The following is a 57,671-nucleotide window of genomic DNA, read 5'->3' on the forward strand; positions in this document are numbered from 1 at the left end:
CGTCGAGTTGCTTGAGCCAGCCGAGCACGCCGACCGCTTCGCGGCGCACATTGGCGTCGGCGTCGTCGAGTGCCGCAACCGCAGCAGGCGCGGCGGCGGCGAAACGCAATTCGCGCAGGGCGCGGAACGCGGCAATCCGTACACTGACTTGCGCATGACCGGTCCACGGCAGAATCACCCGCCCCGCCGCTTCGCTCTTGAGCAGGCTCAGGCTTTGCGCTGCCGCTGTTTGTACGGCCGGCGACGGATCGGTCAGGGCCTGACACAACGCCGCCACCACAGGCTCATCTTCCCAGGCTTCCAGCAGTCGCGCGGCTTCAGCGCGGACTTCTTCAGCCGGATCATCGGTCAGCCTTTCGACCAGCCACAGCAAGCCGTCCGGCTCTTCCAGATCAGCCAGATCAATCAGCGCAATGCGCCGCACACCGGCATCGTCAGCGGTCAGGCGCGGTTGCAGGGCGAGAATGTACGGGTTATCGGTCACAGCAAAAAATGAGGTCATAGGGCAAATCGCGGCAAGGGGTTTTCGGGAGGCAGGCCGAGCGGATTAAGGCGCGGCAGCGGGCGGTCGTTGTCGTGGCGCAACAGATCAAGGCAGTGGCGCTTGAGGCGTGAAAACTCGGCGCTGGTCACCAGTTCAGTGGTACGCGGTCGCGGGAAGTCCAGACGCAAGTCTTCGATGATTCGTCCCGGTCGCGCACTCATCACCAGCAAGCGGTCGGCGAGGAACAGTGCCTCGTCGATGTCGTGAGTGACGAACACCACGGTGGTGCGGATGCGCGTCCAGATGTCCAGCAACAGTTCCTGCATATTCAGGCGGGTCAAGGCATCCAATGCACCGAAGGGTTCGTCCATCAACAACAGACGCGGGCGATTGATCAGCACCCGGGCGATTTCCACCCGTTGCTGCATGCCGCCCGAGAGCTGATCGGGCCAACGTTCGGCAAACCCGTCGAGGCCCACCAGTTTGAGAATGTCGTCAGCGGCGCGGTGGCGTTCAGCCTTGCCGATGCCGCGCATCTTCAGGCCGAAGGCAACGTTGTCGCGCACCGTGCGCCACGGAAACAGCGTGTGATGCTGGAACACCATGCCGCGTTGCGGCGACGGCCCGGATACCTCGCTGCCATCGACTTTGAGACTGCCGGCATGCGCACTCAAGTGCCCGGCGAGTGCGCCGAGCAAGGTCGACTTGCCACAACCGGACGGGCCAAGAATGCACACAAACTGGCCGGGCTCGATCTGGCAATCCAGCCCTTGCACGGCTTCGAACGCGTGTTGGCCTTCGCCAAGAACGATCGACAACTGACGAATATCGATCCGCCCTTCCGGGGTTTGCATTGCGCTCATCAGGCTTTTCCTCGTGGTCGGTGCCAGGGCGTGAACAGCCCGCCGAGGCGTTTGATCAGCAGGCTGCTGCCCATGCCCAGCACGCCGATCAGCAGCATGCCGACGACGATGTCGGCGTAGTTCTGAATGGTGTAGGACTCCCAGGTGTAGTAACCGATGCCGAACTGGCCGGAGATCATTTCCGCCGTCACCAGACAAAACCACGAGGTGCCCATGCCGATCGCCAGGCCGGTGATGATGCTCGGCGCGGCCCCCGGCAGAACCACTTCGCGCAAGATCGCCCGGCGCCCTGCCCCGAGGCTTTTCGCCGAGGCGATCAGCCGTGGATCGACGCCTTCGACACCGTGCACGGTGTTGAGCAGGATCGGGAACAGTGCGCCGGTGAAGGTGATGAACACCATCGACAGTTCCGACGACGGAAACATCAGGATCGCCAGCGGAATCCACGCCACCGCCGGGATCGGCCGCAGCACTTCCAGCGGTGGCAGCAACAGGTCCTCAGCCCATTTCGAGCGGCCGATGGCCAGGCCCAGCGCGATGCCGATGAGCAATGCCGCGAGGTAGCCGGCGAACACGCGGCTCAGACTGGCAGTCAGGTGCTGGAGCAACTTGCCGGAGTCGCCCAGGCCCAGCGCCGCGTCGATCACCGCCAGCGGGGTTGGCACGTTGGCGAAAGTGACCAGGCCAAGGTTCCAGTGGTGGCTGGCGGCGAGTTGCCAGAACAGCAGGCAGAGCAGCAGGGAGGCGGCTCTTGATATCCAGCGTAGAGTCGATGATTTCATGGCGCGGGTTTCCAGTTCCGGGTCTGCTTGATGGCTGAGATTTAGCCCCCCTCACCCCAGCCCTCTCCCCCAAGGGGGCGAGGGGGAAAGGGAGCCGACTTCATGCTTTTTCAAACCTGGGTTCGGCTCAATAGGGAGTCGATGTTTGCGCTTTTCAAAACCTGGGGTCGGCTCGATAACGAACCCATCCTCAGGCTTTTCAAACCTGAGTTCGGCTCGGTATTTCAGGTCGGTGTACCTTGCCCAAACACCTCGGTCAGTCCCCTCTCCCTCTGGGAGAGGGCTAGGGTGAGGGGCTTTTGATCTTCAACTAGCGGGCAGCGACTGCTTGGGTGGTGGCGTCAGTGAAATCGAGTACCTTGCCACCCTGCGCTGTCGCATATTGCTGAGCCTGGCCCTTGAGCAGAAACGCACTCAACCGCCCTTTGGCATCACTGGCAAACCACGCCTGATCGGCCAACAGCTTGATCCCGCTGTCACTGGCCTGGGCATACACCGCCCGGATGTTTTTGCCTTCCTGTTTCAAAGCGGCCAACGCGGTGAAGGCGGATTCGGCGGAGGCGTACTGGCGCACCTTGTCTTCACCGCGCACCCAGATTTCGGCGACGTGACTGAAGTCGGAGATGGCTTTGCCGGTCGTGGCGTCCACGGCTTTCAACGGGGTCTGCGCGTAGTTGGCAAGTTGCGCGGCGTAGTCCAGATTCGCCGCCTTGAACGCGGCACGGATGTATTGATCGTCGATAAAGGTATTCAGATCGAGGCCGCGATCAGCCTTCTTCAGTAGCTTGAGGGTGTCGATGGCCGTACCCACCGCCTGACGGTATTCCGGTTTCCAGCTCAGATCGCGGGTCTGCACACCCAGAGGGCCGTGGAACAGGTAATTGACCTCGGCATCGACGCCCGTGACCTTGGCAATCAGTTCGCTGTACTTCTCCGGCTCGGCGGCAAGCAACCGATTGGCCTCGATACTCGCGCGCAGGTAAGCGATGACGATCTCCGGGTACTTTTTCGCGTAGGCCTTATCCACCAGCGCACCATGGAAGGTCGGCGCATTGGCCTGGGCACCGTCGTAGATCTTGCGGGCAAAACCACGGCTGGGGAACAGTTCGGCGAACGGCACGAAATCGGCGTGAGCGTCGATCTTGCCGGCCTGCAACGCGGAGCCCGCGACTTCCGGTGGCTGGGCGATGATGTTCACGTCCTTGAGCGGGTCCCAGCCCTGCTCCGCCACCGCGCGCAGCAACATGCCGTGGGCCGTCGAGGCGAATGGCACCGAAATGGTCTTGCCCTTGAGTTCACTCAGCGACTGCACCCCGGACGCGCTCGGCACGACGATGCCGTTGCCGCTGCCCTTGATGCTGCCCGACAACACGCTGATGAACAGGCTGTGCTTACCGGCGGTTTCGAAAGCCACGCCGTTGAACGCCCCAGGGAAATCGGCCATGGCGCCAAAGTCGAGCTTGCCGGCGACCATCTCGTTGGTCAGCGGCGCACCGCTGGTGAAGTTCTTCCACTGCACGTCATATTTCGCGTCTTTGTAGGCGCCGTCGTGGGGCAGGTATTTGTCGAGCAGGCCGAGCTCACGAATCAACAGGCCGCCGGCGGCGCAGTTGATGGTGGTGTCCTGCGTGCCGATGGCGATGCGGATGGTTTCGGCCGAGGCCGCCAAGCTGAACGAAGCCAGTACCAGACCGGCGATTGCTGCACGCAACATGGTTGTTTCCCCTCGAATCATTGATTGGTTGTTCGTCTCCGCCGCGATCAGGGCGCGGTGGGAAACGAGGGGGTTTCGGTGATTCCAGCGTCCGGGTGTTCCGGGTAGCTTTTATGTAGTCCAGGCGGGCCTCATCGCTGGCAAGCCAGCTCCCACAGGTTTCTCGGGCGTTTGCAAAACTGATGTCCCACTGCAAATCCCTGTGGGAGCTGGCTTGCCTGCGATGAGGCCCTATCAGTCAACGCAATAAATAGGGAATGTCGACTTTCACCGCACCGGTCGGGCAGTCCTTTTCACAGGGCATGCAGTACCAGCATTCATCGAACGCCATGTAGGCCTTTTGCGTGGCCGGGTTGATCGCCAGCAGGTCCATCGGGCAGACGTCGACGCACACCGTGCAGCCCTTTTCGGCGATGCATTTGTCCTCGTCCACAGTGACCGGGGCGTTGGAGCGGAAGAAGATTTCCTGGGCTTGATAGGCCATGGTTCGGACTCTCTCTAGTGGTGTATCAAGCGGCAAAAGCGCCCACCCGCAAGCGGTCATAGGCCTGCATTTCTTCGGCATCGAGCGGGATGATGTACGGCTCGACGGGTTTCTTGAAACTGGTCATGCGGCCGTCGTCACCCTTCTTCAGATGGCAGTGGCAGAACCATTCACTGTCGTTGCGTTGTGGGTGATCGACCCGGTAGTGGTAGAGCCCCCAACGGCTTTCGGCGCGAAACAACGAGGCGCGCGCAGCCATTTCGGCGCAGTCGCGAATCACGCTGGTTTCCATCGCACGCATCAGTTCGTGGGCGTTGTTGGCCTTCATCTGCTCGAGGTCGCGTTCGATGTCGCTGAAGCGTTGCAGGCCGATCTGCATCTTCTTCGTCACTTTCGGCGGTTGCAGGTAGTCGTTGACGAAGCGCCGCAGCTTGTACTCGACCTGGGCCGGCGGCAGGCCATGCTCGCGGTCCAGCGGCGCGTAGACTCGCGCCTGCTCTTTTTCGATCTGCTGCAGGTCCAGTGCAGAGAACTCACGTCCGGCGACAAAATCCGCCGCGTTGTGCCCGGCAAACCAGCCATAGGTGAACGCGCCGAGCATGTAGTTGTGCGGCACCGCTGCCATGTCACCCGCGGAGTACAAGCCTTTCACCGACGTCTCGGCCCGCTCGTTGACCCACACCCCGGACGCCGAATGGCCGCTGCAAAAACCGATCTCGGAGATGTGCATCTCGACCATTTGCGTGCGGTAGTCAATGCCGCGATTGGCGTGGAACTGGCCACGGCTCGGGCGCTCGTTGCTGTGCAGGATCTCCTCGATGTTCTGGATGGTTTCCTCGGCCAGGTGATCGAGCTTGAGGAACACCGGGCCGTTGCCGCTTTCCAGTTCCTGGTGAAACTCCCACATCATCTGCCCGCTCCAGTAGTCGCACTCGATGAAGCGTTCGCCCTTGTTGTTGGCGGTGTAGCCGCCCAGCGGGCCGGTGACGTAGGCGCAGGCCGGACCGTTGTAGTCCTTGATCAACGGGTTGATCTGGAAGCATTCGAGATTGGCCAGCTCGGCCCCGGCGTGATACGCCATCGCGTAGCCGTCGCCGGCATTGGTCGGGTTTTCATAGGTGCCCATCAGGTAACCCGAGGACGGCAGCCCCAGGCGGCCGGCGGCACCGCAGGCAAGGATCACAGCCTTGGCCTTGATCACATGGAAGTCGGCGGTGCGGCAATCAAAGCCCATCACACCGTTGACCGCGCCCTGCGCGTCGGTCAGCAAGCGCGTGCATACCAGCCGATTGGTGATGCTCACCCGCGCGCGTTTCAACTGGCGATACAAGACCTTTTTGATGTCATGCCCTTCCGGCATCGGCAACACATAGGCGCCCATGTGGTGGACTTTTTTCACCGCGTAATCGCCGGTTTCGTCCTTCTCGAACTTCACACCCCAGCGGTCGAGCTGTTCGATGGTTTCAAAACTGTGGGTGGCGTAGGCGTAAACGGCGGCCTGATTGACGATGCCGTCGTTGGCGATGGTGATTTCCTTGGTGTACTGCTCCGGCGTCGAGTGGCCGGGAATGATTGCGTTGTTCAGGCCGTCCATGCCCATGCTGATCGCGCCGCTGCGTTTGACGTTGGCCTTGTCGACCAGCAGCACGCGCAAATCGCGGTTCTTTTCTTTGGCCTTGATCGCGGCCATCGGGCCGGCCGTGCCGCCGCCGATGACAACGATGTCGTATTCCTGCTCGAGAACGTTGCGGGTCATGCCTGCTCCCCTTTTTGCCGGTCGATCCGCAAGCGGTACTGGAACGCATCGCCACGGTAGTAAAGGTGTTCGAAGTCCAGCGGCTGGCCGTTGGCGTCGTGGGTCAAGCGTTCAATGCGCATGATCGGCGAGCCGGCCTCGACGTTCAGCGCCTGGGTCAGGTCGCTGTCAGCCAGCACCGCGTCGATGGCCAGATCGGCATGGCCGAGGGCGATGCCGCAGTCGTTTTCCAGAATCAGGAAGATGTCACGCGTCACCAGATCCGCCTTCTCCAGGCGTTCGCCAAGGGCTTTGGGCAAGTAGGTGATTTCCAGGGAAATCGGCTCGCGGTTGATCAAACGCACGCGTTTGATCTGCGCCACGGTTTCGCCTTCGGCGACTTGCAGGCGCTCGGCCACACGCTTGTCGGCGGGGATGAATTTAAAGCTGCGCAGGCGGTTGATCACCTCGTAGCCGCGCCCGGTCATGGACTCGGCCAAGCCTTGCAGGCTGCTGACGTTCTGGAAGGTTTTCGGCTTGGCGACGAAGGTGCCCTTGCCGTGAATCTTGAAAATCAGTCCTTCTTTCTGCAGATCGCCCAAGGCCTGGCGCACGGTGATGCGGCTGACTTTGAACAGCGTGCCGAGTTCGCTTTCGGAAGGCATCTGGCTGTCTTGCGGGTATTCGCCGTCGAGAATCCGCGCACGGAGGACGTCGCGCAGTTGGGTGTGCAGCGGGACACTGCTGAGGGACAGAACGTTATCGGTCATCACGGGATCACTTGTTATAACGAGTTATGACGTGATCTTAGAGACGTTATGACAAGCTTGAGAAATACCGAATGGGCATAACCTTAGATGCTTCACACGATCGCTTTTTTTAAGAGTGAGCCTGCTCGCGATAGCGGCATATCAGATACGAACCCGGTGTCTGACACTCCCCTATCGCGAGCAGGCTCACTCTTACAGGAGAATTGCGTACTACTGGCGTTTGAGAATCTGGTCCATGACCCAATCGGTCTTGAGCGCTTGTTCGGCGACTGCCGGATGGGGCGAATCCCCGCGAATATGCGCATTCATTCCCAGCACGTGATGCCACTGGATGTGCTCGTGGTGGGGAATTTCCAGACTGATGGTTTCATCGGCCTGCAGCTGCACCGGATGCTCATCAAACACGGAAAACGCGATCCGTCCCTGACTGCCGATGATCTCGACCCGATCCTCGCGCCGATCCGCAACAAAGCTCCAGCAGCCCATGCCGAGTGCCCCGCAGGCGAACCGCCAACTGGCGCTGACGGCATCTTCGGCGGGATACAAACCGGCCTGTCGTGCGGTGAAACCGGCGACTTCGACAATGTCGCCGAGCAGGTACTGGAACAGGTCAAAACCATGGCTGGCCAGGTCGGCAAAGTAACCGCCACCGGCCACGCTCGGGTCGGTGCGCCAGTTGGCGCGGCCGTCCAGATCGGCCGGCGACGGCGCCTTGGTCAGCGTCCAGCTCAAATGCCGCACCTCGCCGATGCGCCCCTGTTCCAGCCATTGCCGCACCTGCTGGAAACGCGGCAACGAACGGCGGTAATAGGACACGAACAGGTACAGCCCCGCATCGGCAAAGACCTGCTGCATCTCGCGGCTTTGCGCGGCGTTGAGCGCCATCGGTTTTTCCACGCAGCAATGCTTGCCGGCGGCGGCGACTTTGAGGCTGTAGACGTAGTGGCTGTCGGGGGGCGTGGCGATGTACACCGCGTCCACCTCGGGATCGTTGATCAGCGCGTCAACGTCGGTGTAGACCCGGGCGATGGCATGACGCGCGGCGTAATCGGCCACCGCCTCAAGGCGTCGGCCCATCACCGCCACCAGTGCCGAACCGGGCGCCTTGTAGAAGGCCGGCCCGCTCTTGCGCTCGGCAACGCTGCCACAGCCGATCATACCCCAGCGCACCTGGTTCATCGCCCCACTCCGTTTGGTTGAAACCTTAGCCTATGCGCAAGGCGCGCAGATCGAGGTGACCGTCCTTGAGCGGTGGGCACCAGTAATAGCCGCCAGTGATCGGCCGGCTGATGCGGTACAAACCGTCGGTAATGCCGTCTTCCAGCCCGCTCATGCGCCGCAGTTGGGCTTCGAAAGCGTCCAGCGAGAAACCGAACGCGAGGAACATCAGCCCGGCGCGATCGCCTTCGATCCACGGCATCGAACGGCGCACCATAAACGCCTCCGGCGCAAAGCTTTCCTGCGCAGTGCGTTTGACGTGGGCGGAGACCGGCGCGTCGTCGATCTCTTCGTTGTCGCTGAGGCGACGGCCCATGATGTTGTCCTTGTCTTCGGCGGACAACTGATGGAAACCCTTGAGGTCGTGCTGCCACTGCTGGATCGCGGCGAAGCTGCCGCCGACCAGGCCTTCGGCGCCCTCGCCCAGCAACGCGGCAGCGATGGCGGCTTCGTCATGCGGGTTTTCGGTGCCATCTTCGTAACCGGTCAGGTCGTGGCCGTCCTTGTGGCGGAAGGCTTCCTGCCTCTCGACCAGGCGCAGGGCCGGGGCCAGTGCGGCTTCGAGGGCATTGCTGCGGTTGAGCAGTTCGCCACGGTCGACACCGTGCAGCCAGACCCACAGCGCGTGCTGGGTCGACGGATTGTCGACGCCGACGCCGCTCATGGCCGGGAAGCTGCGCAGGCCGTCGATCTGCACATTCAGGGCCTGGGCCAGGGATTCACCGAAACCGACCACCGCCGACTTGCCGTCCACCAAATGCATCAGGTTGTCGATCGCCTGCGGCAGGGCTGCTGCCGATTCAAGGGCAAAAAACAGATGACGTGCTTGTGGCGGAACTGGGGTGGCGAGAATGCCCGGCTGGTAGTAACTCATGTGAACTCCTTGGGAAAGTGCGCGGGAGTTTACCTGTAGCCGGAGGCTTTGTGTGGGTTTGGAGAATGCTAAAAGCCCCTCACCCTAGCCCTCTCCCGGAGGGAGAGGGAACTGAATGGGGGATGCTGTAGAGATACGTCGACTTGAAAGTGCTGTACCGAATCCATAATCGACAAGAATCTTTCAGGTCAATGGATGACGTCGATCGGCCCTCACGCTCTCAAGTCCGTAATCGACACAATCTTTCAGGTCGATGGATGACGCAAAACACCTCGGTCGGCCCCCTCTCCCTCTGGGAGAGGGCTGGGGTGAGGGTTTGCGTCATGCCGCCAGGCGCTCGGGCTCATCCCCGTCCAGCGCTTGAACGCCCGGCGAAAACTGCGCACATCGCTATAGCCCACTTCTTCGGTGATGCGTTCGATCGGCATGTCCGGATTGGCCAGCAGGCTCAGGGTCCGCGCCTGCCGCACTTGTTCCAGCAGCGCTTCAAAGGTCAACGCATGCTCGGTCAGACGCCGGCGCAGGGTACGGCTGCTCATGTTCAAATCACCGGCAATCTTTTCAATGTGACTGCCACGGCTCAAGTCACGGGCGATCGCCCGCTCCACCGCCTGAATCAGATCCAGCTTCTGATGCACCTGCGCCGCTTCCAGCTCAAGCAACGCGACGGCCTGGCGCAACGCCAGCGAGTGATGATTGGGCAAGTGCACATCGAGCCATTGCGCGTCGATCAGCATCCGGTTGTGCAGGCAACCGAAGCGCACCTGCGGCCCCAGCAACCGATGGTATTCGCTCAGGTAGTCCGGCGCGGCATGCACGAACTCCACGGCAATCGCCTTGAACTCAGCCCCCACCAGTGCGCGGCCATACACCAGCAAACTGACGAAAAACTCTTCGACCGCAAACACCTGCACGTCGGCGAATGGCAAGCGGCATTCGGCGTCGAGATGCACCTGCTCACCGACCACATCGACACTGGACACCACAATCCCGCCCGAGGTGTGCTGATGACGAATGCCCAGCGCAAAGGCATCGCGCAAAGTCTTGCACAGCGACAGCACATGCCCGAGCAAGCCCAGCGTTCCCAGCACATTCTGCGCGCCGACCCACAGACCGAGGCCCTGATTGGGCAGCACTTTAAGCCCGCGCTGAATCATCGCCACGGCCTGGCGATAGGAGATCCGCTGCGCCGGATCCTGCAGATCCTCGAGCGTCAAGCCCAGGCCACGGCACAGGTTTTCCGGGTCGAGGCCCTTGTTATGCACGACCTCGGCGAGGGTTTGCAGGAGAAACGGCGACACCAACGCCAGTTCAAAGGTCGGGTCTTGGACTTTTACGTTCATGGAGGCTGACATTCCGGATCACGCTTGATTGTTATTTTTGTAACCGGTCATGTCGAAGGAAGTTAGCACAGGGTCAACGGACTGTCCGCAGATGCCCCCCTCGTTGTCCGCCAATACCCTGCCCGAATGTACGCCAAACGCTTATTTCTAACGTACCGGCGCCCCGTGCGACCGGTGCCAGGTCCCAATCACAATAATAATGAGGACAGTTATGAGCCCGAACCGTGCACCCTCCTGCTTGCCGCTCGCCTTTTTCATGGCGGGTTGCACCCTGACGTTGCCCGCCCTTGCCACCGAAGCCGGGGTCGACAATATCGGCACTGGCACCGACGGTTTCTTCATGCTGCCGCTGGAGGTCGACAGCCTTCCTGAGAACATGGTCGCGTTCAACCTCTACTACAACCATTACAAATCGACCAAGCTCAACATCAGCTCGCTGGGCGGCAAGGTGCCGAAGGTTGAAATCGAATCCACTGCGGTGATTCCGCGCATCGACTACCTGAGCCCGGTACGAATATTCGGCGGACGCCTGGCCGGCTACATCGCCCAGCCGTGGCTGAAGCAAGAGGTCGCGGTGTTCGGTTTGAGCGACACCCGCGAAGGCATGGGCGATACCACCTTCGCGCCGATCATTCTGTGGGACATGGGCAAAAACCTGACCCTTGGCGCCGCCGTGGAAGTCACCATACCCACCGGCGAATACAGCGTCGATCGACTGGCCAATACCAGCAACAATTTCTCCACCTACAAGCCGCTGTTCTCGTTCACCTGGCTGCCGACCGACAACACCGAAATCTCGATGAAGACCACCTACAGCTTCAACGAGAAGAACAAGGACACCGACTACAAGTCCGGGCAGATCTTCCACTTCGACTATTCGGCCAGCTACAAGATCACCGACAACCTGATGCTCGGGGTCAACGGCTATTTCCTCAAACAAACCACCGACGACAAACAGTTCGGCCACACCGTGCAGTTCGCCGGGCAGGACGTTGATGACGGCGTGCGCGGCAAGGTGTTCGCGATTGGCCCGGCGCTGCACTTCACCTTTCTCAAGTACGCCAGCGCGGAGATTCGCTGGGCCAAGGAGTTTGATGTGGAGAACCGGCCGGAGGGGGAAATGTTGTGGGCGAAGGTGAGTATTCCCTATGCGTTCTGAGTGCATTTGTAGGAAAGCGCACCTGGATTTGTAGCCTAAAAACCTGAAAAACACGTTGGTGGAATTCGCCTACAGCGGCGGTCGAGATTACCGGACAACAGGATGAAACGTCTGGCAGATTTATAGGGGGCGCTTGCATATACTGGGCTCCGTTATCCCATGGTTCCTCAAGGGCTCATGGGGTGCATCGTCAGCCAGTGACGACAACGGGCCACTCCCCCCTTAGACTGCTTGAAATTGATCACGGAGGTCATATGAGCATATTGCTTTCCCCGTTTTATTCTGAGTTCGAATCCGAAGAAGAGGCAGAGAGCTACGATCGCTGGTTTCGTGCCAAGGTGCAGGCTGCACTGGATGATCCTCGCCCGGGCATTCCCCATGAGGAAGCCATGGTGCGGCTCGACCAACTATTAGAAGAGAAACGCAAGAATCGACGCGCTGCCGCTTGAATGGAGCGATCAGGCTCTGGACGATCTGGCTGACATTATCGACTACATTGAACAATACAATTCCAACGCTTCAGCGGCTTTGCAGCGCAAGGTTGGTACAGCAACGCAAAGGCTTTCATCAATTCCCTATGGTTACAGGTCCGGTCGAGCGCCAGGCACTCGGGAAATGGTGGTCAATCCAAACTATCTACTGGTCTATCGAGTGAACGGGCGCATCAAAATACTGACGTTTGTCCACACTCGACAACAATACCCACGAACCTCATCAACATAAAAAAAGGGCGACCCAAAGGCCGCCCAAACGTACTACACGAGAGTCTTTTACAACGTCAGTTGCCCACGTTCCTCCTCGGTCAACTGCTGTTTCGCCTGATCATCCAGCGCCCCTGCCCCCAGCACCTGCACCGGGCTGTTCGGGTTGTAGCCCGGGGCCGGGGTGCGGCTGGCGCCATCGCGGGTTGGGGCGAGTTGTTCGTTGCCGAAACTCAGCACCTGCACGGTAAACACCGAGGCCTGATTCTGCCGCGAGGCCGCTTGCTGCTGACGCGCCACGTCTTCCGCCGCTTGCGTGGCCGAAGATGCCGCCGAACTGGCCGAGGTGATCGCACCAGTGTTGACCGCCGATACCACCGGCACCCCGGTCGATTTACCCTGCACCGAAATGTTGGCAGCGTTGACCACCGTCAGGGCGGCGATGTTGACGTTGCCCGACACACGAATCCCCGCCTCGCCGGCATCGATGGTGCCCAGCGGCGCGATCAGGTCGATGTCCCCCGGGGCCACTTCGGCAATCGGGTTGAGCGTGGCGATACCGGCGCCGGTGCTCGGCACCGATGGCGACAGGGTCACGTTGCCCCAGGTGTCGTACACGCGTTTCGGCGGGGTGTAGACCACGGTGGTTTTCGAACCCCGACCGGCGTTGATGTCGCCTTCGGCGGACCAGCCGAGGATCGAGCCACCAAACGTGGTCATGATCCGGCTCTGTCCCAGCAGAATGCTGCCCTGGGAGTAGAGCTGAATATTGCCCGAGCCCTGGGTAATGATCCCCGCCGTCGAGGGCGGCGCCGCGCCCTCGATGCCGAACACCTGACCACCGCCTGGCGTGAGCATCTGGATATCGCCACCGAACAAAGTCTTGACCCCGGCACCGCCATAAAGCGTGATGTCGCCGTCGTAGCGGATCGGATTGCCGGCCACATCGGTGGTCGGGAACAGCGAAGCAATGGCGTTGCGACCACGCAGGTAACTGCCTTTGCGCGGGCCATCGACATCGTTGTATTCCAGGCCACCAGCACGCAGTTCGGCGAAGTACACCTGACGGGCGAAGATCGCCTGCTCCGCACGTGGCAACGCAGCGAAGAAGGCTTGCGCCTGTTCGGTGTTGCCGCTGAATCCATAGCCGAGGGTCAGCCAGCTTTGCAATTCGTCGAGGTAAGTCTTGACCACTTTGCCTGGCTGCCCGTTGAGCGATGCGTTCGGGTCGGCAAGGTTCTGCGGGTTCAGATAGCGGGCAATGAACCGCGAATAATCCGGCCCCTGCGCGCCCACACCGGCCTGCAATACCACGCTGGCACCCGGTTGTTTATCGCCTGCCACCAACGAGCCGAGGCTGGTGATGCTGGCGCGGTTTTCCATAAGGATATTGCGCCCGGCGTTGATATCCAGCGTTCCCGGCCCGGCGATATCAAAGTTGCTGTAGAGAATGTCGCGACCTGCTGACACTCGCGATACGTCTCGCGGATCATTGTGGACAAACAGGTTGCCGGTGGAAGAAATGCCATCCTTGCCGTTGCTTATTTCTGAACTCGGTACTGCCGTAGGCTGCCCCAGGGTGGTGCCGGAGGCGACGATGTCACGACCGGCGATCATCCACACAGGACCGGCCGCTTCGTACCAGGTGCGTTTGGAAGTGGAAAAGCTCAACGTTTCACCACTGCGAACGCCCACCAGGTCCCCCGTCAGTGCGTAGATTCGCGCCGGCCCCTGTACGTCGTTCAAACCCGAATAGCTATCGGGACCAAAGGCAAACAGCGGATATCGCACGTTACTCTCTGGTGCCACGCCATCGTCGCTGTAGTTGGTGCGCACCGGCTTGCTTGTGTTGCTGTTGGTGGTAAAGGTGTTGAACGCCGGGTTGAACGGCGTGGTAATGGCCATCGGGCTCGCCCCCGACTGGTTGATCGCATAGCCACCGGCGTAGATAGAGTCACCTGCCAGCAGTTCAAGCTGTCCCGACTTCGACGGAGCCAGGAGCAGTGAGTAACCTTGCAGCGGGTAGTTGTCTACGCCAGTGAACGTCGCGGATGGTCCTGCATAGATGGATCCCTGGCCCGCCACCGCACGAAGTATCGATGGATAGACAAACCGGCCATCGGTAGGAGAGGTATTGCGGCCCGTGATCAGACCGTTAGATGAGTTGACCTCGGATATCTGTGTGCCCGGCGTCAGGTTCCCGCCAGCCGAGAACAGATCGATTGCGGTGTGGTCGGTCCACAATGAGAAGCCGCTCAGAGTACCGCCCTGCTGAACGCTACCGTTGGCGGCCATGATCGGGCTGGCGTTCATCAGACTCACTCGCCCAGGATCCGCTGCACCACCCAATACCAGATCCCCACGGCTGCTCAGGCTCATGCCCGAGTCTCCCGGAATCAGCACCACGCCTCCGGAAGCGCTACCGGTGGTCGAGGTAAATGGATCAAGTGCCCGGGTTTCCCGAAGATCATTGACCACGGTGCTGGCGCCGTACCTCAGGTTGATGCCACCCAGTGCTCCACCCGTCATTTGTGCCGCACCGCGCAGGTTGATCAGCGCACCTTGCAGATCATGGACCGGTTTGCCGATACCGGTTTCTCCTGCCCGCGCTTGCAGCGACGGGTTGAACGTACCGCCGATTCGAATATCCATGTCCCCCCCCCCGGTCATCTGCACGCTGCCATCGCTGGCGACTCGACCGGTGCTGCCGACTGCGACGATCAGACCTTGGCTTCGAGGATTGTTCACGGCATCCCCCAACGGCTTGAGCATGCCGGCATCACCACCGGCCCGCAGGCTGATATTACCGCCGCCCAAAGTGCCGAAACCGGTGAACCCGACCAGGTACGGTTCGGTATTGGTGTTCGTATCTGGCATCAATTGGGTGGCATAGCTGCCGAAGTTGATCCACCAGGCCGTGGGCATATCCGGGTTGTCCGTGCCTTGACGCCACAGCCAGTTGCCCACCGCGACACTTGCGATCTGCTCCCGGGTTCCACCTGAAGTCGATCGAGTTTTCTGCCCTACCGAATCGCCCGAAACAGACCCGCCCGCGTTGATCGTCAGATTGCCGCCCATCTGCGGATACCAGGCCTGGTAAAGACTGTCGGTGCCGCCGTTGACCCATTTTTCATAATCGGCACCGGCGCTGCCCAATACCGAATTACTGTTCGAGAGATACCCGCGTTTCTGGTTGTACAACGGATCGACGTTCGCTGATTGAGTGCCGGCGGTATAAACGCCAAACGGTGAATCCATGCTCAAGTTGCCGGCAGCCATCAGATCAAGATCGCCAGTACCGGTGCGCAGCACACTGAACATCTGGCTGTGGGCCTTGGCGGTTGTGCCGGGATTATTGCCGATGCAGAACTCCGGATAGATTTCACAAAGGACCTGATACTCCTCGGGAACGGGTTCGTAGTCAGGTCCTTGACCACTGCCCGGCGCCCATACCCAGCGTGCCATCGGCACACAGAGCCCTTCTATCTGCGCACAGATCTCCAATTGGTCATCGGGCACAGGGTAATACCCCGGAAGGTCATACGGATTGCCCGGTGCCCACACGAGTATCCCGGTTGCCTGGGTAAGCGTGACACCGTAATGAGTGTCCGCCAGCCGCAGATTGCCATCGGTGGTGACAGGCTTCACGGCACGGCTGTCCGCCGCCTCAAGATCGGCACCCGCCACCGCGCGCATCGACCATGACGCACTGCCCGAAGGCAACATACTGGCCAACGCCCAGTTCTTGCCTTGCTGCGTGCCGTTGAACGGACGCAGTTCGATCAGCGAAGTGCCGTCGGCAAGCTTTACATCAGTCATCGAAGGAATCAGCGAACCGCGCAGCAAGGCCAGCGAGCTGCTCAGTTTCACACCGGAAACCGTTAAAAGATCGAGGTCGAAAACCCCTGGCAACGGCACGCCCTTGGGCCAGGTCATGGCCTTTAGGCTCGTGGCCTTGTTCAGACGGATACCGGAACCCAGGCGAGTGTTCGCCGGCAACGTCACACTTTCGCTGAGCAACGTTCCCGCCGCGTACAACAGATGACCACCGGCATCATGGATAGCTCCCGCCAGCACTGTGCCGGCGCTGAACGTATAAGCCTCGCCCAAAACCGCCTGGGTCGGCAGCAACGTGCCGCTGGCCAGTCGCGCACCCTGAATCGTCACGTCGTAATTGAGCGTCGCGCCCACCGGAAACTGCGTGCCCTCGGCCAGCGTAACCCCGCTGCCCGGCACGATCAGATCGCCGCCGAACGGTTGCACACCGGCGATCAGTTTCCAGCCGGCGTCATCCTTGGTTTCCGGTGGTGGCGCGAAACCGTCGTTGATGCTGCCGTAAATGTCGAGGTTGCCACCGGCACGAATCACCAGGCTGCCGGCCTCCCCTGACCCGTACACCAACGGATTCAGTCGCGTGTGCGGATTGAGACTGGCATAACGATAGCCGGACAAATCCAGATCACCCTCCACCACCAGATCTCCGTCGGCAGTCTTGCTGGCAATTTCCACGCCTGGGCGCAGATGGAACGCGTCTGCGTAAGTGGTGTTGTTCAGCCCGGCGAGTTTGCGTTGCAGCAGATCGTTATTACCCAGCGCGGCGTTGATAAAGTCTTTGCTGTCACCGTGAATGCGTTCGAGCATGACCTTGTCAATCACCTGATACGGCCGACCACTGACCGCCTGATCGACACCATCACGGGCATCGGTATAACGGCGCGTGCCATTGAGCCCGATAGAACGCGCGCCCTGAATGGTCAGCACACCACTGGCGTCGATGGCAATGTCATTGCTGCCCAGACGTGGCGCGTTCAGCTCCAGCGTGCCGCGCAGCATTCCATCGTGTTGCCCCGCAAGGAAACCGGGCACGGCATCGGTGCCGTGGCGCAGGTCGATGCGCGCGCCGCTGCCTAGCGTGAGTAAACCATCGCCGGAACCGAGTTCGACCGTGGCACGGTTCGGCGCATCGATGATCTTGCCGTAGCTGTCGACCCGCAGCACACGGCCATGGGCATCGAGCACACTGTTGCCCGCAAGAGTCAGACCGTTTTTCGCCGACAGACGAATGCTGCCGACACGTTCGCCGCTGGCGTCGATCAGACCGGCAACCGTCAGGCTGCCATTGTCCACCGACACATTGATCTCACCAGCCTTGAGACCGTCGCCGATCACAAGATTGCCTTGTTTGAGTTGCAGGCTGCGGCTGCCGTAAACCTGTCCGGCACTCAAGCGCTGATTGAGTGCAGCGAACTGCTCGGTGGCGTCACCGCCCAGACGCTGCGCGCGAATGTCCACGCCACTGGCCTTGTACGGCACCAGCGTGCCACCGGCGTCGTAATAACCACTGCTGCCGCCGACAATCTGGCCTTGCAGATCGACCATCCCGGCCGCATCGGCCAGAGCGACGACGCTAAGGTTACCGGCCTGATTGTTCTTCGCCGACAGATCGATCCGCGAGCCCGCGGCCTGACGGATATTGCCATTTGCGCTGTACAGCGAAACATCGCCACCCCAGCTGTACTTGCTGACATCGTTGAACGGCAAGGTACGTCCGGCCATATCCAGTACGGCTCCACTGCCCAGGGTCAGATCGCCTTCGGACTTCACCGTCAGCTTGCCGCTGGCCAATGCGATACGGCTGTCGAGCACGATATCGCGGGCTTCAAGGTTCAACTCCGCACCCAGGGCATTGGCCACGCCGGCAGCCCCGGCGCCGCTCAAGGTCAGGCTATTGCCGGCCTTGAGCAGGCTGACTGATGCCGCCTCGCCAGTGAGCAACGGCGTACGCAGATTCAGATTGCCGCCGCTGTAGCTGTAACCCTTGACCGGATCGTAAGCGCCTTGCTCCTGATACACCGCTAGGCTGCCCTTGTGATTGGCGGTGATGCGCTCGCTGGCGCTCAGGTTGACGTTGGCGAACCCCAGCGCCAGACGATTGTTCTGATCCAGCCCGCTGGCCTGAGGCATCGGGCCATAACCCAGCTCGATCCGCTGGGCCTGAATGTCCAGCGTGCCACTGCCGGTGCCCGCACCACCCGTGATGACTGCGCCAGGACTCTGGGTCGCACCGTTCCAGATCAGGTTGGCGGTACGGATACTCGCCACGTCGCCGGCGTTGCCCAGACCGTAAATCGCCGGAGTGACCAGCACCAGGTTCTGCAATTTGCTCTGGCCGGTCTGTGGGTCGATCGTGTCGAGGCTGACGCTGCCGTAGAAATTGAAGGCGTCGCGAGTGGTCAGGCTCAGGGTTTCCAGGGCCGGCGCGCCAAACTGCGTATCACCGCGCAGCAAACGGTCGAGTACGTTCTGGTTGAGCGTGAGGCCGGCAGGCACGCGGCTGCCTGCCGCCGCCAGCGCCTCGGCGCTGCCGGCATTGACCGAGCCGACCGACAGTGCCAGATGACGGGTGCCGAAACGCACCGCTTCACCGAGTTCGAACTGGTTATCCGTGACGGCAGTGATACTGCCGTTCGAATACAGCAGGGCCGGATTGCTGCACACACTCGTTGCGCAAGTGCCGATCCGGATACTGCCCGCTCCGGTGATGCCACTGGCCAGCTCCGGCGCGAGGACCTGGGTCCAACCGTTGGAAACGAGCAACACGCTGGAGGCTCTCGGCTCATAAATGAAACCGGCCATTGAGTCGTAGGCCACGTTGCCACGCCCCAGCGTATTGATCCCGCCCCCCGCCTCGACCGTGATGCCGCCAAGCGTTGACGTGGTGCGCAGCAAGACTTCCGGTGCAGACAGAATCGCCCCTTCACGCAAGACAATGTTTGCGCTGGTGCCCAGGAAACCGATGATGTTGGCGGCTGTGTTGTACAGGACATTCGGCATCGCACCGATAGTCAGACGCCCGGCATTGAGGCTATTAAGCGTGTCGGCGTATAACGACACGCCATTGAAGCCAGGGGTCGGTGCATGGCCCGCGCCCAGGATCTCGAAGCTGCTACCGGCGTTGCCGCCGCGCACCACCGCCGTGCCGGCCATGCCACCCTCGGCAGCGTCGAACAACGCACGCCCGTTGAACTGCAAATCGATGCCTTGCTTGCCGCCGGACGCCAGGCGCAGATCCAGTGTCTTGCCGTCCATCGGTGCCATCGCGCGTGGCACACCACGCCGGGCGGCATCGCTCTGGATGAAGGAAGTGAATCCGGTTTCGTTGTACTGCGAGTAACGACGCAACACGTCGGCAGACGTGAGGATCACCTGACTGGCCAGGCTGGCACGCACGTCAGTATTGGCAATCGACATCTGCCCGCTGCTGGTCCATGAACCGTTACGCAATGGCAGCGCCCCGGTTGTCACGCCGGGTGTCGCCTGACCGTTCACTTCAACCCGGAACGCACCGGGCATCAAGGCAAACGTTGACGGCAACAATGTGTAAGTGCCCGCTGCCAACCCCGGAACGCCGGCACCAATGGTGATCTGCTGCCCGATACGCGGATCGACCGCACCGGCCTCGGCCAGCATCGGCGCATAGCTGCTCTGGTTGCCGGGCACGATGGCATAGACCGGGTTGCTCGCCAGCCCCGGCAGGCTGAAGGTGCCGTCAGGCGCATTGCGCACCAGCGGGTTGAAACGCGCATCGGTGGAGCCGCCACGACCGGACACGAAACCGGCGCCGCGCAGATCCCCGCCGCCGGACAGGTCGATGACCGCGTCGCTCTGCACATCGGCAAATTGCGTGCCGATCGACACGCCTGATGTTTCGCCGGTGATGCCGTCGAGCACCGCGGATTTGCCGTTGTAGCGATAGTCGATACCGTCCGTGGTGCCGCCGTACGGCATGACTAGACCGGCACCGCTGACCGAAGTCAGACTGCCCGGCAGCAGATGAACCTCGCGAGTTGTGCTGAGCAAATCGTCACCCAATACGATCTTGCCCAGCGGTGCACGCAAGACACCGCCCTGCTCGATGTACGCGGCGGAAAAAGTCAGCTTTCCGAATGCCGAGTACGGCACTGCAGCCGGTGCAGCCCCGTGACCGCTGATCCGCAAGGTGTGTTGAGAAACCGGAACCTCGCCCTGATAACCGACGCGCACCTCAGCCTGAACACCGGTGGCGGGATAGATCTGCGCCGCACCGAGATTCAAGTCGCCCGGTGTCCACAGCCTGGTTTTCTCCGCGCCATCATTCGGCGCGAGGAAACGCAGATCGCCGCTGCTGTCGAGGTTCACCAGACCGAAAGCCCGACGGCTGTATGCAACGGCCGGAGCCTGCCGTTGCAGAATCGAACCCTGAGTCCCGAAGGACAGGCCATTGCCCACGTCCAACAGGTTCGCAGAGGCATTCAACGTCGCGTCGGACAACCGGGTCGTCGGGCCGGGAAGCAATCGTGGGCGCATCATGCTGAAGCCGGCAAAGTAGGTGCCCACCCCTGACAGACGCAGGTACGGCGCACTCAAATCAACCCGCGCCGTGCCTTTGGAGTTCTCGGCAAGCGACAGCGCTCCGGCGAACAGGCTGAGGCTCTGATTCATGCGCAGATTGACGTCACCGTCGAACGACAAAAGACCGTTGCTCAGCAGGCTGAGATTGTCGAAACCGCCCGTCATCAAGCCATCGGCACTCAAACGGGCTTGACCGTAACGCAAGCCATCGGCGCCTTCGCCGGGTCGCAGATTCGCGGGCAGCAGCCCGTTCCCTGCCGCTTGGCCGATGATCATTTCCCTCGGAGCCCGCACCGCGTTGCTCGCCGAATCGGAATACAGCGGCGTCTCCAGCGCCAGTTCCAGACGACCACCGGCCGCCCCGACGCCACCCGCCGCCGCACGCAAGTTGCCTTCGACGAACAGGCCGGTGTAGGAGCTCAAACCGATTCGCCCGCCATCCGTTGCGACGCGGGTCGGGCCCTGGCCGGCGATATCCAGAACGGCCTCGGTACCCGACGCATCCAGCCGCGCGCCCGGACGCACAAGCACGTAGGCATCGGCGGCCGTGGCGGTTGCCAGTTTCGAGTCGATCTCGCCGCCGATGATGATGCTGCCGCCCTTGCCGACCTGCCCGTAAGTGCGGCCCAAGGTGTCGGTCGCTGTATTGGCGCGCGCGGCGACATCCAGCACCGCCTGTTCGCCGATCCAGATCGAGCGGTCATGTGCGTTCGGATCCCCCACTTGAATCGAAGTGGCCGGCTGGATCGAGCCGAACTGTTGTTGACGAATATCGATCGTGCCACCCCAGGCATCCAGTTCACCGTCAACGGTGATCTGCCCGGCGCCACGCAATTTGATGCTCTGCCCCGGATCGACGCTGATGCGCGAGCCTCGGCCCAGGGTCAAGGTGCTGTTGGCGGCGTCAATCAGCTCGACCAGCGTCGCGCCGCCTTGCAGTGTCAGGCTGGCGCCGGCGCGCTGGGTCAGTACGCCCTTGGTCGGGTTTTCCTGGAACAGCGTCGGGGTCCACAGCTCCAGCGCCGTTCGCGGATCGACGCCGCTGACCTCGTTGGGGGCCGCATCGCCAAAACGGTAGACCGGCATGTTCACGTCAATTGCGGTGCCTTCGGCCACTTCAAGTCCGCTCAGGCCGATCAGGTTGTAGGCGGAGAACCCCTTGCCGAACAGGTCGGCGGACAGTTGCAAGGTGTTGTCCGCCAGGGCTTTATCCGTTTGCCCGACCAGTATTTTGTTGGCCTGCACCGTCAGGGTGCCGCCGCCCGTGACGCCGTACCCACGCAGTTCGCCATCGAGGTCCAGACGGGTTTTGCCTGGTGCGGAAATGGCGCTCGATTCCAGCGTCAGATCCCCGCCCTTGCCACCCCGGGTCTTGCCATTGGCGAGCACGGCGCCACCGGAAGAAACGTCGAGCAGGCTGCCAGCAGCGACGTCGATATCGCCGCTGTTGCGGATCGATATCAGACCACCGTTCAGATACGCCAGGCTGGCGTTATCGTCCGGATTGGTGCGCAGGTTGCTCCAGAGGCCGCGGGTGTCGAGCCGTACGCCCTCGGCGATGCGGGTTTGCGTCGCCTTGTCGGCTTTCGCCGCCAGACGAGTGTCAGTGTTTGCACCGCCAGTGAACTGATTGAGTACATTGCCCAGACGCAGGCTGCCCCCGCGAGCGGTCAGGTCGGCGCCGACCTGCACATCCGGGGCGTACAGGGTGATGTCGCCACCGCTGTCGAGCGTAAGCCCACCGTCAACGGCGATCTGATCCTTGGCCGAAACCTTGAGCGCACCGAGACGGAATCCGTTGAGCTGATCGTTATCGAGATACAGCTTGCCCTTGCGGGCATCGGACACCGCGCCGGTCAGATCAAAATCGTTGCCGGCGACCGGGCGCGAGCCACCGATCTGTATCTGATCGAGCAACGGATTGAGGGTGTAGAGCAGCCCACTCGACGCCGCGACAAAGGTCGGATCGTAACTGCCGACGATCAGTTGCGCACGCCGGGCCAGCGCGGTCTGACTCTGCTGATAGCCGTCGAGCACCGGTTTCGAAGCCTGATTCTGCCGTTCTCCCTGATACACATCGCCGATCATCTGCCCGTCGAGCACGGCGTTCGCTGTGGAAATCACCAGTTGCCCGGCATCGCGGCCCACGGTGTAACCCGATTCGAAACGTGAACGCGGGGCGATCAGCGGGTTGTAGAAATAGCTGGTCTGGCCCCAGCGTTCGCTGCTGTCTTCATAACCTTTGTACAGCCCGGTGTAGAGCAGATCCCCCGGGGCGCGGGAGACTTCATACAAGCGTCCATCGGCGCCGCGCAGCCAGCTCTGGCGAATCTGCCCGCTCTGCACATCCAGGGTGCCGCCGGACAGGTTGATCAGCGAGCCTTTTTCCGTCACCACGTCGTTGCCGGCGAAACTCACCGTGCCACCCTGGGCCATCCATTCGCCGACGCTGTGGCCCTGAGTGCCGAGATAACCCCCGACTTCCAACAGGCCACCGGCGGTGTACCAGCGATCCGTGGCGTAGCCGTTGGTGCCGGCCGGCACGTATACCAGCTCGCGCACATCGACCCAGATGTCATTGCTGTTGAGCGCGCCTTTCTCGCGGTTGACCGACGCATCGCGCTGCTCGTTGCCCTGCACGTTGATCTTGATGCTGTTGTTTTCCATCGCCACTTTGACGCCGATGGCACCCGAGACATCGATCATCGCGCCGTCACGCACCAGACTGCGACGCTGTGCGCTGACCGCGACCTGGCCGCCGGTGGCCAGGGTGATCGAGCCGCTCTGGAACTCGACACTGCCACCGCTCTGAATCTCGATGCGCGACTGGTCGCCACGGATCCGATTGTTGGCCGTGACGCCCGCCAGCGCGGCCTGATGCTGGCTGTCGAGGGCGGTCATGTCGCTGCTGTCGAGCATGATTGCCGTGGCGCTGCTCTGCCCCAGGGTCACGCTGCCCGTGGCGTCGTTGATCGGGTTGGATAGGTGAATCGTGCCTCGTGTTGCAACTGAAGTGCTGGCGAGCAATACGCCGTTTTGCACGACCTCGTGGCCGGTAAGGGTGATGTCGCCGGTCGACGACTGGATCAGTCCGTTGTTAGTGACTTTGCCCGCAACGGCACCGGCCTTGAAGCCCGGAATGACTTCGCTGCCAAAGGTGGTGGACAGCGCATTGCCTTCGGTGCCCGAGCCCTTGCGGATGTAGAATCGGTCACCGGCTGCCAGCACGGTCTGGCCCTTGGTGGTGTTGATGTTGCCGTCGTTCTGCACTTCGTTGCCCAGCAGCAACGCGTAGCCGCCGGCATCGATAGAAGCCGCCGGTTTGTGGGTTTCAATCGAGGCACCGCGCTCCACCAACACTTTGCCAGCGGCATCGGTGAAGGTCGGCTGAGTGCCGGTGCTGTCGAAAAACAGACCTCGATCGCGGAACTGTATGTCGGTGATATTCGCCGCTGCCGCAACCAGGTTGCGCACGTTGACCTGGCTACTGCCGCTGAACACGATGCCGTTGCGGTTGATCAGCATCACCGTGCCGTTGCCCTTGATCTGGCCTTGAATCTGGCTGGCCCGGGCGTTTGGATCGTTGACCCGGTTGAGCACTGCCCAGTTCGACTGCTGGGCGAAATCAACCGTGGTGTTGCGACCGACGTTGAAGGTCTCCCAGTTGAGGATCGCCTTGTCAGCGGTCTGTTCGATCTTCACCGTGGTCTTGCCGTCGGCCTGGGTCTGTTGCGGGCCCTTGGCGTTCTGCCAACCCTGGGCCAGGCTGTTATCGACTTTCAAACCGCCCTCGCCCAGACCGTCCGGCACAAACTGCACCGTGCCCAACGCCGCAGTGCGCCCGGCGGCCTGCGCCGCTTGTTGCGCGGCAATCGCGGCAACGGTGTTGTTCAAGGTCTGGATAGAGCGCTGCAATTGCTGATTGGCTTTTTGCTGTTGGGCCAGTGGCGGCGTCATCCCCGGTAATCCGCCCACGCTCGGCCGTGCCGCTGCCGCTTGCTGCGCGGCGCCCTTGGCGGCAAACCAGCTCGAACTGAACGCCGTCTGCGCCTGCGCGCTGCCCGCCACCAGACACAACGCCACGGCGTGCGCCAACGGCTTGAGCAGCCACAGCGCCGGCTCCACGGCATCACGCGGAAAGGACTGAACGTGGGTACGACGACGGGACGGGCGAGCGAGCATCACTACGAGATCCTTTTTTGATTGCCACACATGGCCGCAGGCGAACAAAAACCTGCTGTTACGACATAGGCAGTTGGCGAGGGGCGCGACCGAACGGATGTCACACAAACTTCATGTTGGGGGAGTATTCGCGGGTCCGGGGCGGCGGACCTTCAACGCAGAGACAGCCCGCACAGGGCTGCCTCTGATGCACAGGTGCACGTGTTCACAGCGGCCGGCCGATGCCGTTACAAACCGAAGGGTTGTTGATGTCGAGGTTTCTGCCCGTGGTGTTGGTAATGAAGTTGGCCGTCACAGCGTTTTTCCAGTGTGTAGGCAGGGGTGCAAAACCGTGCGCCACACTGGCGAGGACATTGCCGGGAACACTGTAGTGTTTGGTCAAAAAGGCACGAACGTCGTTCGCCACAGCCGAATCCCGGTAGCACTGGCCGAAGATGAAGTTGGTATAGGCGGCCAGCCTGTAACCCGACGTCGGATTAGCTACCACCGGGGCCCATTGCGCGGGATTTTCAGGGGTGACCGGCAACGATACTGATGACAGCGCAAGGGTGACATTGGCCAACGTCGGCAGAACCCCGTTGACCCGGGCAACCACCGCATTGTTCGACACGCTGATGCCATCGGGGCCGGAATAGCCGATGGACCCGTCTACCGCATTCACTGCTGTGACAACATCAAGGTTACTGGCTACACCCACCCAGTTCGGAGGTAGCGGCGATCCGAATGGATAACGAGCATTGGTGAACATCGCATTGGTGGCGAACCTGGTCGGGCAAATCGAGTTCAGATGACGGCTCAGAATCTCCGTCGAGCCACTGGAAATATTGCGATAGACGACACGGATCGGTGTGTAGTCTGTCGTGCCCAACAAGTCGCCCCACGTGGTTTTGTAGCCAGAGAACACATCGCATAACTGCGCGCTGGTCAGATTCAGTGCAGTCTGACCGGCTTTTTTGTAAGGAATGGCAACCGCAGTAGCCACCGAAGGAATCTGGATCAACGGACCGTAGGCAGCACCGAAGTTGGCGTTGTAAGTGCTGATTTCGCTAGCGCTGAGGATCGAGTCGCTAGCGGCGAAGTGTACGGTGCCGGTGGTGTAGAAGACGGCTGGATTGTTGGTCAGGAACGCCAACTTGCCACTGCCGCTACCCACAGACGCGTAGCTGAAGTTGGCGGGCAGGATGCTGTTGGCAGCCCCCGAATACAGCAACGCCGGCAAGGTGGAACCGCCACCCGTTACCGCCATCGCCTGAGCCGACGCCATTAGCACGGCGGCTGACATCACAACCCTTTCAATACGCTTGAACATGCTCAATCTCCTTATCGAATGCTCCCTCTAACGGGAGCAAAAAAAATGGCAGCCCCGAAGGGCCGCCATCTATACATCCGAGTGCATCAACCGACTTACAAAGGACGACCGATAGCGTTGCAGACGCTGGCGTTGTTGATGTCCAGGTTGTTGCCCGAGGTGTTGGTGATGAAGTTGGCGGTTACAGCGGTTTTCCAGGCGTTAGGCACGGCGACAAACTTGTGGGCCTGAGTCGCAGTGTTGTTGCCCGGGTTGCTGTAGTGAGTGGTCAGGAAGGCTTTGACATCAGCGGCCACGGCTGCGTCCTTGTAGCACTGACCGAAGATGAAGTTGGTGTAAGCAGCCAGTTTGTAACCCGAAGTCGGGTTAGCGACCACTGGCGACCACTTGGATGGATCGGCAGCATCGACAGCAGACGATGGAGGGGTCACCGACGACAGCGCCAGCGTCACGTTGAGCGAAGTAGGCTGAACACCGTTCACGCGGGCAACAACAGCGTTGCTGGTAGCGTCAACACCGTCCGGACCGACATAACCGATGGAGCCGTCAACCGCATTCACGGTAGTGGCAACATCGGAAGTGTTGGCTACACCGACCCAGTTCGAAGGCAAGGCGATGCCACCGATACGAGCGGCGGTGAAGGTGGTGTTGGTCGCGAACTGAGTCGGGCAAATCGTGCTCAGGTGGCGGGTGAGGATTTCCGAAGTGCCGCTGGAAACGTTGCGGTAAACCACGCGGATAGCGGTGGTGTCAGCAGTGCCCAGCAGCGCTCCCCAAGTGGTTTTCTGGCCGGAGAACACTTCGCACAGCTGAGCGCTGGTCAGGTTCAGAGCAGTCTGACCGGCTTTTTTGTAAGGGATGGCAACCGAAGTGGCAACCGAAGGCAGCTGAATCAGCGGACCGAACGAAGCATTGTAGGTGTCTTTGTAGGTCTTGAGTTCCGAAGCGCTGAGGATCGAGTCGCTACCGGCGAAGTGCACAGTGCCAGTGGTGCTGAAACCAGCCGGGTTGTTGGTCAGGAAAGCAGTCTTGCCACCGCCGCTACCGATGGCAGCGTAGGAGAAGTTGGCTGGCAGGATGCTGTCGGCAGAGCCTTTGTACAGAGCGGCAGGCAGCGTTGCACCACCACCGGTAACGGCCATGGCTTGAGCGGAAGCCAGAGCGGCGACGGTCAGGGAAGCTGCGATCAGAGTGCGCTTGAACATGAAGAATCTCCTTTTCAACTAGGTTTGGGAACACAGGTTTTCGGGTGACTTGCATGACACTGGGAGGACTCACCGGGGCCCTCGCTAGCGTTGGCCTTGGTTAAGTCGCACTGAGAAATTCGCAGTTTCCGGTGACAGATAAAGGAAAAAACCTCGGGAGCTGCGAGCTGTTTCTGAAGGGATTTTCTCGGGTGTTTGTCGGATGCTGCGCAGCGTCTGGATCGCGGGTTTGGCTGAATCGGGCTGGAGGCGTTGGCGGGTGGTTGCAGATGACAGAACGGAGAACCCGAGGATGGTTCTTTTGAGGGTCGGGTGATGCTGAAGTCCTGAAAAAAAGATTGGATTATTTGTTGCCCGGACTGGCCCCTTCGCGAGCAAGCTCGCTCCCACAGGAATTGATGTTGTTAATGCAATTTACTTCACACCACCTAACACTGTGGGAGCGAGCTTGCTCGCGAAGGGGCCCGATCAGACACCACCAAAACATCAGAGACACCACTACTGCACCAGCTGATTAATCTCAATAATCGGCAACAACACCGCCATCACAATCACCAGCACCACCCCGCCCATCACCACAATCATCAGCGGCTCAAGCAATGCGGTCATGCCCATCGCCCGCCGCTCTATATCCCGTGACAGCGTCTGCGCCGCACGCTCAAGCATCGGTGGCAACGACCCGGTCTTCTCGCCGCTGGCGATCAGGTGAATCAGCACCGGTGGAAACACGTTCTCCACCCGCAACGCCGCCGCGAGGTTCACCCCCTCACGCACCTTGGCCGTGGCCTCGCTGACACTCAGACTCAAGCGGTCGTTGGACAAGGTCTGCCGCGCCGCTTCCAGTGCGCGCAACAACGGCACCCCGGCGCCGCCGAGAATTGCCAGGGTCGAAGCAAAACGTGCGGTGTTCAGGCCCAGAATAAAACGCCCGATCAGCGGCAGTTTCAGCACCCGATGATGCCACCTCAAACGCGCCGCCGGATTGCGCAGATACAAGCGCCAGCTCCAGAAGCTTGCGGCCATGATCCCTGCACACAGCCAGCCCCAACTGCGGATGAAATCACTCGCGTTGAGCATCGCCAGGGTCAGCCCCGGCAAATCCTGCCGCGCTTGGGAAAACGCACTGACCACTTGCGGCACCACGTAGCTGAGCAAGAAAATCACGATGCCGATCGACACCAGCCCGACCACACCCGGATAAATGAATGCGGTGAGAATCTTGCCGCGCAGGTTGTTGCGCTCCTCGATGTAATCCGCGAGCCGCTCCATGACCTGCGCCAGATCTCCGGATTCCTCCCCCGCCGCAATCAGCGCACGGTAAATCTCCGGAAAATCCCGTGGCCGCGCAGCCAATGACTCGGCCAGGCGCATGCCGCTGCGCACGTCGGCACGCACGGCGCTGAGGGTGTGGGCGATGTGTTTTTTTTCGGCCTGCTCCACCGTGGCGCTGAGCGCTGCCTCCAGTGGCAGGCTTGCGCCCAACAGACTCGCCAATTGCCGCGTGGCCCAGGCCAGATCATTGTCGGAGAGCCTGGCGCTGAATAATCCACCGCCGCCCTGCTGGGCGACATTGCTTTCCTTGTGCACCGACAATGCGGTCAATCCGCGCCCGCGTAAAACACTGAACGCGGCGCCCTGGCTGTCCGCTTCCAGATGCCCGGACTCGATCTTGCCAGTGGCGTCGGCGGCTTCAAAACGATAGCGATTCATCAGGCGTCCCGGGTCACACGGAGGATTTCTTCAGGGGCGGTGGCGCCGCTGCGAATCCAGCGTTCACCGTCCTCACGCAGGCTGAACATGCCGGCCTTTGACGCCGCCGCACGCAAGGCTTGCTCCCCTGCCCCTTGGTGAATCAGGGTGCGGATGTCGTCGTCGATGCAGAACAATTCGTGAATGCCGGTGCGACCGCTGTAGCCGGTGTGATTACACACCGGGCAACCGACCGGGCGCCACGTCCCCGGCGCCGCCGGGTCTTCTTGTTTGCATTCTTTGCACAGTCGTCGCACCAGCCGCTGGGCCAAGACCCCGAGCATCGACGAGGCCAGCAGAAACGGTTCGACGCCCATGTCGATCAAGCGGTTGACCGCCGACACCGCGTCGTTGGTGTGCAGGGTCGCCAGCACCAGGTGACCGGTGAGCGAGGCTTGCACCGCGATTTGCGCGGTTTCCAGGTCGCGGATCTCACCGATCATGATGATGTCCGGGTCTTGCCGCAAAATCGCCCGCAGTGCCAGGGCGAAGGTCATGTCGATCTTGGCGTTGACCTGAATCTGGCTGATCCCCGGCAGGTCGTATTCCACCGGGTCCTCCACGGTGAGGATGTTGCTGGTGCTGGCATCCAGTCGCGCCAGCGCGGCGTAGAGGCTGGTGGTCTTGCCGCTGCCGGTGGGGCCGGTGACCAGCACGATGCCGTGGGGCTGGCGGATCAGGTGGTCGAGTTTGGCCAGCACTTGCGCGTCCATGCCCAGGGTTTCCAGATGCAGCCGCCCGGCCTGTTTGTCCAGCAGGCGCATCACCACCCTTTCGCCATGCCCGGTGGGCACCGTTGAAACACGAATGTCGATTGGCCGCCCGGCCACACGCAACGCGATGCGACCGTCCTGCGGCAGGCGTTTTTCAGCGATGTCGAGCTGGGCCATGATCTTGATCCGCGACACCAGCGCACCGTGCAGCGCCTTGCGCGGCGAAACCACATCACGCAGAGTGCCGTCGACCCGGTAGCGCACCACCGAATGGGTTTCGAACGGTTCAATGTGGATGTCACTGGCCTCATCGCGCGCGGCCTGGGTGAGCAGCGCGTTGATCATGCGAATCACCGGCGCGCCGTCCTGGGTGTCGAGCAGGTCAGTGATTTCCGGCATGTCCTGCATCAGGCGGTCGAGATCGACTTCGTTTTCCGCCGCACCGACCACCGCCGCCGCGCTGCCAGTATCGGCATAAGCGCTGGCGAGCAAGCCATCGAGTTCGTCATCGCGCACGCGCTGTATCGTGGTCGCGCCAAACTGCCGCCGCGCCTCACTGATCGACCAGCCGGGCGTCGACGGGCACACCGTCAACACCCCATCACACAACAAAATCCGCTGCGCCTTGGCCCAGGCGTAAGGCAACGCACTCATCTCCTGAACTCCTCCAAATCCACTGTGGTGAGTTGCAGATTGCGGGCTGGTTTCAAAAGCGTCTGCTCCCGTCAATCGGTACGGCTTTGATGGTTGCGCGAGGGCCTGAGGTGGGCGCCACTGCCGGCACGCCTTGCGCTGCTGTCGGCAATTGCGGCGCCTGCATGTCCGGCATCGCCCAGCTGCGTTCCGGTTGCAGGCCACCCTGGGCGCGACGCATGAAATCGTAGCGGTTGAGGGTGATGCTGCGCCCCGCTTCGCTGTCGCGGATGATGTACGGGCGCAGGAACACCATCAGGTTGGTCTTGGTGATTGCCCGGCGCTCGTTGCGAAACAGCGCACCAATCCCCGGCAGACTGCCCAGCCACGGCACCGCGTCGTTGCTCTGGCTGTAGCCGTCCTGCAGCAAGCCGCCAAGCACCATGATCTGGCCGTCATCCAGCAAGATGCTGGTGTCGATCGCCCGTTTGTTGGTGACAATCCCCGCAGAGTTGGCGCTGGCCGAAGCGCGTTCGTCGATGCTGCTGACTTCCTGATAAATGTCGAGCTTGACCGTACCGCCCTCGGAAATCTGCGGCCGCACATTGAGCTTCAAACCAACCTCTTCACGGGTCACGGTCTGGAACGGGTTGTTGCTGGTGCCACCACCGCCAGTGACGTAACTGCCGCTGACAAACGGAATGGTCTGGCCAACGAAAATGCTCGCCGCTTCGTTGTCCAGGGTCAGCAGGTTCGGCGTCGACAGCACGTTGGTGCCGCCCTTGCTCTTCAGCGCTCGGGCCAGCACTTTCAGGTCGAGGATCTTGCCGATGCCGGGGATGTCGACGGTGCCGTTGACGTAGCCCAGGTTCAAACCCTGCGGCAATACGTCGATGCTGGTCTTGCCGCTGACGTTGATGCCCGAGCCACCCAGATTGGCCCCGCCGATCACGCCGTTACCACCGAGGTTGCCGGTCTGCCATTGCACACCGAACTCACTGGCATCGTCTTCGCCGACCTCGACGATCAGGCTTTCGATCACCACTTGTGCGCGACGCTGATCGAGCAAGTCGATGACTTCGCGCAAGTTGCGGTACAGCGGTTCCGGCGCGGAAATCAGCAAGGTGTTGGTGGTGGCGTCCGCCTGAATGGTCACGCCGCCAGCGCTGAAGGCAACGTTCTGTTCACTGCTTTGCGCGCCGCCACTGCTGCCGCTGCCACTGCCACTGCTGCCCTGGGCGTAACTGCCGCCGGCGCTGCCCGTGCTGCCGTTGCTGCTGGTCGATGGGGTGCCGCTGGTTTGCGCACCGCTCTGGCCATTCTGGCCGCCATTGCTGCCGGTGCCGCCCATCGCGCTGAGCACCGACCGCGCACTGTCGCTGGTGCCGCTGTCACTCTCACCCGTGAGCAAGCCGCGCAAGGCCTGCGCCAGTTTCGCGGCCTGGGCGTTGCGCAGATAAACCACGTGCAGGTTGCTCGGATTGCTCTGCGCATTGTCGAGTTTGTAGATCAGGTTGCGCGCCAGCTCGGTACGCTCGGGGCTGCCGGCGCGAATGATGATGGTGTTGGAGCGCGGGTCGCCGATCACCGCGATTTTCTGCGTCGGATCGTTGCCCGGCGCATCCAGCAAATCAGCGACCATCGGCGCGATGTCAGCGGCGATGCCGTTCTGGATCTGCACCACATCGGTGTCGATCGCACTCGGCGAGTCAATGCTGGCAATCAACTGCGCGACGCGGGTGAGGTTCTCGGCGTAATCGGTGACGACGATGGTGTTGTTGCCCGGATAGGCGTTGATCGGGTTGTTCGGCGACACAATCGGGCGCAGCACCGGAATCAGATTCACCGCGTTCTCGTATTGCAGGCGGAACGTGCGGGTGAGCATGCCGTTGCCGGCGGGTTTGTCGGCGCTGTAGATCGGCCCGCCGAGCAGCTTCGCATCGGCCTCCGGCACCACCTGCGCCACACCGCCGACATCGACCACGCTGAAGCCCTGCATGCGCAACGCCGCCAACAACATGTCGTAAGCCTGGCGCGCCGGCACCTGGCCTTCCGAAACCAGCGTCAGGTTGCCCTTGACCCGTGGATCGACGAGAAACTGCTGACCGGTCGATCGCGACAACGCTCGCACCACCGCTTGAATATCGGCGTCGACAAAATTCAGCGTCACCGGTTGATCGCCCAGCGGATTGCTCGGCAACGTGGTACCCGATGGCGCCGCACCGCTGCGCGCACTCTTGGTGATGTTGTGCAATTGCTTCGGCGCAGGTCGCGCCTGCGCCTGTGCGCGCTCGCGGTCCAGCACCGCGTCGCCGCTGCGCTGGGTGTTGGCCAGCGGCCGGCCCAGCTCACTGTCGACCAGCAACGGCGGCTGATTCTGTGGCGTGGTGGTGTTGCTGCACGCGCTCAATGCCATCAGCAGCATCGGCAAAGCCAAGCGTGCCGGTTTGGATCCTGACCCCTTCATGAAGCTTCCTTAGCGCCAAGCGCCTGATCCATGCGAACGGTGCCTGACAAAGTGCCGGCGGTAACATCGGTCGAAGCGTTGTCTGCACGTTGCAAACGGGCCTCGACCACCTGCAAAGAAAGTTGTGACGGCGTGCTCAGCAACCAGTCGAGCACCGCATCGGCCGGGGCGGCGTCGAAGATCAACTGCCACGCGCCGGCGTCCGCCGCCTGTAATTGGTAATGCCCGGCCAGACCGCTGGCCTGCAGCGTCTGCTCCAGCGCCTGGGCCACGCTTTGCCCGGCCGGGCGCACGCTGACTTCGCGCAGCAACACCTCCAGCGCTTCGGTCTGCGCGCGCAGTTTTGGCGTCTCGGCTTGCCAATAGGTGATTTTCTTCAGCGGTGGCTGAATCAACGCCACCCAGATCAACAGGCCGACCAGCGCCAGAGCCATGCCGCCGACCATGCGTTTCTCCCGCAGCGCCAACGGTTGCCAGCGCGCCTGCACCTGACTGTTGAAACGCTGCCAGCGGGCGCGGTACTCCGCGAGCGAGGCCTTATTCATCTTCTGCTCCGCTGTTGTCGTCGGTGCTACTTGAAGGGGATTCTCCTGCCGGGCGCAGCGTCCAGCCGTCATCCTCGGCGGTGACGCTGATGCCGGCCTGAGCGAGTGTGCTTTGCCAGTCTTTGTCGGTGCCGGAGCGCCGCGCATCGCTGAGCAGGCGCAATTGCAACGCGCCCTCGGCGAACGTCAGTTGCTCGACACTGCCAGCCATAAACGGCATGCCGCTGCCGGCCTGCAGCACCAGCCGATTGAAGGTTTGCGCCGGATCGTCCGCCGCGCCCTTCTGCCGCGCCGCCCATTGCTGACGGGCCTGTTGCAACGGATTGAGGATCACCGGCAACTCGGGGAAGGCCTGTTTCACCCGCTGATTCATGTGCGCCTTCAACTGCTGGCCCTGACTGGCTTCGCGGGCGGCATACAGGTTCAAACCGACCACCCACACCGCCACGGCCAATGCCAACAAAGCCAATGCCCGGCCCCAGCCGCGATGCTCGGTGTTCTGTTGTTGCACGGCGCCGTGCAGGCCCCAGCCCGGCAACGGCCCGGTCCAGCGCTGGGCCTCGGCCATCGGCAGTTCAGCGTTGGGCGGTGCACCGTCGCCAATCCAGTGCAAGGCACTGCCGGACGCCAGCAACCCGTCGCCCGGGTCTTCATCGAACAACGGCTGCACCCGCGCTGTTTGCACGCTGTCGCGCAGCAACAGATGACCGTCCAGGCGACAGGCCACCGTGCCCGGCAACACCGGCAAACTGTAAGCCGCCGGGTACACGCCGCGCAGGTTAAGGCCGCTGTGCTTGAGCAGTTGCCCGAGGCGCAGCAAGCGTTCGCGGGGCGCCCAGGCGATCTGCACCTGCCCGGCTTCATCACGGGGACTGTGAGCGATGTGCATCGCGTTGCCGTCACCGAGCATCAACGCCTGCGCGGCGCATTGCACCGCGGCCGCCGTCTTGTTCGCAGGCAGCGGCGGCACGTCGATGCTCGCCAGCAGACTGTCCGCGGGGTGCAGAAAACACACCAGCGGCGGCTGTTTCGGCGACTGGCTCAACTGGTTCAGGCTGAGGCATTCCTCACGACTGACCTGCCCCTGACGATCCAGCCACGCGCAGCACAGCGGACTGTCCAGCTCAAGTTCGGCCAACGGCGCCAGAGCAATCCGTAGCTGACTCATACGCCCACCCGCGACCAGATCACCTGCGGCAGGCGATCCTGCGAGCGATGCAATAACGCTTCGAGGCTGACCCGGCGCTGATCACGCCGCGCCTCGCCGCGCAGGCGAAACCAGTCACTGGTGATGCCGACCTTGACGCTGCTGATCTCCAGTTGCGGCATGCGCAAACGGTTGACGAAATCACCGCGATTGATGAACCAGCGCCCGGCGTCACGTTCATTGATCAACGCCTGCGCCCGCTCCAGCGACAACCCCGGCACATTCGCGGCCAGCACCGGCGCAGTAGCGGTGTTGCCGTTGACCCAAGTCGTTGCTGGAATCACCGTCAGGTACGGCGCGAGTTTGCTGATCAGCGCGTCATTGATGCCATCGACACCGCGCAGATCCTCGATGCTGCGCAGCATCGGCAGCTTTGGATTTTCGGGTTTTCGCGAAGCGTTGGGCGACGTTAACCGGCCACTGTCGAAGCCGGTTTGGATGGTCGCGGCGATCTGCGGATTCAACAGTCGCGGGTAAGAGGCAATCACCCGCTGACTGATGCGCTGGCTCAACCCGGCGCTGACACCAATCAACTCGCACAGGCGCGCGAACGCCTCGACCTGTGCCTCATCCACGCGCTCATTGGCCACCAGATTGCGCAGGTTGAACTTGCCCTGCTCGTCTTCCAGCCGGCCTTCAAAACCTGAGGCGCTGAGGCGCTGTGCCCACGGCTGATCGAGGCGGGTCAGCGGATCACGCTGGCGCGCCTCCCACAACCACTGACGGCTGATCTCCAGACCGCCCTGCACCACCCAGCGGCCCTGCACGCGCTGCTGATCCGCTTCCAGCGCACGGGTCGAAACGCTTTGGCGGGTGAGCATGCCCGCCGCAATCACCGCCACCACGGCCGCGATCAGCAACGCGCTGATAATCGCCATCCCTTGCTGCTTCGCCCGGTTCGGCGAACGGCTGTCCATGGCCGGCCTTACAGCTGCCACGAACCGATGTCGGCATTTACGCCGTCGCCGTCAGGCTGACCGTCGGCGCCGAGGGAAAAGATGTCGATCTCGCCGTTGGCGCCGGGGTTGAGGTACTGATAAGGACGCCCCCACGGATCGTTCGGCAGGCGTTCCAGGTACGAACGCCAATTGCTGTTTTTCGCATCCGCCGGCCGCTCCACCAACACCTTCAGCCCCTGGTTCATGCTCGGGTAAGTGCCGTGGTCGAGGCGATATAGCTTCAGGGCCTGCATCAACCCGCCAATGTCCTGCTTCGCCGCCGTGGCCCGCGCCTGATCGGGACGATCGAGCACCTTGGGCACCACCATCGCCGCGAGAATCCCCAGAATCACCACCACCACCATGATCTCGATCAGGGTAAAACCCTGCTGACCACGCGGCGTGCGCATCGGTTTCTGAAGCGATTTGAAAGGTGCGATATCCATCTCGACATTCCCTGGCTTGATTCGATTCGACGCGCAGTGTTGCAAGAAGATATGTCAGGGATGTTGAAAATCCTCGGGAGTTTTCGTCGTCAAGCCGTCAAGCACGCGGGTTAGCGTCGAGGGCTGTGTTTTGGCTTTGGGCCATGTATGCGTGCGCGTTCGCGAGAAGCGGGTTTCACCCTGATTGAAGTGCTGGTGGCGCTGGCGATTATTGCCGTGGCGATGTCGGCGGCTGTGCGCGTGGCGGGGTTGATGACGCAGAGCAGCGGGGTTTTAAGGGATCGGTCGGTGGCGCTGATTGCGGCGCAGAGTCGGATGGCGGAGTTGCGGTTGGAGGGGCGATTGCCGGTGGGAATGAAGGCTGTTGATTGCGATCAGGGACGGTTGTTGTTGCGGTGTGAGCAATTGATCAGCGCAGCCGAAAATGGGCGGTTGCTCAAAATTGGCATCCAGGTATTCGACCGCAACCAGGATGCGCCGCCGTTGGCCAGGCTGGAGACGTTGTTGTCCCGAACAGAAAGCCCCTCACCCTAGCCCTCTCCCAGAGGGAGAGGGAACCGATTCGGGGATATTCGAGAGCTACACCGACTTGAAAGCCTTTCATTGAATCCACAATTGCCAAGCTCACAAAGCCAAATCGAAGGTTCTTCCCTGAAGCCATAATCACCAGGGTCTTTCACCAAAGCGATAATCGCCAAGTTCCTTCACCGAACCATAATCGCCAAGGTCTTCCAGGTCGATGCACCCCGCAAGACAACTCGGTCGGCCCCCTCTCCCTCCGGGAGAGGGCTGGGGTGAGGGCCGCTTCTACTCGCGAAGCCCCATAATCACCAAACCCATAATCGCCAAGATCCCTCACCGAACCCATAACCACCGAGATCTTCCAGGTCGATGCACCCCGCAAGACAACTCGGTCGGCCCCCTCTCCCTCCGGGAGAGGGCTGGGGTGAGGGTAGCTTTTGCCCTTCATCCCAGAAGAATCAATCCAGACACCGAGACCGGCCAGCAGCCATCATTGCCATGACAACGCCGACCCTGATTTTCCAAACGCAATACCGTAAACGGTAACAAACTTACTCGAAGGACCTGGCAAGAAGGCTCACCCTCCCCCCGCAACCCCGGCCCGCCAGCCTAACGCTCACTTGGCCGGGAAGCTCTCAAGCGCCGCCCCCTCAGCCACTCCCCATTTGTTGAAGCCATAGCCGAGTACTGTTGCGATCAAGATGAAGGCGGCCAGGCTCTCCTGCGGAGGAAAGGGTGCGACGGCGAGCAGCACGCTGACGACCCCAGCCGTGACAAACATCAGGGTGCCGCCCGCCGCCGACGAGGCCCCCGCCTTTTCGCTGAACATCTCCATGGCCCTGGAGGCGGCGGCGGGTCTGACCAGCGTGGTGCCTACGGTGCAGATGATCATCGGTATCGCCACCGTAGCGATGGAGAGCTGAAACTGAATCAACCCCACCATAATCAGACCGGACAGCCCCGAGATCGCCAATCCCAACTTGATTTGCGTGTCGATTGTCAGTGTTTTGGATAACCGCGTGGCCAATAACCCGCCCACCACATAGGCGCCTCCATAGGCCAGAAGCACCCATGAATAAGTCAACGAGGACACCCGCAGCGTTTCGAGGAAGATGATTGGAGAAATCGCAATGAAGCCAAAATGGCAAGAAAACGCCGTTGCCGATGTCATCCACGAATACACGAAAGGTTTAAAGCTGAAGATATCCGCATAACGCTTCAATATTTCCAGCTTTTGCGATCGCGACGTCAGCGACTGATCCTGGAATTTGGGGAAAAACCACAACGTTTGCCCCAGCAAGATCACCGCCAGCCCAGCAAACACGTAGAAACTCCCTTGCCAATTCAGGGCGTACTGCAAATAGGTCCCAAACAACGGCGAGAACGAAATACACAGTCCGCTTAACGACAGCATGTAAATACGAATCCGCTGTCGATCTTCAGCCGTGAAAACATCCTGAACAATCGCTTGAGCCAACACAAAGCATCCGCACCCTACCCCCTGCACCACTCGCGCCAAGGCAAACTGCACTTGAGTGCTGGAGAGCAGACAACCCGTAATCCCCAGCAGCGACACCACCAACCCAAGCTTGAGCATTACAGGTCGGCCGTATTTGTCGGACAGCGGCCCTACCACGATTTGAGAGAGGGAGAACCCGACCGCAAAGGTCGCCACAAAGAATGTGACCTCATTGACTTGCATCCCGAACGCATCCGCCAACGCCGGATAAGACGGAAGTAATACATCGAGCGGGAACACGCCGAGTACAACCATGACCGACAGCAAGAAAAGTGCAGAGGCCTTCGAAGGCGATTTGAGCTTAACGTTCACCGTATTCTCCCTTTGGCTGTCATTCGATAAGCCCTGCCTCGGCAAAGCGCTTCACGTTCACGGGGTCTTTGAAAAAACCACTGCGTTTCATCGCCGTTATCGTTGCGGTGCACCCGGCTCGGGCCCTGGCACGATGAGGCGCATGGCCTTGTTGCCTTTCATGGATAAGCCACGCACTGGCGGCATCAACGCCCACACACTTCAAGTTCTCGAACAACCAGGTTTCATGCAGCCTGAAAAACTCGTAAATGGCTTGAACGATAAAACCCGACATGAAGGTTTTCTGAGCGTCGGAAGCGCCCTGCCAGACAATCGTAAAAAGGTGCGAAAAATAAAGTGAGTGCTTGAGTTCGTCCTCAAGGTGGTCACGCAGCATCCGGTAGACGGGGGCATAAACGGTTGCCTTGGAGATCTTCAGAAATTCCTTGGTAATCACCGTTTCAGAAACAAATCCAACAACGAACCAGGCCAATTCGGTATGGGCAGGCTCAACCGTATTCACCAGCGCCCGGATATTCCGGACGCGCTCTGAGGCAACTTCCCGATTGGCAATTCCATAAATAGCGCTGACTTGATTGGCGACCTCCGCCGACATCACCGCATGGTAGGCCTCGTCGGCATATAACTTGAGGCCTGTGAGTTTCAACGCCGGAGACAAACCCAAGCCAATCCGATCATGCGCAATGGTTGTGATCGCGCGATTGACAATGCGCGTCTCCAGTTCAGTCGTGTAGTCGAGGAACATCACCAGATACCTGGCCAATATCGCCTGCCTCACGGCGTCGCCATGGCAATGAACCGCCTCGTCGGCGAGCCAGGGAGTTGCCGCCGGCACAAACCAGTCCTTGTGCTGTTCGCCCCCCTGCGTCCAGCCGGACAGGTCATAGGCGTTAGGCCGCGTCCGCACGGTGGCGGCGTCGTTCCAGTCTGAAAAGACTTGCAGCGCATCGGTGTCGATCGAACTCACTTCCTCAATCATTTTCCCCCGCTCCCTCGTTGGCATGCAGCGCTTCCAAAGCCGCCGGCATGTCCCGGCCGGTGCTGACACCGGCCCCGACAAACAACAAGGGCGCTGACGAGTGGAGATCGCCCAACAATGGCTCCAGACACGATTCATCAATAGCGGCAGAGACCCAAGTCCCAAGGCCCAGCGCAGTTGAAACAAGCTGCACGGTCTGGGAGATATGGCCGGCATCCAGCAACGCGACGCGATAGGCTCTCGAGTGCGGATACTTCCACCAAAGCCGGTCAAACTGGCACGTCAGGAAAATACCGAACGGAATATCTTGCGCAAAGAATTGCCCGTTGAGTGCCTGACCCAAACTGAAATCGAGATCGTTACTTATGGCTTCCAACTGGTGCTCGACAGGATTGTAGTAATAAAACCCGGGCGGGATCTGCGCGACATTCTTGATATAAACATACCCTTCAATCGCATTAAGTCCGCCGCCTGAAGGGCTAGTTCTGCGATGCCGTAGTTCATCGGGACACGACAGACTAGTTTCAAGAGCGCGAAAAGGAAGATACGCCAGCGAATAATAAAGTATTGATGCTACCTGTTGTTTGGTGACCGCCACAGGAAGGAACTCCCTGACACTGCGTCGTTTTAACAACGTGCTGTGCAAGTCATGATGCTGAATAATGTCCGGTCGTGTTAGAGCAATACATTGCCTTTCATCTTTATCCTGAGCCTCATGCCTTAACTTCGGCACCGGAACAGTGAAGGCTTCTTCACACGCCGATTGATAGGCCATTGCCCATTCATGGACGCTTTCGGGTCGCGCCGCATAGTCGATCTTGCTGGTGCCAACGTGAAAGATGCGGGATAGATCATCCCAGCCCCATTCCATCGCGGGAAATTCAGTCTCTGACAGTACGTCCGCCGCCAGCAATTCCTGGTCGATTGCGTCTTGTGAATCCGGCTCTTCGTCTGGATTCTGACTCAGATGCAGCAACCGACAAAGATACTGCGGAGCGATGGAATATTGCTTGTGTGCTTGATAGTCCCATAGCACCAACTGCTTATTCTTGATCAGAAAAAAAATATTATCACTGATATAGGATGGCACTGCTCTCGTCCTTGAGACTGGCAAAAATAAAAAGCCCGGAAGAACTTCTTCCGGGCCTGAACATCACTTGACGGTGGTTTTAACCGGGCCTGCCGCTTGAGTCCAGTTAGCCAGGGTTTTCGATTCGAGATTAATTACGGTCATGACACTTTCCTTATCTTCAATAAAGCCGAACCATTCGGCGAAGCGAGATTTAAACAAATAAAATCAGGTGTCAATAATGAAAATTAAAAAAATATCTGGCGATTAACTTGGTGCATAACTTTCATACACCTGCACCGGGATAGTGCTGCAAAAGTCTCCGAATTTGGCCAGTTGGGTATTGTCTGACAATTCAAGTGCGCCATTGCAGCGCATACTTTCAGCACACATAAATCACCAGGAATTTGGTAACCACCGCGTTACCTCAAGCGCAATGCCATCCTGTGAGGAAAGGTCTCGATAGCTCGCGCTGCATCTTGTACTACGCAAAAACAGGAACCTGCCTACGCGTCGATACCATCGGTGAACAGTTCAAGGACATGACGGTTACGCGATGGACCGATGAATGTCCTGAAATGCCTCAATAACCCGCCCCCACAGGTTTCAGCCTCGCACACACTATCTGTGACCAGCATAAAACCCTGTGGGAGCGAGCTTGCTCGCGAAGGCGCCAGAATGACCACCCGATCAATCACCAGGTGATCCCGCCCCTCGCGTCACCCCGGCATCTGCAAATTATCCAACGCCCGATTCACCGCCAACTCACCAAGCATGATCAACTGCGCAATCCCCAACAACGTCCGCCGCTGTGCCACGGGCAACAGACTCGCAGCGTCATGAGCAATGGCCTTCGCCGAAGCCAGTGTTTCACTGGCATCAATCAGCAGTTCTTCGTTTTTGTTGTCCGCAGTCACGGCATACATCCCGCGGGTTTTACGCGGGAGCGGCGTGGAACCGGGCGGACAGAGGTAATGGTCGAGGGCGCGGTCGGCGGCTTCGTGGAGTTTTTTGGAATCGAGGGATTCGTAGGGGGAAACCGAGTCGGTTTCGGGTGGGTTGGGTGTTGGTTTGATCATGGTGAAGCTCCTTGATTGTTGGAGCCGCCACATATCGCTGCGAAACGAAGAGAGGTGGCAGCTGTACGCAGGTTCGCAGACCGGGAATCAAGGAACCCGGCATACCCGAAGGTATCCCGCGCACAGCCGCCATAAAGCACCGTTGCCAAAAGTGGCAACGTTTCGGAGCGCTGTGCGCCTTGATTGATCCGGGCTGCGAAACCCGATCGCTGATTTGTCAGCGACCGGAGCACAATAGAACCCGCCCCCAAGGCGCACAAGCCGGCGGATTCTGGCGTAGCTGTAGGCAAAGGCGCAAGGATATGTAGCCTGAGAGAGTATCTGGAGATGTTTTTTGCGTTTATCGCGCCTCATCGCGTCCTGCAGTCTAAAAACGATCCCGTCACCTGTTGCCAAGGATTCCCCCTGCTCGCCCCGCCTCGCGGCCACATCTAGCAGTCAACCAATAATTTGTAAGTAAATATTGAGCGCGCAGCCTGCCTCGGGCATGCTGCGCGCAGCACATTTACATGGACAGTAAAACTTTATGCGCCCCTCCAAGGACATGCCCTTTTCTTCGCGCGTACACGCTGGACACCCCCGCATTATTTTGGCGGCCGATACCCCTCGCCCCATATCGACTCCATTCCGGTCAAGGAAAACTGAAACGTTGAAAAGGAACATTTCATGAGTGGCAAACCTGCTGCGCGAGTGACAGATCCAACCAATTGCCCGCTCCCGGGGCATGGCACAAACCCTATTGTCAGCGGCTCGCCCAATGTAAATTTCGACGGTCTTGCCGCCGCTCGAATGACCGACAAATCCGCCTGCGGTAGCCCAATTACGGGCGCCGTCAGCGCTACGGTTTTCATCAATGGGCTGAATGCTGCGACTAAAGACAGTACCGGTGGCCACGGCAACGTGGTTATCGGCGGATCCGGAACGGTCATTATTGGCGACACCGTCGTATCAGCGCCCTTCAGCGGTCTGACGTCGATGCCCGTGCACTTCAGCGACAAGTTCAGGCTTATTGACGACGAGTCAGGGGAGCCGTTAGCTAATCTTGATTACGCCATTCAGCGAGCTGACGGCAGCATTGAGCACGGTGTCAGCGATTCAATGGGGTATACGCACGTAATTAGCTCGCACCTCGCGGAAACGATCCAACTGTTTTTGGAGGATTGAAAATGGATGTAGATACAACTCAAGAAAACTACCGTGTACAAGGCTCCATGGACAAAAGCATAAACTTCTTTATTTCCACTCTCCAAAACAGCCACCAGCAGAGCGTTAAAGAAGATAACGGAAGTTTTCCTCATGGCTGAAGTCATTAGCAAAAACGGTCGAAAAATGTCATCTGTAGCCACCAGAACGGTGACGCCTGTTAAAGACTCCAGCCCTAAAGCGGTATCCGTAGACGCAAAGCAACAAAAGAGGCGTGCCGAGAATGCGGAGTTCTTAAAGAATAAAAATGTGAAGGCCTTTCTGGATACGTTGGCACAGGTCGAGGGTGGCGATTATCACGCGAAATTCGGATATGGTTGGGCAGCCGGCTGGAAATCCGGGAAGTGGACATTCAGTGATGAATCTACTCACCCAGGACCAGGTTATGGTGGTTCAACTACAGCATCTGGAAGGTACCAAATCACGAAAGCCACATGGTCGGAACTCTCCATCAAAGCAATGGGGCTATCTGACTTCAGCCCCGGAACGCAGGACTTGATTGCCGTTGAACTCCTGCGCAACGTGAGTGCCATCGAACCGCTGATCGGTGGCGACTTAAAAACTGCAGTTGGAAAAGCATCAAAAAAATGGGAAGCATTGCCTATGGGGCCGGGCTTGGCAAATCGACCAATCAATGGAAAGCCTTCCGGCCAACCTTATACTGAGTACGACGAAGTAGAAAAAATATATAAAAGCTTTGGCGGTACTGTTAAATGAAACTAAAAATATTAGCCATCAGCCTTTTATGTTGCGTTAGTTTATTTTCAAGCGCGGCAGACGTTCCTATCAAAGAGGGAATGCCATTTTCGAAAGCCCGAAAAGCTTTGATCAAAAATGGCTGGAAGCCGAATCCGTCCTACTCAGGTGAGTTCGGGGTTGAAAACGCCATCCAAAGAAAAGGTTTCAATGAAATCGAGTCTTGCACGGAGGGCGTCCGTTTCTGCAGCTTCAACTACATCAAGAACGGAGATTGTTTAGGTGTAGGAACTGTCGGCGAAGAAGTCAAAGACATGAAAGTTTATTCCTGGAACTTCAAATGCCCTGAAAAGGATTGAAACCAGAAATCGACAACAAAGTGATAACAAAAGGGACTGAATTATTTTATGGAAATAAATCAGTCCCTCTTTTTGCTAGGCGTGATCGACAAGATCAAGGCCGGTGACATTCCGGACGCGATGCTAAAGCAGCAACAAGGTGGGCGGCGCTTCTCGAAGGTCCAAGCAAGAAAAATCACTATCCTCCACAACCTTACGCCGAGTATCCGGACTTTTTATCGACCTACAAATCTGCGGAGGAACTGTCCAATGAAGGCTTCAACCCTCGTACTTGTCGCAGTTTATTGCATGGGTATCAGCGCAGCGTTTGCCGGTAGCTCAAAGGCGCCAAACGACAAGCGCGGGCCAGCAGGCATCGTCGTCGGTGAGCGTTTGGTGGCGGCCAAGTCCAAGCTAATCAAACAAGGCTGGAAGCCAACGCCGATGCATACCACCGACGGTTATGAATACAGCGGCGTGGAGCGTGAGTTGGCTGCACGCAAGTTCATCGAACTGGATACCTGTTCTTTCGATAGCTCGCGCTGCATCTTGTACTACTCAAAGAAAGGCACCTGCCTGCGCGTCGATACCATCGGTGAACAGTTCAAGGACATGACGGTTACGCGATGGACCGATGAATGTCCTGAAATGCCTCAATAACCCGCCCCCACAGGTTTCAGCCTCGCACACACTATCTGTGACCAGCCTAAAACCCTGTGGGAGCGAGCTTGCTCGCGAAAGCGCCAGAACGGACACCTGATCAATCACCAGGTGATCCCGACACCGGCATCACCCAGGCATCTGCAAATTATCCAACGCCCGATTCACCGCCAGCTCACCAAGCATGATCAACTGCGCAATCCCCAACAACGTCCGCCGCTGGGCCACGGGCAACAGACTCGCAGCGTCATGAGCAATGGCCTTCGCAGAAGCCAGTGTTTCACTGGCATCAATCAGCAGTTCTTCATTTTTGTTGTCCGCAGTCACGGCATACATCCCGCGGGTTTTACGTGGGAGCGGCGTGGAACCGGGCGGACAGAGGTAATGGTCGAGAGCGCGGTCGGCGGCTTCGTGGAGTTTTTTGGAATCGAGGGATTCGTAGGGGGAAACCGAGTCGGTTTCGGGTGGGTTGGGTGTTGGTTTGATCATGGTGAAGCTCCATTTTTATACCTGGTGGAACCACCAACACCTGTCGCTAAACAAGTAAGGGTGGCAGCTGTGCGCGGGTTAGCGAACCGAGAGGTATAAGACCCGGCAGACCCGAAGGTCTCCCACGCACAGCCACCATATCGTCGTCGCAAACGTCTGCGACAAACTGGAGCGTCGTTGTACTTATACCTGGTCGGGTCGCTAAACCCGGTCGCTGGGTTGCCAGCGACACGTAGACGATAAAGACCAGGTACAAAGCGCACAAGCCGGCGGATTCTGGCGTAGCTGTAGGCAAAGGCGCAAGGATGTGTAGCCTGGGAGAGTGTTTGAAAATGTCTTTTTAAACATTGGTGTTTATCGAGACATCACTCCACCACTTGGCCCTAAAGAGATCCGCCCTCTTATCCTGAGGCGTTGCTGAACAGAGTGCCGGACTAAGTGGTCGAGGTCGCCAGATGTGCCTGACAACCTCCCACCCAGTCAAAACCCGCTCGTAGTCAGCGAAATGCGGCACTGGTGTACCGCACTAGCAACTACGCCGAATAGGCTTTTGTCAGTACCCCTCCTCCCGCGCCGAGAATAACGAGATTCACGGTATCTGCCGGATGAGGCGTTCCGACATAAGGAACACCCGAACTCCGATAGCCAGAAATCCTGACCATGTTGCCGCCCTGACTGCCATTGAAGTCGATCGTGCCGTTCACACACCCACCGTCCGTGAGGTCGACCATATTGCCTACGCCCTGCAGCAGAATTCCCCGGTAATTGGGATTCACCGCAGCCGCTGTCGCGCCAAGCACGCCGCTGATCTTGTTCGCCGCTCCATAGTTCTCAACGCAATAAACGCCACGGGTTGCGTAGTAATCGCAGTCACTGAAAGAGTTTTGGTTGCTGAGAATCTTGAGCGGGCAGTGGCCTCCCTCAAAGTGTGAGTTGACCGCCGTACAGCCGGGGGCACTGGCCTGGATATAGACAGACGCAGCGGGAACGTGACTGGTTGAAGAACGGTTCCAAGGGTGCAGGTTGTCCGCTCTGAAATTCCTGCTCGCAATCAATCCAAAATAGGTGTTGTCCTTCAATACGCCGCAGTCAAGCAACGTTACGTTGGTCATAGAGGAATCGGTCGGGCCGTTATACATCCAGCCATGGCCACCCGTGGTATCAATCAGAATATCTTCATAGGTGCTTTCAAAACCAAGAGGACGTTCACCATCAATGATGTCGAAGTCAGTGATCAGGCCATGGAGTGCCGATTGCGTGATGGTGACCTGCCGAAGAGTCTGCTTGGCCCCTTTGAGTGCGAAGGTCTGCCCGTTGATGTTACTGGCGCGGTTGCCATGGAACTGCATACCAACAACCGAAACGTTGTTCGTGTTGATGTTGAAATCCGAGGTTATGAAATCCTGGTTCAGACCGTCTCTGGCCTTGAGAACAGTAAAAAACTGCCCTTTACCGACCCATGACATATTCGGAATGATTGCAATGTGCTCGCAGACATAGGTGCCATGTCCCCACATGATTCGCGCCCCTGCCTTCGTCACTGCTGCGATGGCCGAGTTCAAAACGTTCTGGGTATTTACCGTGCCATCGCGCTTGAATCCACACTGTTCAGCCGTGACGTTACCGTCGTGCATCAACTTCCATCGGCCACCATCGTACGCAACGATGACCATGGGACTCGACTCGGGAGTCGTCGTATCTGCCGCGTCTAAAACGTAATCGGCGTAGCCGCCATCTCCGCGAGCAGCAAAGCCTAGTGTGGAAACCTTCCTGGTCGTAGCCGAGCTCACAGCGCGCAAATCGGTGAGGGTATCGACACCGATGCAATCAAACTGCACAGCGTTATTGGTCGTGGTCTCTGTCATCTGACATGACTCCTTTTATGTGAAAAATCCTCCACGCCTGACGGGGTCGAAAGATTGTTCGATGATTAAGTTGCTACCACCGAATCGTTGAGACCGGGGCAACTGAAACGTTGGGTTTCGAACCGGATTGCTGAACCGGTCGGAAGCAATGATATGCATCTATGCATACTCAATCAATGCATTGATGCATTTTCATGCCTAGAAAAATGCCAATCCGCATTTATCGCTCTGGCCGCGCAACAAATCGAATCGCTGATTGACGGCTCAAACGCCGTCTGGTCGATGGGGACGAAAACGATGAGACACAGTAAGAGGTGATCGTTGTTGCCCTGGGAGCAGACGATCGGTGCGGCGGAGAATAGGTGCCTGTTCAAGGCTTACGTGCAGGTCTTTGATCGCAGCCGACAGGTGCCGTCGCTGGCATGGCTCAAGACTTTAATGGACCCGCGAATCCAGATGAACACGCCACAAAAGAGCAACCGACCCGCTCCCAAAGGTTTCAGCGCCGTACACAACATCTGCAATCAGCATAAAACCCTGTGGGAGCGAGCTTGCTCGCGAAGGCGCCAGAATGACCACCCGATCATTCACCAGGTGATCCCGCCCCTCGCTTCACCCCGGCATCTGCAAATTATCCAACGCCCTATTCACGGCCAGTTCACCAAGCATGATCAACTGCGCAATCCCCAACAACGTCCGCCGCTGTGCCACCGGCAACAGACTCGCAGCGTCATGAGCAATGGCCTTCGCCGAAGCCAGTGTTTCACTGGCATCAATCAGCAGTTCTTCGTTTTTGTTGTCCGCAGTCACGGCATACATCCCGCGGGTTTTACGAGGGAGCGGCGTGGAACCGGGCGGACAGAGATAATGGTCGAGCGCGCGGTCGGCGGCTTCGTGGAGTTTTTTGGAATCGAGGGATTCTTAGGGGGAAACCGAGTCGGTTTCGGGCGGGTTGGGTGTTGGTTTGATCATGGTGAAGCTCCTTGATGACTGGAGCCGCCACCGTTCGCGGTCAAACAAACAGGGTGGCAGCTGTACGCGGGTTGACCGACCGGACATCAAGGAATCCGGCACACCCGAAGGTGTCCCACGCACAGCTACCGCGACATGGTTTCAGACAGTACCTGAACACGTGCAGAACGCTGGCGCGCCTTGATATTGGGCGGACGGTCAAATCCGATCACTGATTCGTCAGCGACCGCACCACAATAGAACCCACCCCCAAGGCACACAAGCCGGCGGATTCTGGCGTAGCTGTAGGCAAAGGCGCAAGGATGTGTAGCCTGCGAGAGTGTTTGGAGATGTCTTTTTAAACATTGGCGTGACCGGTTTTGGCCGAAAGATGCAGTGCTGACAGTCTGGTTTCGGCCAGAAGCGGACGCTGACAGGCGCCCACTACCGGCCAAGAGCGGACGTTCTGGAGCGACCGTTGTCGGCCAAAAGCAGTCCCCACTTAGTTCAACGCTCAACAGTGGCAAGGCCCACAGGCTTGCGGTACGCGCTTGTCCGCCTCAACGTCTGAACGAACCTCAATTCGCGTTAATATCGGAAAGTCGCCATTCCAATTTCTGCCATGCTTTCTGCGCCATCAACGGTTTCCTCTTGCCCCCCGCCAACGATCCGGACTAATTTCGGAATGTCCCAAAACGACCAAACAGGAAAAGGACGGAATGACCGCAGCCTCCCCCAGCGCTGACTCCAAAAAAAACAGTCCTAACCGAGACGACTTTGTTTCCAAAACTAGGACGGCCCTAGCTTTAAGGGCAGGTTATCGATGCTCATTTTACAAATGCGGCATAGCAACCGCCGGGCCAAGCGATGAAGCCTCAGATAAGCATATAAGTATAGGGGTGGCCGCTCACATAACAGCTGCTGCGCCAGGCGGAGAACGATACGATCCTGATATGACGAAGGAACAGCGCTCGAGTATAGAAAACGGAATTTGGCTTTGCCAAACTCATAGTCGCCTGATCGACGTTAATCCTGCTGCATATCCGACTTCGCTACTTCATCAGATGAAAGCGGAACATGAGAACGTCATAAAGTTAGAGATGGAAAGAATGAAATCCGCGCCGCGGTGCACTGATTTTATCGCCATAGGCCCTAACATTGTCTTTGTCGGGGAACTTGTTGCTGTAGAGGAAAACACTTGGTCGTTTTTATTGGAACACTTCGTCATCGGAGAATTATGGCAGCTTATTGGGTACATCGACGGATTTGGTGATTTAGATTCATATGACAAGTTTGTGCTGGTCAACGATCTCGGCGATGGGCGTGAGCTGTCTTGTCCGCCTGCGTGGTCTAAATCTGAAAAGGGAACATTGATTAAGGTAGGCGTCCTGGGAAGCTTTCCTCGAATCGATGCTCACCGACTTCCGATGGATTTGGCTTTAAGCGATGAGCATGACCTTTTCATTTCGAACGGCCAACTGGCGCGAGTGAGCGGTGTAGACTCTCTTCCGCAAAAGATAAAAATTTGCTTATCCACAATCCGAGGTGAGGTTTTTTATGCTCCGACTTACGGAACCAGGATCCGCGAATACTCAACAGAATTTCTCGGTTCACCTTGGTTACCCAAGCTGATAAAGCTCGAAACTATACGTATGGCATCCATTCCGTACTCAGAACAGAACGGGATAAACGCTCCCTCTACGCCGCTCAAAGCCGTGCGCAAAGTGATAAGCGTCGTCCAGATCAGCCCAGAAGGCGATGATGGATGGTTCGCTTTCCATTTTCATCTTGATGTAGAAGGCATCGGAGCTTGGGTCAGAGAGATCAAGCTATTCATTTCTCGGGATTTATGAGCCCAAGACCGAGCGTGTACTGTGCCGGATAGCGGGAAACGGCCTATTCATATTCGTAGGAGTGCATGTACAGGGAATAGCTCATTGCATGCAGCCGGCCTAGTTAGACTCAGCCGCCGAGGAAAATACCCAAGAGCAGTCGGTTGTTGGCCTTGGCACATATCTGTCAACGATAGGCTGCTATCGTCCAAAGCTGACGATCGGTTAAAGGCAGCTTTAGCCGGTAGCGGACGCTAGTGACTAACCGCTATCGGCTCATATAAACCTGCTTACTAAATTATTCGAGGGTAGATATCCAAACTATTTTCGCCCCCCCTTTGAATTAGAACGCCTCGTCTTAGGAACTGTATGTTCCGCAGCTTGGAAAACAGTATCACCAAGATTGAGCCTGCTTTTATCAGCAACTTTCATGAACTCGCTAACAAACTTGTAAAGCATTTCGGTTTCGACAGTGCTAACTGGTGCCTCTGCTTCTACAATCGCGCCACTATGGTCCGCCTCCCTTATAGTTCCTGCGGACTTGAGCCTAAACTGACATACCACTCCTGGAATAATTTCCATCGACAGAACTTTTGGCAGGAGTTTTGGCAGCTCTTGAAAAGTCTTCTCGTTATCTAACGAATCAAGCCATTGATATTCGGCCCATGAAATGTCACAAGAAGAGATCTCCTCCCAAGAAAAGCTACTTTTGAGTAATTTTTCAATATTTTTGACTGCCCGGGCCCAAGCTGGATCCCAAGAAGTAGGCCCGCATAGTGCCGCGATTAGTCCAAACCAAACATAAATTGAAGGATTGCGCTTCACAATTTCTTTCAAAAGAAACACATGAGAAGTTCCACGCCCAACTAAAAAGGCCGCTAATGCAATTTCCAACTCTGCCTGATCATTGTGATCTCGTGAGCCGCCTAAACGGGCCGACCAGTCTTTCGAGAACTTTCTAAAAGCAACAACACGACTTTCAGCGGAGTCACTCAATAACCCCATATAATCCGTTATCGAAGGTCCATTACCGAATAAATCTTTGTTATCTGGATGACTTGCTTGAAGGAGCTGTTCGGCTCCGGCGTTATCGTTCCAAGAAATACTAACTCTACTCCAAATTGGCTGCAAGGATTTGATATGGATTAGACGATCAACAAATCTGCGATCCGATGACAACGATTCCAAACGATTAATACATTCCTGCGTTACGTAATCGTCCTTATGAGCAATCGACGCTCTAGCCACCGAAAAACTGTATGTAGCAGTAGCTCGCGATAGCGGAATCGACGCAACCGAAATATCCCCATCACTTTGTGCCAACATCTCTCCAAGTATCACCGATGGCCATCGGTCTGGGCGGGACCAAAAAAACTTGCCCTGGCCTGAAGTTTTTTTGACTGAATCAAAATCAGCCCTACTGACTACTCGGCCAAACTGACTTAGTGGAAAGGTTTCTGGAGCGTAAGTTTTGAGCCACGCAAACAATTCAAAAGTTTTTACTGGTGGTAAAACAATTAGATAGGGAGATGAGTAGCCGTGCCCAGAGCTTTGCTTAGGGTATCCAAGGATCGCCCCCAAACCAATAGGCTCCACCGCTTCAATAGGAAGCCTTGTTGTATATGGACTATTCAGCATCGAAAATAATGCATCTGGCAAATCATCCCGCGAAGAAAATTCGAAGTTTAGCTCAGTCATCGTTAATCATCCGGGAAAAGATTATCAAGGCCAAATAAAGTAGGCTTGGCAAATGCTGCTTCTACTTTAATAGTGGTTTCTCCGCATCTATAAACATTCAGTGCTGTCTTAGCGCGCGTGACACCTGTATAAATCAGCTTTGTTCGTCGCAGCGGGAATTTTGTAAGACCTTCAGCGCCAAAAATATGTACACACCTAAACTCAGTTCCTTTTGAGGCATGCAGCGTCATAATGTGAATTAAGGCGCTTCCTGAAAAAGTCGCATCAGAATCCACTCCGTGAGTGCAAAGCATGCCTTTTAATTGTGTTGCCTCAAGGTAGCTCTTTACTTCTAGTCGGTCTTCTTGCCGAGGGCAAAATATACCAATTGCCTCATCAGGAAACGCATCCAGCTGAACTTCGATTAATTCAAGAATTTTATTTAATTGATCAACCCTAGGCTGACTGGGGTGCAGTATCGCTGAAGACTTTCCCTGAATGGTCGGGTCATAGTTGCAGGTGGACTCCAGAGTTACACCTCCTTTTACTGGAGGCATTAGCTTATCTGCGACCTTAGCAATCTCTTGTCCGATTCGAAAGTGACGAGTTAACCGATGTGTATCTAGCCCAAGCGCCCCAGCGGTTCCCATACCGTCCTGATTGTAAATGCCTTGTCGCTCATCGCCACATATACAGACTTTGTCTGAAAGTTCTAGTAAAGCTGTGAGCTCACCGACAGAGAGATCTTGAGCCTCATCAACAAAAATAGCACTGTACATTTTCTCTGAGGGCCTAGCTTCGTTTGCGGCTATCAAATTTTTCAATGCTTCATTTCGAGAATCGTCATCAAAATCCCCCTCACTCCACTTTACCTTGCTTCCGAGATTAAGATTTACATACTCAGAGAGCCATGAGTGAAATGTTTTAATTTGGCTAGCTTTTACAAAACCTTTTGCGACAGCTCCGCTCCGAATGAAGTCAGCAAGAGAGCGAGTGTAGGTTATGAATAAAATATCTTTTTCACCACTTCCCACCATAACCTCAGCGCGGAGAAGGAGTAAATTAGTCTTTCCAGACCCCGGCGGCCCTGATAAAAGATAGCGTCCTTCCATCGGTAGCCCGATAAAATCGATTTGCGCTTGATCCATTTCTTTCTTGCTACGCCACCAATTACCGTTCATCACTCACCCTCTTGAGCTCGATCTGTCTTCCATAGAGTGATTCAATGGAGTCAGCTACTGAACAATGTGACTCTACTTCACCGAGAGCGCTCTCGACAATTTCAGCTATCGATTCAGCAATGATACTTCCAGCATCATCTATGGCATCAGACATTGAGACCGTGCCTAGAAGTTTAAGCATGTCCGGATCAAGTGCAAAATCTGATTCGGGCTGGTATATAAAACCCGATGCAAGAATATCGACCGAGCCAGCATAGAGGCCCGTCTTCCAGTAAAAACTAATATGAGCCACCACTGCTACATTATCACTGTATGCGAACTGAAAGCTCACAACCTCTCTGTTGCTCACTTTTGATTTGGAAAAGGACAAAGGCAAATCTGTTCCGCAGACGGAAATTAGCAACAGTTTAATTTTATCGACTAACGATTCCTGGAACCGATCTCGATCAAAATTCAATGCTCTTTCGGAATCGGTTTGTTTGTTTGGCCTGGATTTCAAGCGTGATCGAAGTTTATTAAGCCCAACATTTTGCTCCTGCACCTCAAAGTCAAGCCAGTCGACAAGCGTCAGCCTAGCCTGCATGTCCTTATTTAGACATTTAGCTGCCAGCGATTTCAAATATGCCAAGCGACTGGGATTTCCATCTTTAAAATTTGGTGGGTTCAGAAGCACTGCTTTTGCGACGAGCCAACGGTTCCCTGCTTCTATTTCAGCTCTGAACAGAGGCTCTTTCATTATCAAATTATGCAAAACCGCACCTACTTGATAAATATTGAGCCCCTGCCAGAGCTCACGCGAAGGTTCATCCAAACGAAACAGATATTCAGGAGAGCTGTATTGAGCAGTAGCTAAAAAGGGCCTTTGAGTCCCCTGGTCGGTATCGGCAGCACCTGGGCCGGGATCAAATTCACGAACAACGCCCAAGTCTAAAAGCTTCAGTTTCCCCCAGCACTCTGAGACATGAATATTTTCAGGCTTGATATCTCGGTGTACGATACCGTGAGCTTCAAGATAAAGAACGGCACTTACCAGTTGCCGTATAAGTACTTCGACGGAGGCATCAGGTACGTGTTTAAGTACCTCTTTTAATCTCGGCCATTCAACATATTCCATTTCAATGACAGCGGTATCATCGAAGTTTTCTATCGAAAATGTTTGAACTAGATGGCCGCATTCATGACCTATGAGCCTACGTTGGAGCCCTAAACGCTCTTGCTCTTTCGACCCCTCCTTATCGCTAATGAATCTCGGGTCGAAAACTTTAAAAGCTCGCTTGTCTTCGCCATTAATTCCACGAAATACTGCTGCAGAACCACCGGCGGCGAGAAAATTAACCTCCCATTTCACACCGCTTTTTTCAAGATATCGCTCAAGTGTAACCTGTAACTCATCGATTTTTTCTTGTGATAAATCAGGCATACCTAACTCCTTTAGGCACGGTCGCCTGTTGGCGGCTACCGGCAACCTACGTACAGATTGCCACTACTAACGGCATTCTGCCAAACCTAAAGCCTAAGCATATGATTCTCCGCTGTGACTTGGACGCGGCTATTCATGAACGTCCGCTTTTGGCCCAGAGTGTGTAAAAACGCTTCGCCAAAATTGGAGTGTGCGCGTTTACGTCGAATCTGAAATTTATCGGCACGTCAGCAGGTGCGGATTTTACGTAGAAGCGCGATTCTCAGTCCGGGCTTGAGTACCTGTCGCGCTGAAAAACGTTTTTACACAGCCTCGGCCGATAGCGGCCATTCATAACGACCTACTTCTGGTCGAAGGCAACAACGAATACTCTCTTCCTCAGTCCATTTTTTTGCTGAGACAGTTGAACTGCCCCCCGAACCAAACGGCAAAAATAAGCTCAACTCCCCAAATCACGGTCTCACCAACCTAGGCAAAACCACCCCCTCCGGCAACCTCTCCACCCCCAACCTTACCCGCTCCCCCCCCTGCTCAATCACCACGCCATCCCCCTCCACCGCCAGCAACTTCACCCCAGGCCCAACCTTCTCCCCCTGCAAAAAACTACGCGGCGGCCCATCGTTCAGGCTCAGTATCGCCACCGCCCCCCGACTCCCCGCCATCACCCCGCTCACCTTGATGTCCACTGGCGCTGTTTGATTGGAAAACCACTGCAACGCCGGGCTGTCGCTGCGCGCAGCGATCAATTGTGGGGCGGCGGTCGGGGTGTGGGATTCGGCGGTGGTCAGCAGCAGTGACGACCAGGTCGCCACGCCGACCAGTGTGGCCAGCAGGGCCAGGGCCTGGATCATTTGTGGTGGGGAAAAGCGTGTGGCGAATGTCATGGGCTGAATCTCCTTTTAGTCCCACCTGACAGACTACGCGGCAATTCTCACGGTTTTATTTCACACGCCTTACATGTTGGCCGTGCAGGATGAACGTCGACGCAAAGGAGCGCGCAGCCGATGAACGTGGGCAAGCAACAGGGCTTTACCCTGATCGAGTTGATGGTGGTGCTGGTGATCATCGGCATCGCCAGTGCGGCGATCAGCTTGAGTATCAAGCCTGATCCGCTGCAATTGCTGCGCAAGGACGCCGAGCGTGTGGCGCAACTGCTGCAGGTGGCGCAGGCCGAGGCGCGGGCGGATGGCCGGCCGATTGCGTGGGTCAGCGATGCCAAGGGGTTTCGCTTCAGTCGGCGCAGTGACAGCGGCAAGGGTTTCGAGCATTTCAATGACGATGCGCAATTGCGCCCGCGGCCGTGGCAGAGCCCGAAGGTGCAGGTGCGGGTCGAGCCGAAACAGAAAGTCGTGCTTAACGCTGAGTGGATCAATCCGCCGCTGCAACTGACGTTGTCCGATGGCGCCAACCAGTTGAGTGTCCTGCGCGATGGCGCTGGCCGGATTCGTGTGCAATGAAGGGCCAACAGGGTTTTACGCTGATTGAGGTGATGGTCGCGATTCTGCTGATGGCGGTGGTGAGTTTGATTGCCTGGCGTGGGCTGGACAGTGTGACGCGGGCGGACAGTCATTTGCAGGCCAGTGGTGAACAGAGTGACGCCCTGCTGCGGACGTTGAATCAGCTGCAGCGGGATGTGGACATGCGTGCGGGCATTGAATTGAGTGAGCCGAAGAAAGTCGGCGCGGACGATGAGCCAGTGACGGCGCCGCCCGCGATGACTGTGCGTAGCAGTGATAGCAAGGGGTTTCGGCTGGATATCATTCGCACGGCGGCTGACCAGCCTGGGGCTTTGCAGCGGGTGCGTTGGTGGCTTAAGGGCGACACGTTGTACCGTGCGGTGGCGGCGGCGCGGAGTCGTTATCCGCTGCCGGCGCCGACCGATGGCGTGGCGGTGTTGAGCGAGGTCAGCGATGCGCAGGTGCGGGTTTGGGAACCGGACAAGGGGTGGCGGCAGCTGAGTGGCAATCGGCGGGAGAATCCGGTGGGGCTGGAGATTCGGCTGACCCGGCAGACGGCGCAGGGGGTTGAGAGGTATCGGCAGGTGATTGGGCCGTTGGAGTGAGACTGGCTGTGATGTGGGCAGGTCCTGGGTTGGGATTGGGGGCGGTCAGTTGGAGGTTGGTTGGATGTCAGGGCGCCATCGCTGGCAAGCCAGCTCCCACAGGGATTGGGGGCGGTCAGTTGGGGATTGGTTGGCTGTCAGGACGTCATCGCTGGCAAGCCAGCTCCCACAGGGATTGGGGGTAGGCAGTTGGAGGTTGGTTGGATGTCAGGGCGTCATCGCGAGCAGGCTCACTCCTACAGGTGGATTGGGTGAGGTCAGTTGGGGATTGGTTGGCTGGCAGGGCGTCATCGCTGGCAAGCCAGCTCCCACAGGGATTGGGGGTAGGCAGTTGGAGGTTGGTTGGCGGTGAGGTTGTCATCGCGAGCAGGCTCAATCTTACAGGTGGATTGGGTTAGGTCAGTTTGGGATTGGTTGGCTGTCAGGACGTCTTCGCGAGCAAGCTCGCTCCCACAGTGGGGTTGGGTGGCGTCAGTTGGGGATTGGTTGGCTGGCAGGCCGTCATCGCTGGCAAGCCAGCTCCCACAGGGGTTGGGTGGCGTCAGTTGGGGATTGGTTGGCTGGCAGGCCGCCTTCGCGAGCAAGCTCGCTCCCACCGTTTCAATGTGCGTACAACCCAAGCGGCAAAGCCGCCCCACTCAACAGGATGAGCGCAAGCTCGGCTGCAGCTTTTGATCTTGATCCACGGGCGACTTCGGAAGGCTGAGTGGAGGGATTCATCCGGGGGTGGGAGCGCAGCGACCGTTTGGCGCAGCCAAATGCATCGAGAGGAGGTGCAGCGAAGCAAACCGGAGGCGATGCGCCCGGATGGATCCCGGAGCGAAGGAACCCCGAGCCTCAGCGAGCGGGCCGCACGTAGGAGCAAGCCTTTTGGGTTACCTTTTCGGCGTCTGGAAAAGGTGACCCGCCGTAAGGGCGGAACCCTAAGCGGCCGTTACCGCAGCAACGGATATGTCCACCACCAACCCCACTAGCTAAGAACGACCACACCACCGGGCAACTCAGTGCATTTGACGCCATAAGCATCGCGAATCAACAGCGCAACCCCGGCAAGTTGATCAAGGCTGAACCGCGCCTGCACCCGACGCTGCCCCAGCTCCCGGTTAAGCAGCAACAACATCCCAGGTCGATAGCGGTTGATCTCATCAATCATCTGACTCAGCGTCGCACCATTGAACACCAACACCTGCTGACGCCAGTTCATCACCGCCGCCGTGTCGACACTCTGCACACTGCCAACCTGCCGCGCATCGTAGGTCACTTGCTGCCCCGGTTCGAGGCGCAGGCTGCGGCCTTCTACGTCGACTTCAACCGCGCCATCAAGGCAGGTCACGCAAACTTGCTGATCAGTGTTACGCAAGTTGAAACGCGCCTGACTCGCCCGCAACCACCCTCCCCCAGCCTGCATCGCCAGCGGCAACCGCGCGGTCTGCACTTCAACCTCACCACTGACCAGCTCAAAACCCTGTACACCCTCAGACACTGCGCGCTGGTTGATCCGCGTCTGAGTGTTCAGCTCCAGGCTCACACCCTGCGCCGGTTCGAAACGACGCTGCTGACCGACTTCGGTTATGTAGTCAGCGCCCAGCCCTTCAAACCCGCCAGGAATCGTCCCGCGTACCAACAGAAACGCCGCCGACGCAGCAATCGCGCCACCGAGAAACGCCCGGCGACCGAAGCGCCGTGGCGCCTGCATCTGCTCCATGGCCGGTTGCAACTGATGCCACATAACCTTGGCCTGCTCGAACGCCTGCGCATGCTCGGCACTCTGTGCGCACCAGTCGCGCAAGGCGCGGGCATCGGCCACGGTGGCGCGGCCGGAGGTCAACAGGACCAGCCAGTCGCGGGCTTCGCTGTGCAGATTGTCGGCCGCCGATGGCTCGGCAGGTGTCAGTCGAAAGATGT

The 57,671-nt window shown here is 58.5% G+C and carries 42 protein-coding genes and 1 pseudogene (2 of these 43 running past the window's edge); 11 read left to right on the forward strand and 32 right to left on the reverse strand.

Going from position 1 to position 57,671, the window contains the following annotated elements:
- The 10 genes from PseuLF5_RS05100 to PseuLF5_RS05145 all read right to left on the reverse strand — a co-directional run.
- Window positions 1-502, reverse strand: partial view of a HEAT repeat domain-containing protein gene (locus PseuLF5_RS05100; protein ID WP_340133080.1) — the 5' portion only. Its footprint begins 461 nt before the window's first position; 502 of the gene's 963 nt are visible here — the first part of the coding sequence; its start codon is at window positions 500-502; its stop codon lies beyond the left edge, outside the window.
- Window positions 499-1,347, reverse strand: a complete 849-nt coding sequence (locus PseuLF5_RS05105; RefSeq protein WP_128614985.1) for an ABC transporter ATP-binding protein — start codon at window positions 1,345-1,347, stop codon at window positions 499-501. The genes PseuLF5_RS05100 and PseuLF5_RS05105 overlap by 4 nt, the downstream gene beginning before the upstream one ends.
- Window positions 1,347-2,129, reverse strand: coding sequence for an ABC transporter permease (locus tag PseuLF5_RS05110; protein ID WP_123468143.1), 783 nt, complete (start codon window positions 2,127-2,129; stop codon window positions 1,347-1,349). Before PseuLF5_RS05110 ends, PseuLF5_RS05105 begins: the two co-directional genes overlap by 1 nt.
- Window positions 2,130-2,439: 310 nt before the next feature.
- On the reverse strand, window positions 2,440-3,843 hold the full coding sequence (locus tag PseuLF5_RS05115) for an ABC transporter substrate-binding protein (protein WP_340133081.1): 1,404 nt from the start codon (window positions 3,841-3,843) through the stop codon (window positions 2,440-2,442).
- 238 nt (window positions 3,844-4,081) lie between these two features.
- The gene (locus PseuLF5_RS05120; RefSeq protein WP_003225615.1) at window positions 4,082-4,327 is read right to left on the reverse strand and encodes a 4Fe-4S dicluster domain-containing protein; all 246 of its coding nucleotides are present in this window, start codon (window positions 4,325-4,327) and stop codon (window positions 4,082-4,084) included.
- Window positions 4,328-4,352: 25 nt separating this feature from the next.
- Window positions 4,353-6,083 carry a fumarate reductase/succinate dehydrogenase flavoprotein subunit gene (locus tag PseuLF5_RS05125; RefSeq protein WP_340133082.1) on the reverse strand — a complete coding sequence of 577 codons (1,731 nt, stop codon included), beginning with the start codon at window positions 6,081-6,083 and terminating at the stop codon, window positions 4,353-4,355.
- The gene (locus PseuLF5_RS05130; protein ID WP_123468132.1) at window positions 6,080-6,832 is read right to left on the reverse strand and encodes a GntR family transcriptional regulator; all 753 of its coding nucleotides are present in this window, start codon (window positions 6,830-6,832) and stop codon (window positions 6,080-6,082) included. The genes PseuLF5_RS05125 and PseuLF5_RS05130 overlap by 4 nt, the downstream gene beginning before the upstream one ends.
- 210 nt (window positions 6,833-7,042) lie before the next feature.
- The gene (locus PseuLF5_RS05135) at window positions 7,043-8,011 is read right to left on the reverse strand and encodes a Gfo/Idh/MocA family protein (RefSeq protein WP_340133083.1); all 969 of its coding nucleotides are present in this window, start codon (window positions 8,009-8,011) and stop codon (window positions 7,043-7,045) included.
- A gap of 25 nt (window positions 8,012-8,036) precedes the next feature.
- The gene (locus PseuLF5_RS05140) at window positions 8,037-8,924 is read right to left on the reverse strand and encodes a Dyp-type peroxidase (protein WP_340133084.1); all 888 of its coding nucleotides are present in this window, start codon (window positions 8,922-8,924) and stop codon (window positions 8,037-8,039) included.
- Between the two features lie 245 nt (window positions 8,925-9,169).
- On the reverse strand, window positions 9,170-10,267 hold the full coding sequence (locus PseuLF5_RS05145; RefSeq protein ID WP_340133085.1) for an AraC family transcriptional regulator: 1,098 nt from the start codon (window positions 10,265-10,267) through the stop codon (window positions 9,170-9,172).
- A 211-nt stretch (window positions 10,268-10,478) separates the two neighbouring features.
- Between PseuLF5_RS05145 and PseuLF5_RS05150 the strand changes: the two genes are divergently transcribed.
- The 3 genes from PseuLF5_RS05150 to PseuLF5_RS05160 all read left to right on the forward strand — a co-directional run bounded on the left by PseuLF5_RS05150 (window position 10,479) and on the right by PseuLF5_RS05160 (window position 12,149).
- Window positions 10,479-11,426, forward strand: a complete 948-nt coding sequence (locus tag PseuLF5_RS05150; RefSeq protein ID WP_445262406.1) for a SphA family protein — start codon at window positions 10,479-10,481, stop codon at window positions 11,424-11,426.
- A gap of 254 nt (window positions 11,427-11,680) precedes the next feature.
- Window positions 11,681-11,875: a type II toxin-antitoxin system RelB family antitoxin gene (gene relB, locus PseuLF5_RS05155; protein WP_128614194.1), complete on the forward strand. Its 195-nt coding sequence runs from the start codon at window positions 11,681-11,683 to the stop codon at window positions 11,873-11,875.
- 46 nt (window positions 11,876-11,921) lie between these two features.
- The gene (locus PseuLF5_RS05160; RefSeq protein ID WP_267795632.1) at window positions 11,922-12,149 is read left to right on the forward strand and encodes a type II toxin-antitoxin system RelE/ParE family toxin; all 228 of its coding nucleotides are present in this window, start codon (window positions 11,922-11,924) and stop codon (window positions 12,147-12,149) included.
- Between the two features lie 47 nt (window positions 12,150-12,196).
- On the opposite strand, the gene PseuLF5_RS05165 is transcribed toward PseuLF5_RS05160, so the two are convergent.
- The 10 genes from PseuLF5_RS05165 to gspG form a co-directional block, all read right to left on the reverse strand.
- On the reverse strand, window positions 12,197-24,700 hold the full coding sequence (locus PseuLF5_RS05165; protein ID WP_340133086.1) for a filamentous haemagglutinin family protein: 12,504 nt from the start codon (window positions 24,698-24,700) through the stop codon (window positions 12,197-12,199).
- A gap of 205 nt (window positions 24,701-24,905) precedes the next feature.
- Entirely contained in the window at window positions 24,906-26,009 is a 1,104-nt protein-coding gene (locus tag PseuLF5_RS05170) for a substrate-binding domain-containing protein (RefSeq protein WP_322374399.1), read from the reverse strand.
- 95 nt (window positions 26,010-26,104) lie between these two features.
- Window positions 26,105-27,214 carry a substrate-binding domain-containing protein gene (locus PseuLF5_RS05175; RefSeq protein WP_123468118.1) on the reverse strand — a complete coding sequence of 370 codons (1,110 nt, stop codon included), beginning with the start codon at window positions 27,212-27,214 and terminating at the stop codon, window positions 26,105-26,107.
- A gap of 498 nt (window positions 27,215-27,712) precedes the next feature.
- Entirely contained in the window at window positions 27,713-28,924 is a 1,212-nt protein-coding gene (gene gspF / locus PseuLF5_RS05180) for a type II secretion system inner membrane protein GspF (RefSeq protein WP_123468116.1), read from the reverse strand.
- Window positions 28,924-30,330, reverse strand: coding sequence for a type II secretion system ATPase GspE (gene gspE / locus PseuLF5_RS05185; RefSeq protein WP_340133087.1), 1,407 nt, complete (start codon window positions 30,328-30,330; stop codon window positions 28,924-28,926). The genes gspF and gspE overlap by 1 nt, the downstream gene beginning before the upstream one ends.
- 52 nt (window positions 30,331-30,382) lie before the next feature.
- Window positions 30,383-32,776: a type II secretion system secretin GspD gene (gene gspD / locus PseuLF5_RS05190; RefSeq protein ID WP_340133088.1), complete on the reverse strand. Its 2,394-nt coding sequence runs from the start codon at window positions 32,774-32,776 to the stop codon at window positions 30,383-30,385.
- The gene (gene gspM / locus PseuLF5_RS05195; RefSeq protein WP_322374397.1) at window positions 32,773-33,321 is read right to left on the reverse strand and encodes a type II secretion system protein GspM; all 549 of its coding nucleotides are present in this window, start codon (window positions 33,319-33,321) and stop codon (window positions 32,773-32,775) included. Before gspM ends, gspD begins: the two co-directional genes overlap by 4 nt.
- Complete coding sequence (gspL, locus tag PseuLF5_RS05200) at window positions 33,314-34,489, reverse strand: type II secretion system protein GspL (protein WP_340133089.1); 1,176 nt, start codon at window positions 34,487-34,489, stop codon at window positions 33,314-33,316. The genes gspM and gspL overlap by 8 nt, the downstream gene beginning before the upstream one ends.
- Window positions 34,486-35,445: a type II secretion system minor pseudopilin GspK gene (gene gspK / locus PseuLF5_RS05205; protein ID WP_340133090.1), complete on the reverse strand. Its 960-nt coding sequence runs from the start codon at window positions 35,443-35,445 to the stop codon at window positions 34,486-34,488. The genes gspL and gspK overlap by 4 nt, the downstream gene beginning before the upstream one ends.
- Window positions 35,446-35,453: 8 nt before the next feature.
- Window positions 35,454-35,912 carry a type II secretion system major pseudopilin GspG gene (gspG, locus tag PseuLF5_RS05210; RefSeq protein WP_445262407.1) on the reverse strand — a complete coding sequence of 153 codons (459 nt, stop codon included), beginning with the start codon at window positions 35,910-35,912 and terminating at the stop codon, window positions 35,454-35,456.
- Window positions 35,913-36,059: 147 nt separating this feature from the next.
- Here gspG and gspI point away from each other — a divergent pair, with 147 nt between their 5' ends.
- On the forward strand, window positions 36,060-36,446 hold the full coding sequence (gene gspI / locus PseuLF5_RS05215; RefSeq protein ID WP_186748732.1) for a type II secretion system minor pseudopilin GspI: 387 nt from the start codon (window positions 36,060-36,062) through the stop codon (window positions 36,444-36,446).
- Between the two features lie 604 nt (window positions 36,447-37,050).
- On the opposite strand, the gene PseuLF5_RS05220 is transcribed toward gspI, so the two are convergent.
- The 4 genes from PseuLF5_RS05220 to PseuLF5_RS05235 form a co-directional block, all read right to left on the reverse strand.
- Window positions 37,051-38,265 (reverse strand): MFS transporter, encoded by a 1,215-nt coding sequence (locus PseuLF5_RS05220; RefSeq protein ID WP_340133091.1) that lies wholly within the window; start codon window positions 38,263-38,265, stop codon window positions 37,051-37,053.
- Window positions 38,266-38,284: 19 nt separating this feature from the next.
- Complete coding sequence (locus tag PseuLF5_RS05225; RefSeq protein ID WP_340133092.1) at window positions 38,285-39,244, reverse strand: diiron oxygenase; 960 nt, start codon at window positions 39,242-39,244, stop codon at window positions 38,285-38,287.
- Window positions 39,237-40,334: a SagB/ThcOx family dehydrogenase gene (locus PseuLF5_RS05230; RefSeq protein ID WP_340133093.1), complete on the reverse strand. Its 1,098-nt coding sequence runs from the start codon at window positions 40,332-40,334 to the stop codon at window positions 39,237-39,239. The genes PseuLF5_RS05225 and PseuLF5_RS05230 overlap by 8 nt, the downstream gene beginning before the upstream one ends.
- Window positions 40,335-41,032: 698 nt before the next feature.
- Window positions 41,033-41,392 (reverse strand): DUF6124 family protein, encoded by a 360-nt coding sequence (locus tag PseuLF5_RS05235; protein ID WP_123468074.1) that lies wholly within the window; start codon window positions 41,390-41,392, stop codon window positions 41,033-41,035.
- A 666-nt stretch (window positions 41,393-42,058) separates the two neighbouring features.
- Between PseuLF5_RS05235 and PseuLF5_RS05240 the strand changes: the two genes are divergently transcribed.
- The 4 genes from PseuLF5_RS05240 to PseuLF5_RS05255 all read left to right on the forward strand — a co-directional run bounded on the left by PseuLF5_RS05240 (window position 42,059) and on the right by PseuLF5_RS05255 (window position 44,289).
- Window positions 42,059-42,556, forward strand: a complete 498-nt coding sequence (locus PseuLF5_RS05240) for a PAAR domain-containing protein (RefSeq protein WP_034155639.1) — start codon at window positions 42,059-42,061, stop codon at window positions 42,554-42,556.
- 132 nt (window positions 42,557-42,688) lie between these two features.
- The gene (locus tag PseuLF5_RS05245) at window positions 42,689-43,312 is read left to right on the forward strand and encodes a hypothetical protein (protein ID WP_267795175.1); all 624 of its coding nucleotides are present in this window, start codon (window positions 42,689-42,691) and stop codon (window positions 43,310-43,312) included.
- Complete coding sequence (locus tag PseuLF5_RS05250) at window positions 43,309-43,650, forward strand: hypothetical protein (RefSeq protein WP_267795177.1); 342 nt, start codon at window positions 43,309-43,311, stop codon at window positions 43,648-43,650. The genes PseuLF5_RS05245 and PseuLF5_RS05250 overlap by 4 nt, the downstream gene beginning before the upstream one ends.
- Before the next feature lie 48 nt (window positions 43,651-43,698).
- A complete protein-coding gene (locus tag PseuLF5_RS05255; RefSeq protein WP_340133094.1) occupies window positions 43,699-44,289 on the forward strand; it encodes a hypothetical protein in 591 nt (196 codons plus the stop codon).
- 129 nt (window positions 44,290-44,418) lie between these two features.
- Here the strand turns inward: PseuLF5_RS05255 and PseuLF5_RS05260 are convergent, their stop codons facing one another.
- From PseuLF5_RS05260 to PseuLF5_RS05270, 3 genes and pseudogenes are all read right to left on the reverse strand, one after another.
- Window positions 44,419-44,778, reverse strand: coding sequence for a DUF6124 family protein (locus PseuLF5_RS05260; RefSeq protein WP_123468074.1), 360 nt, complete (start codon window positions 44,776-44,778; stop codon window positions 44,419-44,421).
- A 533-nt stretch (window positions 44,779-45,311) separates the two neighbouring features.
- Window positions 45,312-46,643 carry a hypothetical protein gene (locus tag PseuLF5_RS05265; protein ID WP_340133095.1) on the reverse strand — a complete coding sequence of 444 codons (1,332 nt, stop codon included), beginning with the start codon at window positions 46,641-46,643 and terminating at the stop codon, window positions 45,312-45,314.
- Window positions 46,644-47,255: 612 nt separating this feature from the next.
- A pseudogene (locus tag PseuLF5_RS05270) lies at window positions 47,256-47,615 on the reverse strand (DUF6124 family protein).
- Between the two features lie 698 nt (window positions 47,616-48,313).
- Between PseuLF5_RS05270 and PseuLF5_RS05275 the strand changes: the two are divergent.
- Complete coding sequence (locus PseuLF5_RS05275) at window positions 48,314-49,447, forward strand: hypothetical protein (RefSeq protein ID WP_340133096.1); 1,134 nt, start codon at window positions 48,314-48,316, stop codon at window positions 49,445-49,447.
- A 300-nt stretch (window positions 49,448-49,747) separates the two neighbouring features.
- Here PseuLF5_RS05275 and PseuLF5_RS05280 read toward each other — a convergent pair whose 3' ends face one another.
- The 4 genes from PseuLF5_RS05280 to PseuLF5_RS05295 form a co-directional block, all read right to left on the reverse strand.
- Window positions 49,748-51,124, reverse strand: coding sequence for a hypothetical protein (locus tag PseuLF5_RS05280; protein ID WP_340133097.1), 1,377 nt, complete (start codon window positions 51,122-51,124; stop codon window positions 49,748-49,750).
- A 2-nt stretch (window positions 51,125-51,126) separates the two neighbouring features.
- The gene (locus PseuLF5_RS05285; protein ID WP_340133098.1) at window positions 51,127-52,284 is read right to left on the reverse strand and encodes an ATP-dependent helicase; all 1,158 of its coding nucleotides are present in this window, start codon (window positions 52,282-52,284) and stop codon (window positions 51,127-51,129) included.
- Window positions 52,274-53,704 (reverse strand): protein kinase domain-containing protein, encoded by a 1,431-nt coding sequence (locus PseuLF5_RS05290; protein ID WP_340133099.1) that lies wholly within the window; start codon window positions 53,702-53,704, stop codon window positions 52,274-52,276. Before PseuLF5_RS05290 ends, PseuLF5_RS05285 begins: the two co-directional genes overlap by 11 nt.
- Window positions 53,705-54,156: 452 nt before the next feature.
- A complete protein-coding gene (locus tag PseuLF5_RS05295) occupies window positions 54,157-54,588 on the reverse strand; it encodes a type II secretion system protein N (protein WP_095111431.1) in 432 nt (143 codons plus the stop codon).
- 120 nt (window positions 54,589-54,708) lie between these two features.
- Here PseuLF5_RS05295 and gspH point away from each other — a divergent pair, with 120 nt between their 5' ends.
- Complete coding sequence (gene gspH, locus PseuLF5_RS05300; RefSeq protein WP_095111432.1) at window positions 54,709-55,161, forward strand: type II secretion system minor pseudopilin GspH; 453 nt, start codon at window positions 54,709-54,711, stop codon at window positions 55,159-55,161.
- The gene (locus PseuLF5_RS05305; protein WP_322374385.1) at window positions 55,158-55,766 is read left to right on the forward strand and encodes a type II secretion system protein GspJ; all 609 of its coding nucleotides are present in this window, start codon (window positions 55,158-55,160) and stop codon (window positions 55,764-55,766) included. Before gspH ends, PseuLF5_RS05305 begins: the two co-directional genes overlap by 4 nt.
- Window positions 55,767-56,736: 970 nt before the next feature.
- On the opposite strand, the gene PseuLF5_RS05310 is transcribed toward PseuLF5_RS05305, so the two are convergent.
- Window positions 56,737-57,671 carry the 3' portion of a FecR family protein gene (locus PseuLF5_RS05310; protein WP_340133100.1) on the reverse strand. Its footprint extends 4 nt past the window's final position, so the window shows 935 of its 939 coding nt (coding positions 5-939); its start codon lies off the right edge, out of view — the gene reads right to left on this strand; it ends in the stop codon at window positions 56,737-56,739.

This window comes from Pseudomonas sp. LF-5, from assembly GCF_037626295.1.
GTDB lineage: Bacteria > Pseudomonadota > Gammaproteobacteria > Pseudomonadales > Pseudomonadaceae > Aquipseudomonas > Aquipseudomonas monsensis.

Coding starts and splice junctions, on each gene's coding strand:
- PseuLF5_RS05105 (WP_128614985.1), bottom strand. CDS start 1,347: ATGAGCGCAATGCAAACCCCGGAAGGGCGGATCGATATTCGTCAGTTG.
- PseuLF5_RS05110 (WP_123468143.1), bottom strand. CDS start 2,129: ATGAAATCATCGACTCTACGCTGGATATCAAGAGCCGCCTCCCTGCTG.
- PseuLF5_RS05115 (WP_340133081.1), bottom strand. CDS start 3,843: ATGTTGCGTGCAGCAATCGCCGGTCTGGTACTGGCTTCGTTCAGCTTG.
- PseuLF5_RS05120 (WP_003225615.1), bottom strand. CDS start 4,327: ATGGCCTATCAAGCCCAGGAAATCTTCTTCCGCTCCAACGCCCCGGTC.
- PseuLF5_RS05125 (WP_340133082.1), bottom strand. CDS start 6,083: ATGACCCGCAACGTTCTCGAGCAGGAATACGACATCGTTGTCATCGGC.
- PseuLF5_RS05130 (WP_123468132.1), bottom strand. CDS start 6,832: ATGACCGATAACGTTCTGTCCCTCAGCAGTGTCCCGCTGCACACCCAA.
- PseuLF5_RS05135 (WP_340133083.1), bottom strand. CDS start 8,011: ATGAACCAGGTGCGCTGGGGTATGATCGGCTGTGGCAGCGTTGCCGAG.
- PseuLF5_RS05140 (WP_340133084.1), bottom strand. CDS start 8,924: ATGAGTTACTACCAGCCGGGCATTCTCGCCACCCCAGTTCCGCCACAA.
- PseuLF5_RS05145 (WP_340133085.1), bottom strand. CDS start 10,267: ATGAACGTAAAAGTCCAAGACCCGACCTTTGAACTGGCGTTGGTGTCG.
- PseuLF5_RS05150 (WP_445262406.1), top strand. CDS start 10,479: ATGAGCCCGAACCGTGCACCCTCCTGCTTGCCGCTCGCCTTTTTCATG.
- relB (WP_128614194.1), top strand. CDS start 11,681: ATGAGCATATTGCTTTCCCCGTTTTATTCTGAGTTCGAATCCGAAGAA.
- PseuLF5_RS05165 (WP_340133086.1), bottom strand. CDS start 24,700: ATGCTCGCTCGCCCGTCCCGTCGTCGTACCCACGTTCAGTCCTTTCCG.
- PseuLF5_RS05170 (WP_322374399.1), bottom strand. CDS start 26,009: ATGTTCAAGCGTATTGAAAGGGTTGTGATGTCAGCCGCCGTGCTAATG.
- PseuLF5_RS05175 (WP_123468118.1), bottom strand. CDS start 27,214: ATGTTCAAGCGCACTCTGATCGCAGCTTCCCTGACCGTCGCCGCTCTG.
- gspF (WP_123468116.1), bottom strand. CDS start 28,924: ATGAATCGCTATCGTTTTGAAGCCGCCGACGCCACTGGCAAGATCGAG.
- gspE (WP_340133087.1), bottom strand. CDS start 30,330: ATGAGTGCGTTGCCTTACGCCTGGGCCAAGGCGCAGCGGATTTTGTTG.
- gspD (WP_340133088.1), bottom strand. CDS start 32,776: ATGAAGGGGTCAGGATCCAAACCGGCACGCTTGGCTTTGCCGATGCTG.
- gspM (WP_322374397.1), bottom strand. CDS start 33,321: ATGAATAAGGCCTCGCTCGCGGAGTACCGCGCCCGCTGGCAGCGTTTC.
- gspL (WP_340133089.1), bottom strand. CDS start 34,489: ATGAGTCAGCTACGGATTGCTCTGGCGCCGTTGGCCGAACTTGAGCTG.
- gspK (WP_340133090.1), bottom strand. CDS start 35,445: ATGGACAGCCGTTCGCCGAACCGGGCGAAGCAGCAAGGGATGGCGATT.
- gspG (WP_445262407.1), bottom strand. CDS start 35,912: ATGGATATCGCACCTTTCAAATCGCTTCAGAAACCGATGCGCACGCCG.
- gspI (WP_186748732.1), top strand. CDS start 36,060: ATGCGTGCGCGTTCGCGAGAAGCGGGTTTCACCCTGATTGAAGTGCTG.
- PseuLF5_RS05225 (WP_340133092.1), bottom strand. CDS start 39,244: ATGATTGAGGAAGTGAGTTCGATCGACACCGATGCGCTGCAAGTCTTT.
- PseuLF5_RS05235 (WP_123468074.1), bottom strand. CDS start 41,392: ATGATCAAACCAACACCCAACCCACCCGAAACCGACTCGGTTTCCCCC.
- PseuLF5_RS05240 (WP_034155639.1), top strand. CDS start 42,059: ATGAGTGGCAAACCTGCTGCGCGAGTGACAGATCCAACCAATTGCCCG.
- PseuLF5_RS05245 (WP_267795175.1), top strand. CDS start 42,689: ATGGCTGAAGTCATTAGCAAAAACGGTCGAAAAATGTCATCTGTAGCC.
- PseuLF5_RS05250 (WP_267795177.1), top strand. CDS start 43,309: ATGAAACTAAAAATATTAGCCATCAGCCTTTTATGTTGCGTTAGTTTA.
- PseuLF5_RS05255 (WP_340133094.1), top strand. CDS start 43,699: ATGGAAATAAATCAGTCCCTCTTTTTGCTAGGCGTGATCGACAAGATC.
- PseuLF5_RS05260 (WP_123468074.1), bottom strand. CDS start 44,778: ATGATCAAACCAACACCCAACCCACCCGAAACCGACTCGGTTTCCCCC.
- PseuLF5_RS05265 (WP_340133095.1), bottom strand. CDS start 46,643: ATGACAGAGACCACGACCAATAACGCTGTGCAGTTTGATTGCATCGGT.
- PseuLF5_RS05275 (WP_340133096.1), top strand. CDS start 48,314: ATGACCGCAGCCTCCCCCAGCGCTGACTCCAAAAAAAACAGTCCTAAC.
- PseuLF5_RS05280 (WP_340133097.1), bottom strand. CDS start 51,124: ATGACTGAGCTAAACTTCGAATTTTCTTCGCGGGATGATTTGCCAGAT.
- PseuLF5_RS05285 (WP_340133098.1), bottom strand. CDS start 52,284: ATGAACGGTAATTGGTGGCGTAGCAAGAAAGAAATGGATCAAGCGCAA.
- PseuLF5_RS05290 (WP_340133099.1), bottom strand. CDS start 53,704: ATGCCTGATTTATCACAAGAAAAAATCGATGAGTTACAGGTTACACTT.
- PseuLF5_RS05295 (WP_095111431.1), bottom strand. CDS start 54,588: ATGACATTCGCCACACGCTTTTCCCCACCACAAATGATCCAGGCCCTG.
- gspH (WP_095111432.1), top strand. CDS start 54,709: ATGAACGTGGGCAAGCAACAGGGCTTTACCCTGATCGAGTTGATGGTG.
- PseuLF5_RS05305 (WP_322374385.1), top strand. CDS start 55,158: ATGAAGGGCCAACAGGGTTTTACGCTGATTGAGGTGATGGTCGCGATT.